Here is a 55050-nt window from a genome sequence, read left to right as displayed (position 1 = left end):
GGCGTGATCGAGGAGGTGGCGGAAGCCGCCGGAGCAACGCTGCCGAAGCGATCCGACCTGATCCGGCTGCTCGACGGCAGGGCCGCGGCGGCGAAGCCGGGCCGCCTCCTCTACCACCCCTTCATCGCCGAGGCCGGTGAGCGCGGGCCCTTCGTCGACAGCGCCGCCCGCGCCTCGATCATCGGCCTGTCCGGCACCGCCGGCGCCGGCGACCTGTTGCGGGCGATCTATGAGAGCCTCGGCTTCGCCAGCCGCGACTGCTACGAGTCGGTCGGCGGTACCCCGGCGGAGATCCGCCTGGCCGGCGGCGCCGCGCGCAGCGCCACCTGCCGCGGCATCCTCGCCGCCGCCACCAACGCGCCGGTCCGCCTGGTGAAGCGCGAGGAGGTCGGCGCCGCCGGGGCGGCCATGGTGGCGGCGCTGTCGCTTGGCATCCTGCCCGATATCGACGAGGCCTGCCGCCGCTGGGTGGCGCCGCTACTGACCGAGGCCGAGCCGCCCGACCCGGCGCTGGTCTCGCTCTACGACCGTCTGTTCCCGCAATACCGAACCAGCTACCGGGCGCTGCGCCCGGTCTGGCATGCCCTGGAAGACCTGAGGACCCGAGGATGACCCGACGCATCGCCGTCATCGGCGACCGTTTCATGCTGCCGCGCCTGTTCGTCGAGGCGCTCGAGGCCATTCCGGCCGCGCTCGACATCCGGACGCTGGAGCAGCCCTGGCCGGACGAGCCGATGGTGCACGGCTATGCCGGCACCGGCCTCGAAGGGCTGAAGGAGTTCATGGGCGATCCGGACGAGATCGTCGACTTCATCGGCGACGCCGAGATCCTGGTCACCCATCTGGCGCCGGTCTCGGCCAGCATGCTGGAGCGGCTGCCGGATCTGAAGCTGATCGGGGTCAGCCGCGGCGGGCCGGTGAACATCGACATGAAGGCGGCGAAGGCGCACGGCGTGAAGGTGGTGAACGCCCCCGGCCGCAACGCCAGCGCGGTGGCGGAGTTCACCATCGGTGCCATCCTGGCCGAGACCCGGCTGATCACCCGCGGCCACACTTCGCTGTCCCAGGGCGTCTGGCGCGGCGACCTGTACCGCGCCGACATCACCGGGCGCGAGCTGTCGGAGATGACGGTCGGCGTGATCGGCTACGGCCATGTCGGCAGCAAGGTGGTGCGCCTCTTGAAGGCCTTCGGCTGCCGCATCCTGGTGACCGACCCCTATGTCCAGCTCGACCCCGCCGACAGCGCCGACGGCGTCCGCCAGGTGCCGCTGGAGACGCTGCTGGCCGAAAGCGACGTGGTGACCCTGCATCCGCGCGTCACCGCCGAGACCACCGGCATGATCGACGCGGAGGCCTTCGCCGCGATGAAGGACGGGGCGATCTTCGTCAACACCGCCCGCGGCCCGCTGGTCGACTACGACGCGCTCTACGACGCGCTGGTCAGCGGCAAGCTGCGCGGCGCGATGCTGGAGACCTTCGCGGTCGAGCCGCCGCCGGAGGACTGGCCGCTCCTGAAGCTGCCCAACGTCACCCTGACCCCGCACATCGCCGGCGCCTCGGTGAAGACCGTCACCTACGCCGCCGGGCTGATTGCCGAGGACGTCCGGCGCTATTTGGCCCGCGAGCCCCTGCTCCGCCTCTGCTGACCCCTTGCACGGATTCCGCCATGACCACCGAGATCGAGCTGCGCACCAGGATCGTCGAAGCCTGCCGGCAGATGAACGCCAGCGGGCTGAACCAGGGCACCTCCGGCAACATCAGCGCCCGCTGGGGCGACGGCATCCTGGTGACGCCGACCGGCGTGCCCTATGACGAGATGGCGCCGGACGACATCGTCGCCATGACGATGGACGGCAACTGGGAGCACGGCGAGCACCGCCCGTCCTCGGAATGGCGCTTCCACCTCGACATCCACCGCCGCAAGCCGGAGGTGAACGCCGTCGTCCACTGCCACCCGATGTATTCGACCATCCTGGCGATCCGGCACATGGAGATCCCGGCGCTGCACTACATGATCGCGTGCGGCGGCGGCAATTCGATCCCCTGCGCGCCCTATGCCACCTATGGCACGCCGGAGCTGTCGGAGCATGCGATCGCGGCGCTGAAGGACCGCACCGCCTGCCTGCTCGCGAACCACGGGCTGATCGCCACCGGCCCGACCCTGGGCAAGGCGATGTGGCTGGCGGTCGAGGTCGAGACCCTGGCCAAGCAGTATGTCTATTCGCTGATGCTGGGCGGCCCGATCTGCCTGCCGGCCGAGGAGATCGACCGGGTGATCGAGAAGTTCAAGGATTACGGCCCGCGCCCGAAGCAGGCGGCCTGAGCGGCGATGGCGGCAGCGACCAAAAACGGCGCCGTCATCGACCTGCTGGTGGTCGGCGGCGGCGTGAACGGCACCGGCATCGCCCGCGATGCCGTCGGGCGCGGCCTGTCGGTGCTGCTGTGCGAGAAGGGCGACCTGGCCGAGGGCACGTCGAGCCGCAGCGGCAAGCTGGTGCATGGCGGCCTCCGCTATCTCGAGTATTACGAGTTCCGGCTGGTGCGCGAGGCGCTGATCGAGCGCGAGGTGCTGCTGGCGGCGGCGCCGCACATCATCTGGCCGATGCGCTTCGTGCTGCCGCATGACCGAGGCCTGCGCCCGGCCTGGCTGCTGCGGCTGGGGCTGTTCCTCTACGACCATCTCGGCGGCCGCAAGCGCCTGCCGCCCTGCCGCGGCCTGAACCTGCATCGAGATCCTGAGGGAAAGCCGCTGCAGGACCGGTTCAGCCGCGGCTTCGAATATTCCGACTGCTGGGTCGATGACGCCCGCCTGGTGGTGCTGAACGCGATCGGCGCGGCCGAGCGCGGCGCCGAGATCCTGACCCGCACCGAATGCGTGTCGCTGCGCCGCCGGGACGGGCTGTGGCACGCGGTGCTGCGCCCGGCGGGCGGCGGGGCGGAACGCCACGTCGTCGCCCGCGCCGTCGCCAACGCCGCCGGCCCCTGGGTCGACCGGGTGCTGACCGGCGCGGCCGGCCTCGCCTCCAGCAAGAAGATCCGGCTGGTGCGCGGCAGCCATATCGTGGTGCCGAAATTCTATGACGGGCCGCAGGCCTATCTGGTGCAGAACACCGACAAGCGGGTGATCTTCATCAACCCCTACGAGCACGGATACCTCCTGATCGGCACCACCGACATCCCGCAGGCCGGCGACCCCGACCGGGTGGAGGTCGATCCCAAGGAGGTCGAGTATCTCTGCGGCGTCCTCAATCGGTATTTCCAGAAGCAGATCGGGCCGCAGGACGTGGTGCACTCCTTCGCCGGGGTGCGGCCGCTGTTCGACGACGACGCTGCCAGCCCCTCGGCCGTCACCCGCGACTATGTCTTCGACGTCGATGATGACGGCGGCAGAGCGCCGATCCTCTCCGTGTTCGGCGGCAAGATCACCACCTTCCGCAAGCTGGCCGAGCACGCGCTGGACCGGCTGAAGCCGTTCTTCCCGGCGATGGGCCCGGCCTGGACCGCCTCGGCGCCGCTCCCCGGCGGCGACATGCCCGATTTCGACCGCTGGCTGGTGGAGTTCCGCCGGCACCATCCCTGGCTGCCGGAGGAGCTGGCCCTGCATTACGGCCGGCTCTACGGCACCCGGGCCGACGCCCTGCTCGACGGCGCCCGGTCGCTGACCGATCTCGGCCGGCATTTCGGCGCGCTGCTGTACGAGCGCGAGGTCGCCTGGCTCCGCGCCCAGGAATGGGCCGAGGACGCCGAAGACATCCTGTGGCGCCGCACCAAGCACGGGCTGCACTTGTCGCCCGCCGAGACCGCGGCCTTCGCCGCGTGGCTGGACGCCGCACCGGCCCCGGCCGCGCAGGCCATGAGCCGGTGAACAACCGATGGGCCGGTGCCGCCCCCTCACCCGGAACCGCTGTCGCGGTTCCGACCTCTCCCCGAGGGAGAGGTGTGTTTTCCCTCTCCTCGGGGAGAGGGAGGGGCCCATTCGCGGCAGCGAATGGGAGGGTGAGGGGGTGAGCCCGCGCCGACTCAATCCAATGTCCGCAGGGCTCCACCAATGACCTTCGACCCGTCGACCGACCCCGAGTTCCGCGCCCTGCGCGCTCTCTCCGCCAGGCTCGGCCGCGACCCGGACCGGGTGCAGGCGGCCGGCGGCAACACCTCGCTGAAGCGTGGCCGGGTGATGTGGATCAAGGCCTCCGGCACCTGGCTGGCCCGGGCCGAGGAGGAAGAGATCCTGGTGCCGGTGCAGCTGCACCCGCTGCTGCGGGCGATGCACGAGGGCGATCCGGCCGCCGAGACGGCCCGAGACTTCGTGGTGGCGGAGCACAATCCCCGCGGGCTGCGGCCGTCGATCGAGACCACGGTGCATGCGGTGCTGCCCTTCACCGTCGTGCTGCACGTGCATTGCGTTTCGACCATCGCACTGGCGATCCGGACCGACGCCGAGGCCCGCCTGGCCGAGCGGCTGGACGGGCTGCTCGGCGTCGACTGGATCTTCGTGCCCTATTGCAAGCCGGGCCTGACCCTGTCGCAGGCGATCCTGGCGCGGCTCAAGCCCTCGACCAATGTCGTGGTGCTGGGCAATCACGGGCTGGTGGTGGCGGCGGACGGCGTCGCGGCGGCGGGCAAGCTGCTGGACCGAGTCTGCGCCGCCCTCGCCCTGCCCCGCCGCCCCTGCCCCGCGGCGCAGCCGGATGCCCTGGCCGAATTCGTCCGCGGCACGCCCTACCGGCTGCCGCAGGACCCGGTCGCGCATGACGCGGCGACCGATCCGGACAGCTTGGCGCTGGCCACCGCCGGCGCCTTCTACCCGGACCATGTGATCTTCCTCGGCGCCGCCCTCGCCACGGCCGAAACGCCGGCCAAGCTGGAGGCGCTGGCCCGGCAGCCCCGCGCCCCGGCGATCGTGGGGGTGCCCGGCCGCGGCGTGGTGCTGCATGAGGGCGTGCTGCGCGGCGCGGACGAGATGGCGCGCTGCCTGGCCGATGTCGCCGGGCGGGTGCCGGCCGAGACTTCGGTCCGGCCCTTCACCCGGGCCCAGGTGGATGAGTTGACCCAGTGGGACGCGGAGCAGTACCGGCAGTCCTTGAGCCGGCGGGAGGCGTGATCATGGCGGAGACCGCACGCGCGATCGGCATCGATATCGGCACCTCCGGCGTCCGGGCGGTGGCGGTGGACGCCGCCGGCCGTCCGGTCGGCCGCGGCACCATGGCGACCGACAGCCCCGGACTGGACCAGCGCGACCCCGAGACGTGGTGGCTGGCCACCGTCGCGGCGCTGCGCCGGCTGGCGGCGGAAGCCGACCTGTCCGGGGTCGGCGCCCTCTCGGTCGACGGCACCTCCGGCACCGTGCTGGTGACCGACGTGGCGGGGCGGCCGGTTGGGTCGGCGCTGATGTACAACGACCCCTGCCCGGACGAGGCGGTGTCCGCCCGGATCGACACTGTGGCGCCGGCCGGCAGCGCCGCCCGCGGCCGCAGCTCCGCCCTCGCCCGCGCGCTCGTCCTGCTGCGCCGGCCGGGCGCCGTGCGGGTGCTGCACCAGGCCGACTGGATCGCCGGCCGCCTCTCCGGCCGCTTCGATGTGACCGACGAGAACAACGCGCTGAAGACCGGCTACGACCCGGTGGCGCGGCGCTGGCCGGACTGGATCTTCGGCCTCGGCATCGACCCCGCCGCCCTGCCGCGGGCGGTGGCGCCCGGCACGCCGGTCGGGCCGATCGGGGCGGAGGCGATCGCCCTCGGCCTGCCTGCCGAGGCCGTGGTCGTCGCCGGCACCACCGATGGCTGCGCCTCCTTCCTCGCCACCGGGGCGGATGCGGTGGGCGACGCGGTCACAGCGCTGGGCTCGACCCTGGTGATCAAATTATTGTCCGACCGACCGGTCGATTCTCCGCAGCACGGCGTCTACAGCCACCGCATGGGCGACCGCTGGCTGGTCGGCGGCGCCTCCAACAGCGGCGGGGTCGTGATCGCCCAACTCTTCGGCCGCGACCGGCTGCCCGATCTGACCGCGGCGCTGCGGCCGGACCGGCCGACCGGCCTGTCCTACTACCCCCTACCCCGCCCGGGCGAGCGCTTCCCGGTCGCCGATCCCGGGCTGGCGCCGGTGCTGGAGCCGCGGCCGGACGACGAGGCGGTGTTCTTCCAAGGCGTGCTGGAGGGCATCGCCGGGATCGAGGCCCGCGCCTACCGCCTGCTGGCGGAGCTGGGCGCCCCCGCCGTGACCTCGCTGCGCAGCGTCGGCGGCGGCGCCGCCAATGCCGGCTGGACCGAGATCCGCCGCCGGCTTCTGGGCGTGCCGTTCCTGCCGGCCTTGTCGGAGGACGCGGCAGAGGGTACAGCCCGGCTGGCCCTGGCCGGACTTGGAGGACATTGATGCCGGAGATCGGCGCGATCGAGCGGGTGGAGGGGATCGGCGAGCTGGCCGAGCGGTTCAGCACCTTCTTCGTCGACCAGTACGGCGTGCTGCATGACGGACGCCACCCCTATCCCGGCGCGGCCGCGGCACTGCGCCGGCTGAAGGAGGCCGGCCGGCACGTGGTGCTGCTGTCCAATTCCGGCCGCTCCGCCGCTTACAACGCCCGGCGGATGGAGACACTCGGCTTCGCCCGCGACAGCTACGACCATTTCGTCACCTCCGGCGACGTGGCGCTGGCCCTGCTGGAGAGCGGCGCGCTGCCGGTGGCGCCGGGCAGCGGCGCCCGCTGCCTCGTCATCTCCAGCGGCGAGGATCGCGGCTTCGCCGAGACGCTGGGCTTCGCCGAGGCCGAGACCGGCGACGCCGCCGACCTGGTGATGATCGCCGGCAGCCGGGGGCATCTCGTGCCGCTCGAGACCTATCGCGAGTTGCTGGCCCCGGCCGCCCGTCGCCATGTGCCGGCGCTGTGCACCAACCCCGACAAGATCATGCTGACCCCGCTGGGCCCTGCCTTCGGCGCCGGCCGCATCGCCGAGATGTATGAAGGGCTCGGCGGCACCGTCACCTGGGTCGGCAAGCCGCATCCCTTGATGTACCACCACGCCGCCGCGACCGCCGGAGTCGAGCGGCCGGATCAGGTGGTGTGCGTCGGCGACAGCGTCGAGCACGACGTCGCCGGCGCCCGCGGCTTCGGCGCTGCCGCCGCCCTGGTGCGCACCGGCATCCATGCCGGTATGGGCGAGGATGAGATGGCGCGGGAGTTCCAGGCCGTCGGTTGCGCGCCGGACATCCTGCTGCCCTCGTTCCGCTGGTAAGCCCGCCGCGCTACAACCGGATTCGACCCGACAGCATCGCAGCGGAAGGAGACCGCCATGGATCTGGGACTGGCCGGCCGTAAGGCCCTCGTGTGTGCCGCGAGCAAGGGGCTGGGCAAGGGCTGCGCCCTGGCGCTGGCGCGCGAAGGTGTGCATCTCACCATCACCGCCCGCGGCGCCGAGGCGCTGGAGGCGACGGCCGAGGAGATCCGCCGCGAGACCGGTGCCAAGGTCACCACCGTCGCGGGCGACATCACCACCGATGCGGGGCGCGAGGCCGCCCTGGCCGCCTGCCCGGAGCCCGACATCCTGGTCAACAACGCCGGCGGTCCGCCGCCCGGCGATTTCCGCGACTGGGACCGCGAGGCCTGGCTCCGCGCGATCGACGCCAACATGCTGACCCCGATCTTCCTGACCAAGGCAGTCGTCGACGGCATGGCGGCGCGCGGCTTCGGCCGCATCGTCAACATCACCTCGAGCGCGGTGAAGGCGCCGATCGCGGAGCTGGGCCTGTCGAACGGCGCCCGCTCCGGCCTCACCGGCTTCATCGCCGGGGTCGCCCGGCAGATGGCCGGCAAGGGCGTCACCATCAACGGCCTCCTGCCCGGCGCCTTCGATACCGACCGGCTGCGCGGCGGCATCAATGCCGCGGCCCAACGTTCCGGCCAGACCGCCGAGGCGATCGCCGAGCGGCGCCGCACCGCGATTCCGGCCGGCCGCTTCGGCGATCCCGACGAGTTCGGCGCCGCCTGCGCCTTCCTGTGCAGCGTCCGTGCCGGCTACATCACCGGCCAGAACATCCTGATCGACGGCGGCGCCTTCCCCGGCACGCTGTGACCCCACCGGCCCGGCTGCGACAGCCGGATCATCGTAGGTCGGGTTCGCGTCCGCGAACCCGACCTACGAAACTTGACATCGCAGGCATCTGCTCATAAAGTTAACTTTATGGTTAACTATTGAAGCCCAAGCATAGCGCGAGCAACGCCGCGCCTGCCTTCCGTCATACCAGCGGATGAGACGGTCAAATTTTCGGTTAAGCGTCCTGTCGAAAACGGGCCGGCGTGGTCGACAAGCCTGGAAAGCCCCTCGTCCCACACAGGAGGATAAGATGGAACCCACCCGGATCGTGTCCCGCGAGGAATGGCTGGTCGCGCGCAAGGCGCTGCTGGCCGAGGAGAAGGCTCTGACCCGCGCCCGCGACGAGATCAGCCGTAAGCGCCGCGCCCTGCCCTGGGTCAAGATCGACAAGCCCTATGTCTTCGACGGGCCGCAGGGCCGCGAGACGCTGGCCGAGCTGTTCGCCGGACGCAGCCAGCTGATCATCTACCACTTCATGCTGGCGCCGGGCTGGGAGCACGGCTGCCCGAGCTGCTCCTTCCTGGCGGACACCATCGACGGCACGCTGGTGCATCTGGCGGCCCGCGACGTGACGCTGGTGGTGGTGTCGCGCGCGCCGCTGCCGGAGATCCAACGCTTTCAGCAGCGGATGGGCTGGCGCTTCAAATGGGTGTCGTCCCACGGCAGCGACTTCAATTACGACTTCGGCGTCTCCTTCACGCCGGAGCAGACCGCCGGCGGCACCACGCCCTACAACTACGGCGAGCTGCCCTTCGCCGCCGAGGAGCTGCCCGGCACCAGCGTCTTCGCCAAGGACGCAGCCGGCACCGTGTATCACACCTATTCCTCCTACGGCCGCGGCGGCGACCTGCAACTGACCACCTATAACTATCTCGACCTGGTGCCGAAGGGCCGCGACGAGGACGGCCTGGCCTTCACCATGTCCTGGGTCCGCCACCACGACCGCTACGACACCGGCCCGGAGCTGGATCCGACCGCGACCTACCAGCCGCCGCGGCGGGTGGGGTCGTGCTGCGGTCCGGCCGAGGCCAAGGTCGACGCCCAGACCTTCGCCTGAGGCGCCTGACCCGGCCTGCCCCCGCCAGCCTTCCGGAAACCGTTTCGAAAATCCGCCGGGATGGTGCAGTCTCCGGCCATGAGCGAACGCCCCCGCATCCTCTATGCCCGCGAGCAGGATCTGGACGTGGCCGAGTTCCGGCGCGTTCTGGTGGAGTCCGGGCTCGGGCGGATCCGCCCCGTCGACGACGAGCCGCGGCTGCGGGCGATGATCGCGGGCGCCAACCTGATCGTCACCGCCCGGCTGGACCAGCCCGGCCGGCCGCTGGTCGGGGTCGGGCGCGGGGTCACCGACGAGGTCTGGTGCTGCTATCTCTCCGACCTCGCGGTCTCCGCCTCGGCTCAGGGCCTTGGCGTCGGCAAGGGCCTGCTGCACGAGGCGCGGCGGCAACTCGGGCCGCAGGTGAGCCTCTACCTGGCCTCCGTGCCGGAGGCTGTCGGCTTCTACGAACGGGCGGGGATGACGCGGCTGGCCGACGCCTTCTCGTACCGGCGCCAGCACTGACCGCAGCCGGATCAGCCGCTCGGAATCTTCGACGCCCAAGCCATGGCCTTGTCGCGTTCGGAGGAGTTGAAGGCCCTGGCCTCGGTGGTCGGCACCAGCGGATCGAGGAGCTCGATCAGGACCCGCAGCCACTGCTTGTCGGTGACCACGGCCTTGCGCGGGAACCGCACCGCCTCGCCCAGCTTGCCCCGGCCGTACGAGACATGCTTGGCCGCGGCCTCGGCCGTCATGTCGTCGAAATCGGTCATGTCCACATAGGCACCGACACGGTCGTGCCGTTGCAGCTTCGCCTCGGTCTCGGCGATGGCGCGGTCGTAATCCGCCTCGGTCAGTACCCCGGCAAGGCGCATGGCAATCACATGCTCCGGCGCGGGAAGGATCTCGATCATGGCGGCTCTCCAGGATGATCCGTCGATGACTGAGGGTGATACGTCGAGGAGGGTTTTCCAGCGGCACGGGGCGGCCGCCGAGGGGATCTGCGGGTCGATGAGCCGGCAGCGGGGCCTCGTCCACATATGGATCGCCACGGCGCAGCGCGCCTTGCGGCGACGGTCCAGGGGGGCCTTCCCTCAGCTCACCCCAGCCCCAGGGCCCGGCGGAAGAAGGCCTGCAGGTCGGCCACCAGCCGGGCCACATCGGCGGTGCGGCCTTCGGCGATGGCGTGGTCGACCCCGCCATGGAAGGCATAGAACAGCAGCACTGCGGTCATGTCCGGATCCACGACCGTCCAGGCACCGGCCGCCTGGCCCTCGCGCAGCAGATCGGCCAGATCGCGCGACACGTTGTTGTGTCCGGCGGCTTGGCGCAGACGCGGCAGGAAGTCCGGCGTGTGGAACAGCACGTCGTGCAGTTTCACCTGGTCGAGATAGGTGCGCACGCCGGTCTCCAGCCAGGCGGCGATCCGGCCCGGCCAGTCGGCCGGGTCGAGCTTTGCCTGGGCGGCGGCGATGCGGGCGTTGAAACGCTCGGCGAAACGCTCGCGCAGCGCCTCGACCAGCGCCTCCTTCGAATCGAAGTAGAGATAGAAGGTGCCCTTGGCCACATCGGCCGCGGCGGCGATGTCGTCGATGCTGGTGCCGGCGATGCCCTTCTTCAGCACCAGCGCTTCCCCGGCATCCAGGAGCTCCCGCCGGCGCACCTCGGACGGCTTGGTCCGCGGCCTGGCCGCTTTTGGCTCGGCCGCAACCGGCCGGCGTCTGCGCGTCTGGGTCTCGATCATCGCCGCACTCTGCGTCGATCGCAGGACGGGGTGCAACCATGAGAGGCCGGCGCCCTCCTCCGCTGCCTCGCCCTTGCGCGCCGATGGCCGCCCGTGTTACCGGTCACATCAATAAGAACGACAAATCGACCACTGGCCACAGGGAGGGCCGACATCATGCTTGCCATCGATCGTATCCGCCCGACCGTTCCGCGTATCCGGCCCTGCCGATGACGCGGTCCGTGGCCTGCCGCGCTTTCGCGCGGCCCTGTCCCGTCACCCGCTCCGCTGCGGCCAGGACGCGCTCGCGGGCGCGCCACCAGCGGACGGCCCGGCGTGGAGCGGCCGCGCGGCCGATCGAGAGCCATCTCATGCCCAAGCGTTCCCTCCGGCCGACCATGCGCGACGTCGCCCGTCTCGCCGGGGTCTCGCCGATGACCGTGTCCCGGGTGCAGGCCGGCAGCAGCCGGGTGGCGCCGGAGACGCGCGACCGCATCCGCCGGGCTATCGAGCAGCTCGGCTATGTCGAAGACAAGGTCGCCGCCGCCCTGTCGTCGCGCCGCACCGGCTTCATCGCGACGCTGGTGCCGACCATCACCAACTCCAACTTCGCCGACACCGCGCACGCGCTGTCGGGGGCTCTGCGCCGGACCGGTTACCAGCTGCTGATCGGCTACACCCTCTATCGCATGAGCGAGGAGGAGGCGCTGGTCCGGACGATGCTGGAGCGGCGGCCGGAGGCGATCGTGCTGGCCGGCATGAACCACACCGAGGCGGCGCGGGCCATGCTGCGCAGCGCCGGCATCCCGGTGATCGAGATCTGGGACTGCGGCGCGGCCGACCCGATCGACCGGGCCGTCGGCTTCTCCAACATCGAGGCCGGCCGGGCCGCGGCGCGGCACCTGATCGCGCTGGGGCACCGCCGGATCGGCGGCATCGGCCCGGCGATCGACGGGGACTCCCGCGACTTCCGCGGCGGCGCCCGGCTGATCGGCTTCGCCGAGGTGCTGCGCGAGGCCGGGCTGCCGACCGATAGCGTGGTCCATCGCGGCCAGGTGCCGCTGTCCTTCGCCGGCGGCGCCGCCGCCATGGCCCATCTGCTCGACACTGCCGGGCCGGTCGACGCCGTGTTCGCGGTCTCGGACCTCGCCGCCGTCGGCGCGCTGATGGAATGCCATCGCCGGGGCATCGCCGTGCCCGGGCAGATCTCGATCATGGGGTTCGGCGATTTCGAGATCGGCGGGCAATGCGTGCCGGCGCTGTCCACCGTGCGGATCGATGCCGAGGGGATCGGCCGCCGGGTCGGCGAGCTGCTGCTGCGCATCCTGGATACCAGGGACGACACCCAGGCGTCGCCGCGGGTGATCGATGTCGGCTTCGAGATCGTCGAACGGGGCTCCACGGCCAGGAGGCCCGGCCCCGCCTGACAGCACCCGCTTCCAGCCGTTCGGAAGCCACCAGCAAGACGGCACAAGCCGCCGCCCCCTTTCCTCAGCTCTGGGAGAAGTTTCATGCCCAAGATCGGTCTCCGCCATCTCATGGCGGGTTGTGCCCTGGCCCTCGGTCTCGCCGCTGTCGCGCCCGCCCAGGCGCAGGACACGCTCACCGTCTGGGTCACCAAGGGATTCTACAAGGGCGAGGACGACGCCCTTCTCGCCCTGATCGACCGCTATCAGAAGGCGACCGGCGTCAAGGTCGACCTGTCGCTGTATTCGACCGAGGACTGCATCGTGAAGTCGGTCGCCGCGGTCGAGGCCGGCACGCCGCCCGATGTCGGCTACTGCACCACCTATGATTTCCGCACCACCGGCCAATGGGCCTATGAGGGGCGGCTGGAGGATGTCAGCGACGTCCTCACCCCGATCAAGGACCAGTTCCAGCCCGACGCGCTGGCCACCACCTTCCTGATGAACGGCAAGACCGGGCAGAAGGCCTATTACGCCTTCCCGATCGAACGCCAGACCATGCACATCTTCTATTGGAAGGACATGCTGCAGGACGCCGGCTTCAGCGAGGCCGACATCCCGACCACCTGGAACGAGTACTGGGACTTCTGGTGCGACAAGGTGCAGGGCGCCCTGCGCAGCAAGGGCAAGCGCATCTACGCCATCGGCCATCCGATGAGCGTCGCCGCCTCCGACACCTTCTTCAGCTTCCTGACCTGGGCCAACGCCTACAACGTCAAGATCGTCGACGAGAGCGGCAAGATTGTGCTCGACCAGCCGGAGAACCGGGCGGCGATGATCGAGGCGGTGAAGAGCTACAGCTCGATCTTCACCCGCGGCTGCACCCCGCCCTCCACGGTCAACTGGCTCGACACCGACAACAATGTGAACTTCCACAACAAGACTACAGTCCTGACCCACAACGCGACGATCTCGATCCCCAGCAAGCATCTGGACGATTCGATCAACCCGTCGCTGAGCGAGGCGCAGCGGGCCCAGGCGAAGAAGAACTACGACGAGAACATCCGCACCACCCTGTTCCCGAAGAAGCCGGACGGCGGAACGCTGCCGAACCTGGCGGCGACCAAGACTGCCGTCATCTTCGCCGACTCCAAGAACAAGGCCCGGGCCAAGGAGTTCATGGCCTTCATGATGAAGGACGAGAACCTGACGCCCTTCGTCGAGGGCTCGGTCGGGCGCTGGTACCCGGTGACCAAGTCCGGCGCCGCCCGGCCGTTCTGGACCGACGGCAGCGACCCGCACCGTGCCGTGGTGTCGAAGCAGTTCACCGAGGGCACCCTGCCCTTCCCCTTCGTCTACAACTACCATTTCACCACGGTGAATGCGGAGAATGTCTGGGCCAAGGCGCTGAACCGCGTGGTCCAGGACGGGGTCTCGCCCGATCAGGCGGTTGATGAGATGATCGCCCGGATCAAGGAAATCGCCGGTTAGGACCGACCTGCCGGCCCGGCCCGCGCGGAGCTGCCGTGCGGGCCGGGCCGCAGCCCTTCTCAGAGAGGACCCAGCCGATGACCGCGACCACGATCCATGCGATCCCGGCCACCGCCGGCGGCAGCCATCGCCGCACCTGGGCGACCTGGGGGGCGATCCTGCTCGCCCCCTATATCGCCGTGTTCCTGGTGCTGGTGGCCTATCCGGTCGGCTACGGCCTCTATCTCGGCGCCAACCCGGACAGCTACCGGCGCCTGTTCGCCGACCCGATCTTCCTGACCGCGGCGGTCAACACCGTTCTGTTCCTGCTGATCGCGGTCAATGTGAAGATGGCGATTGCGCTCGGCCTGTCCGGCTTCTTCGCCGTGCCGCGCTGGTGGATCCGGCTGCTGCTGGTGCTGTTCATCCTGCCCTGGGCGGTGCCGTCGATCCCGACCATCCTGTCCTTCCGGGTCATGCTCAACCCCGAGACGGGCATGATCAACCAGCAGCTGTTCCGGCTCTTCGGCATCTTCGAAGGCCCGCCCTGGCTGACCAACCCGTGGCTCGCCTTCTTCGGCGCCGTCATGGTCCATATCTGGAAGTCGCTGCCGTTCTGGACCCTGATCCTCTTGACCGGGCGCCTCGCCATCTCCCGCGACCTGTACGAGGCCGCGGCGGTCGACGGCGCCTCGCGCTTGCAGCGCTTCCGCTTCGTCACCTGGCCGTCGGTGGCGGCGCTCTACGTCACCTCGACCATCCTGTCGACGATCTGGACGCTGGGCGACTTCAACAGCGTCTATCTCCTGACCGGCGGCGGCCCGAACGACAGCACCCAGGTGCTGGCCACGCTCGGCATCCGCTACCTGCGCAACAACAACCTCGACCTCGGCGTCGCCTCGATCATCGTCGCCATGCCGCTGGTCCTGCCGCTGGTCTTCGTCATGGTGAAGCGCCTGTCCAAGGGAGGCGAAGCATGAAGCGCTGGCTGAACGAGGCGGCCCTGATCCTGATCGCCATCCCGGTGGTGCTGTGGACCTTGGTGCCGCTGTACCACCTGTTCGTCCTGGCGATTTCGCCGCAGGATGCGGTTCTGGCCGGCGATCTGTGGCCGGCGGAGCCGACCTTCTCCAACTTCCTCACGGTGTTCCGGCAGCAGCACTATTATCTGAGCAATTTCTGGCTGCAGCTCGGCAACAGCTTCTTCATCGCGGTCACCACCGGGGTCGTGACCTTGTTCGTCGCCACCTGCGCCGCCTTCGCCATCAGCCGGCTGCGGGCGCGGGGCGGCCGCCAGGTGATGAACCTGGCGCTGGCGACCTATCTGATCCCGGCCGCCTTCCTGGCGGTGCCGATGTACAAGACCATGGGCTCCTACGGCCTGCTGGACACCCAGACCGCGCTGATCCTGGCGATGATCGCGCTGGCCTCGCCCTATGCCATCTGGGTGCTGAAGCAGGCCTCGGACAAGCTGCCGCGCGAGCTGGACGAGGCGGCGATCATGGACGGCGCCAAGCCGATGCAGATCTTCCGCCTGGTCTATCTGCCGCTGATGCGCCCGTCGCTGGTGGCGATCGGCATCTACGCGCTGCTCCTGGCCTGGAACGAGTACCTCTACGCCTTCCTGCTGCTGTCGAGCGAAAGGGCGGCGCCGCTGTCGGTCGGGCTGGGCCTGTTCCTGTCGGCCGACGATTCCCCCTGGAACCTCTTGATGGCGACCGGGCTGATCTACGCCGTGCCGCCGGCGGTGATCTACTATGTCTTCCGCAACGCCATGACCAGCGGGCTGACGGCGGGGGCGGTGAAGGGCTGACCGGTCGGTTGGTCAAAGAAAAGGGCGGCTTCGGCCGCCCTTTTCCATGCGTGAAGGCAGCCGACCCTACTTCGGCGTCGCCTCGGTCATGATCTGCTGCCGCGCCACGGCCAGGAGAGCATCCATCTTCTTGCGCAGCCGATGGTCGGAGAGGTCGACGTCGTGCATCTTCAGGTCGGCGTAGACCTTGTCGTGCACGTCCTCGTCGGTCTGCTTCTCGAAGTCGGACATGATGACCTCCTTCGCATAGGACTCGGCCGCGGCGCCGGTCAGGCCCATCAGCTCGGCCGCCCACAGCCCCAGCAGCTTGTTGCGCCGGTTGTGGATCCGGAACAGCAGCTCCTGGTCGTGCTGGAACTCCGCCTCGAACGCTTGGGCCCGCGAGTCGAACGTGGTCATGCCGAATTCCCTTTCAGTGCCCGCCGGTTCGGTGTCCGCCGGCGCGGCGCGCCTCATGGCGAGGATATAGCGTCTCCGGCCGCCATGGTCACGTGCGGAGGCGGAGGGGAGCGCGCAATTGTTTACCGGACCCGCGCTTGCTATATGTGCGCGGGCGTGGACGTCCTTCCTGGGGCGCCCCGACCCCTTTTGCTGTTGGCATCACCGTTCCATGGACGTTCCCACATGAGCCGCCGCAGGCGCATCTACGAAGGCAAGGCCAAGGTCCTGTACGAGGGGCCGGAGCCGGGCACGATCGTCCAGTACTTCAAGGACGATGCGACCGCGCACAACGGCCAGAAGAAGGCGGTGATCTCCGGAAAGGGGGTGCTGAACAACCGCATCTCCGAATACCTGATGACCCGGCTGTCCGAGATCGGCGTGCCGACGCATTTCATGCGCCGCCTGAACATGCGCGAGCAGCTGATCCACGAGGTCGAGATCATCCCGCTCGAGGTGGTGGTGCGCAACATCGCCGCGGGCTCGTTCTCCAAGCGCTTCAACGTGCCCGAGGGCACGCCGCTGCCGCGCTCGATCATCGAGTACTATCTGAAGTCGGACGAGCTCAACGACCCGATGGTGTCGGAGGAGCACATCACCGCCTTCGGCTGGGCCAACGCCCAGGACCTCGATGACATCGTATCACTGTCGCTGCGGGTGAACGACTACCTCACCGGACTGTTCCTCGGCATCGGCCTCAAGCTGGTCGACTTCAAGCTCGAATTCGGCCGCCTGTACGACGAGAACGACGAGATGCGGATCGTCCTGGCCGACGAGATCAGCCCGGACAACTGCCGTCTGTGGGACGTGCAGACCAACGAGAAATTCGATAAGGATCGCTTCCGCCAGGATCTCGGCGGCGTCCTCGAGGCCTATCAGGAAGTGGCCCGACGCCTCGGCATCCTGCCGGAAGGAAGTGTCGTCGACATCCGCGAGAGCCAGGTCGCCCCATGAAAGCGCGCATCCACGTCATGCTGAAGCCCGGTGTCCTGGACACCCAGGGCAAGGCGATCGGCCATTCCCTGCAGGGCCTCGGCTTCGACGAGGTCGGCGAGGTGCGGCAGGGCAAGGTGATCGAGGTCGAGATCGCCGCTACGGATGCGGCCCAGGCCAAGGCGCGCCTCGACGAGATGTGCCGCAAGCTGCTGGCCAACCCGGTCACCGAGAGCTACACGATCGACCTGGTGGCCTGAGGCGACGCCCTCCCCGTTTTGTCATTGCCGGGCTTGACCCGGCAATCCAGAGAGCGTCGAGACCTTCTGGATGCCCGGGTCAAGCCCGGGCATGACAGTGAAGGGGGGCGCCCTTCCTAGCCGACCGCGGCCGCCTGCGCCTCCAGATGGGCGGTCAGCCCCTCGGGCAGCTTCAGCCGCACCGCCAGGTCGTCGAGATAGGCCTTCTCGCGCGGGTCGTCCGGGTCGATCGCCAGGCGCGAGGCCAGCCAGATCTCCGCCGCCTGCTCCGGCGTCGCCGCCAGGGCCGCGATCGCCGCGATGTCGAGCGGCTTGGCCAGCTCGTCCATCACGAAGGCCTTCTCCTCCGTGTCCAGGTTGAGCTGGCCCATACGGTCGAACAGGGCCCGCTGCTCCGTCGCGTCGATATGGCCGTCGGCCTTGGCCGCGGCGATCATCGCCCGCACCACGGCAATGCGGGCGTCGCCGCCGCCCGCGGCGCTCTGGGTCTCCAGGTCGAACGGGCTGCGCGGCGGCGGCAGGGGGATCGGCTGCTGCACCGGCGGCTGGGCCGGGGCCGGCGCCCGCTTGGCCGACCAGTCCTGCCAGGCCTTGTAGGCGAGGCCGCCCAGCACCGCGGCACCGCCGTAGCCGAGCGCCGTGCCGCCGAGCTTGCGGAACTTCTTCGAGCCGAGGAGCAGGCCGATCACCCCGCCGCCGACAGCGCCTGTGGCCAGCGTCCCGAGATTGCCGGACAGGCCGGAGCCTTTGCCGCCGGGGCCGCCCGGCTGCTTCGCGCCGCCGCCCAGGAAATCCTCGAACAGCTTCTTCGGATCGATCACGCGCCTGTCCTCCGATCGTTGCGTCGGATGGCAGATGGTTCGGAGGGCGGCGCCCGACAAGGCGCAGCGCAGGCTCAATCGGCGAGACGCGACGACGTGACCGGCTCCCGCGGCGCCAGAGTGGTCGCGGCCGCGGCGGCGACGATCCAGTCGCGGAATGCCCGCACGATCGGCCGGCGCAGCGCCCGCGTCGTGGCGACGAAGTGATAGCTGGCCAGGCTCTGCACCGAGAGGTCGAGCGGCCGCACCAGCCGCCCCGCCGCCAAGTCATCGGCCACCAGGGAGAACACCACGAGCGCCACTCCCTGCCCTTCGACCGCCGCCTGGATGGTCAGGGAGGAATCGCTGACCCGCAGCCCGCGCACCCAGTCGACATCCTGCATGCCGACGGCGCGCAGCCAGTCGCGCCAGGGCGCCAGGGACTGGTCGTGCAGCAGGGTGTGCCGGCGCAGGTCGTCGAGCGTGCGGAGCCCCGGCGACCCGTCCCGCAGCGCCGGACTGCACACCGGGAAGCTGTCCTCCGCGAACAGACGGTCGCACGCCAGCCCCTCCCAGCCGCCCTGGCCCCAGCGGATGGCGCAATCCGCCTCGCCGCCCTCGAGATCCACCCGGTGGAGCGACGCCGTGACGTTGACATCGATATCGGGATGCGCCGCCGTGAAGCCCGGCAGGCGCGCCGTCAGCCATTTCGCGGCGAAGGATGGGGTGGTGCTGATGGTGAGCACGCCGGCCGCGCGGCCCGGCGCGATCTGCGCCGTGGCGTCGGCGATGCCGGCCAGGGCGGCGCTGACCAGCGGCAGGTAGATGCGGCCGGCCTCGGTCAGCTCCAGGCTGTTCTCGCGGCGATGGAACAGCCTGACCGAAAGCCAGTCCTCCAGCCGGCGCACCTGTTGGCTGACCGCGGCCTGGGTCACCGACAGCTCGGCCGCGGCGCGGGTGAAGCTGCGATGCCGTGCCGCCGCCTCGAAGGCCCGCACGCCGTTCAGCGGCGGCAATCGCCAACCCATTCCGGCAGGCCTCCCTTCAGGCCAAATTTTTGTTGGGCTAGGGCCAGACTATCCCGTTTGCGGCCGCGGCCGCCAGGACCGATCTTGAAGGCACGGGTCGACCCCTGATCCCACCTCCGATCAGGACCGCATCAAATGACCAGCTGCTGCATCGACGAGCGCCGCGCGCCACCGCGCCGGCGGCCGAACCCCCTCCTTGCCCTGCTGCGCCGCGTCGCGGCCCTGCCGGCGCTGTGGTGCGCCCGGATCGAGGCGCGCGGCCGGATGCAGCGCATGGACGACGAGACCCTGGCCGATCTCGGCCTGCGCCGCGACCAGGTCGAGACCATGCGCCGCAAGCCGTTCTGGCGGGAATGACCGCTCACGCCGCCGCGACCTCGGGGGCCCCCTCGACCTCCGCCGCCACGGCGAACAGCCAGTCGCGGAAGGCCCGCACCAGCGGACGGTTGAGGGCGTTCGGCGGCGCCACGAAGTAGTAGGCGTTGTCGCTCTTGAGCGAGATCTCGAACGGGCGCACCAGTCGGCCGGCGCGCAGATCGTCCATCACCAGCACCCGCTGCGCCAGCGCCACGCCCTGCCCTTCGATCGCCATCTGGATCAGCAGCGCCGAATCCTGCGTCCGCGGGCCGCGGACCCAGCCGAGATCCTCCATCCCCGCCGCCCGCAGCCAATGCTTCCACTGCACCAGCGTCTCATCGTGCAGCAGCCGGAAGCGGCGCAGATCCTCGACCGTGGAGAGGCCGGCCTCGACCAGCGCCGGGCTGCACACCGGGAAGGTATTCTCGGAGAACAGCTTCTCCGCCACCACCCCTTCCCAGGCGCCGCGGCCGAGCCGGATGGCGCAGTCGACATTGTCCCGGGCGAAGTCGACCAGGCGGGCTTCGGCGTCGAGATTGACGTCGATCTCCGGATGCTGCTCGGCGAAGAGCGGCATCCGCGATACCAGCCATTTGCGGATGAAGGACGGCATCGACGAGACCGTCAGGATGCCGGAATGCGGCGGCGGCCGGATGCGGGACGTGGCCTCGGCGATGGCGTCGAAGGCGTCGCGCAGCACCGGCAGGTAGCTGCGGCCCACCTCGGTCAGCTCCAGCCCGCCCTCGGTGCGGTGGAACAGCTTGGTGCCGAGCCAGTCCTCCAGCCGGCGGACCTGCTGGCTGACCGCGGCCTGGGTGACGGCCAGTTCCTCGGCGGCACGGGTGAAGCTTTCGTGGCGGGCCGCGGCCTCGAAGGCGCGGATGCCGTTCAGCGGCGGCAGGCGACGGCGCATGGCTCCCCCTCGTCGGATCCGGGTCGATAGATTCTCTTATAACACCCACGAGAATATCCTGTTTGCGGTTTGTTCTCCAGAATCCGATCTTCAGGGCATTCCCGATGACCGACCAAACGCCCCGACGGAAGGGAAGATGCCATGACGACCGCCTGCACCGACCACGCTGCGATCCAGCATCGCGCCACCCTGCCGACCGGCCGCTCCGGGCTGCGGGCCCTGATCGGCGCCGCCGCGGCCACGCTGGGCGCCCGCCGCAGCGCCCGGCTGCCGGTCGAGGCGCTGGACGACCACATGCTGCGCGACATCGGCATCGACGGCGCGGCGGCCGCCAGCGACCCGCGCGACCTGCTTCTTCGCCTGTGATCTGAAGCCTCCCTGCGACTGACCCCTGCTGGACCGGATCCGCCTGCGCGGATCCGGTTTTTCTTTGTCGCCGACCCTGCCACCCGGCATCGACCAGAGGCCGCGGCGGCGCGCATGCCAGCACAGCCCGCGGCGCCCTTGCCAAGGCCCGGCGGGACCGCTACATCCCGGCCATGCAAGCCGCCGTCATCGTCTTCCCGGGATCGAACGCCGACCGAGACCTCGCCGTGGCACTCTCCCACGCGACCGGACGGCCGACCCATATGGTCTGGCACCGCGACACCGAGCTGCCGTCCGTCGACCTGATTGCCATCCCCGGCGGCTTCTCCTATGGCGACTATCTCCGCTCCGGCGCCATGGCGGCGCAGTCGCCGATCATGGGCGCGATCCGGCAGGCGGTGGCCCGCGGCGTGCCGACCCTCGGCATCTGCAACGGCTTCCAGATCCTGACCGAAGCGGGGCTGCTGCCCGGCGCCCTGCTGCGCAACGCCGGCCTGAAATTCGTCTCCCGCACCGTGGCGATGCGGGTCGAGACCTCGAACAGCCCGTTCACCCGCGGCTACAACGCCGGGCAGACGGTGCGCATCCCGATCCAGCATCATGACGGCTGCTACTTCGCCGACCCGGACACGCTGAAGCGGCTGGAGGACGAGGACCGTGTCGCCTTCCGCTACATCGCGGACGAGGACGGCCGCGGCAACCCGAACGGCAGCCTGAACGACATCGCCGGCATCCTGTCCGAGAACCGACGGGTGCTCGGCATGATGCCCCACCCCGAGCGCGCCGCGGAGCCGGAGCACGGCAACACCGACGGCCGCGCCATGTTCGAAGGCCTGGCGCAGATCCTTTCATGACTTATCCGTCCAACGCCCCCGCCCCCCACCACCCAGGGGAACCCGAGGTCACGCAGGCGCTGGCGGCGGAGTTCGGCCTGACCGCCGACGAATTCGCCCTGACCCAGCAGATCATGGGCCGGATGCCGACGCTGACCGAGCTCGGCATCTTCTCGGTGATGTGGTCGGAGCACTGCTCCTACAAATCCTCGCGCCGCTGGCTGAAGCAGTTGCCGACCCAGGCGCCCTGGGTGATCTGCGGCCCCGGCGAGAATGCCGGCGTGATCGACATCGGCGACGGCCAGGCCGCCATCTTCAAGATGGAAAGCCACAACCACCCGAGCTTCATCGAGCCGTATCAGGGCGCCGCGACCGGTGTCGGCGGCATCCTGCGCGACGTGTTCACCATGGGCGCCCGGCCGGTCGCCAACATGAACGCGCTGCGCTTCGGCAGCCCGGACAACCCGAAGACCCGGCATCTGGTGGCGGGCGTGGTCGCCGGCATCGGCGGCTACGGCAACTGCGTCGGCGTGCCGACGGTGGGCGGCGAGACCAACTTCCACCCCTCCTACAGCGGCAACATCCTGGTCAACGCCATGACCGTGGGCGTGGCCAAGGCCGACAAGATCTTCTATTCGGCGGCCGCCGGCGTCGGCAACCCGGTGGTCTATGTCGGCTCCAAGACCGGGCGCGACGGCATTCACGGCGCCACCATGGCCTCGGCCGAGTTCGACGAGGCGTCGGAGGAGAAGCGCCCGACCGTGCAGGTCGGCGATCCCTTCACCGAGAAGCTGCTGATCGAGGCCTGCCTGGAGCTGATGGCGACCGACGCCATCGTCGCCATCCAGGACATGGGCGCGGCCGGCCTGACCTCCTCCTCGGTCGAGATGGCCAGCAAGGGCGGCTGCGGCATCGAGCTGGACCTCGACCAGGTGCCGCAGCGCGAGACCGGCATGGTCCCCTACGAGATCATGCTGTCGGAGAGCCAGGAGCGGATGCTGATGGTGCTGAAGCCCGGCCGCGAGGCCGAGGCGGAGGCGATCTTCCGCAAATGGGAGCTGGATTTCGCGGTGATCGGCCGGGTCACCGACACCGGCCGCCTGGTGATCAAGATGCACCGCATGGTCTGGGCCGACATGCCGGTGGCGGAGCTGGTCGACGCCTCGCCGAACTATGCCAGGCCGTGGGAGCCGACGCCGAAGCAGCCGGAGATCCCGGCGGCGTCCCTGCCGCTGCCGGAGACGCCGGAAGCGGTGCTGGCGCGCCTCCTGTCCTGCCCCGACCTCGCCTCCAAACGCTGGATCTGGGAGCAGTATGACAGCCAGGTCGGGGCCGACACCGTCGCCCTGTCCGGCCAGGCCGATGCGGCGCTGGTGCGGGTGCACGGCACCGGCAAGCTGCTGGCCATCACCACCGACTGCACGCCACGCTACTGCTTCGCCGACCCCGAGGCCGGCGGCGCCCAGGCGGTGGCTGAGGCCTGGCGGAACCTCACCGCCACCGGCGCCCGGCCGCTCGCGATCACCGACAACATGAACTTCGGCAACCCCGAGAAGCCGCGGATCATGGGCCAGTTCGTCGGCTGCATCCAGGGCATGAAGGCCGCCTGCGAAGCGCTTGATTTCCCGGTCGTTTCCGGCAACGTCTCGCTCTACAACGAGACCTCGGGCGAGGCCATCCTGCCGACCCCGGCGATCGGCGGCGTCGGGCTGATCGAGGACGGCGGGCGCCATGTCCGGCTCGGCCTCAAGAACGCCGGCGAAGCCATTGTCCTGATTGGCGAAACCAAGGGTCATCTTGGTGCGTCGCTGTACGCTCGCGAGATCCATGGCCGCGAGGACGGCGCGCCGCCGCCGGTCGACCTGGGGGCCGAGCGGCGCAACGGCGACCTGGTGCGGGCGCTGATCCAGGACGGCTCGGTGACCGCCTGCCACGACCTGTCCGACGGCGGCCTCTACGTCGCGCTGGCGGAGATGGCGATGGCCGGCCGGATCGGCGGCGAAGTCGACCTGCCGGCCGAGGCCGGCCTGCTGTTCGGCGAGGACCAGGGCCGCTATCTGGTGACCACGGACGACGGCGAGGCGCTGCTGGCGCGGGCCCGGGCCGCGAGCGTTCCGGCGCGGATCATCGGCCGCACCGGCGGCGACGTGTTGAAGCGCAAGGATGGCGGGGCCATATCCGTGGCTGAGCTGCGCCGCGTCAACGAGGCGTGGCTGCCGGACTACATGACGGATATCGTGCAGGCGGGAGAGGCGTAGAGATGGCGATGGACCCGGCGGAGATCGTCCGCCTGATCAAGGAGGGGCTGCCTGGCGCCGAGGTGCGGATCGAGGATCTGCGCGGCGATGGCGACCACTACGCCGCCTATGTCACCAGCCCCGCCTTCACCGGCAAGAGCCGCGTGCAGCAGCATCAGATGGTCTATCAGGCCCTGGGCGGCCGGATGGGCAACGAGCTGCACGCGCTGATGCTGCACACCTCCGCCGCCGAAGCCTGACCCTCAGCTGAGCGAGTTTCCCATGGACAATCCCGTCTTCGAGCGCATTCGCGGCGACATCGCCGGCACCGACGTCGTCGTCTACATGAAGGGGACGCCGGTGTTTCCGCAATGCGGCTTCTCCGCCGCGGTGGTGCAGGTGCTGACCCATCTCGGCGTGCCGTTCAAGGGCATCGACGTCCTGACCGACCCCGGCCTGCGCCAGGGCATCAAGGACTTCTCGAATTGGCCGACCATCCCGCAGGTCTACGTCAAGGGCGAGTTCGTCGGCGGCTGCGACATCATCCGCGAGATGTTCCAGACCGGCGAGCTGCAGGAACTGCTGGAGAGCAAGGGCATCGCCGTCGCCGCCCAGGGCTGACGCCGGCCCGGGCGTCTTGACAAAAATGCCCGCCCCTTCCGGGGCGGGCATTGTCATGTCGGCCCGGGGTGGCCGCTACAGTACGAAATCGGCGGCCGCCAGGGCGATGGCGCCGGTCAAGGTGATGTGGAAGTCGGTGACCTTGTCACCGTTGACGTCGCCGGCGATGGTGGTGATGCCGCCGCTCGCGGCGTAACGGAGCTGCCCGGCGACGCCGGTGAAGAGGCCGGTGCCGATGAAGCTGAAGGCCTGGTTACCGGCCACGCCGGTGTTGGCGTCGATCGCCGACAGGTCGATACGGTCGGTCTGGGCGTGGCTGAAATCGGTGATCCGGTCGGCATCCGCCCCGACAACGCTCTCGCCGATGCTGCCATAGACGAAGCGATCAGCCCCGGCACCGCCGGTGAGCGTGTCCTTGCCAACACCTCCCGTGAGTGCGTCATTGCCGTTCCAGCCCTGCAGGATATTGGCGCCGGCGTTCCCGACCAGGCTGTCATTGCCTTGGCTGCCGCTGACATTCTCGAAGTTGTACAGCGTGTCGCCTTGGGCGTCGCCGCCGCTGCCGGTGCCGGTTGCCAGATTGACCACGACCCCGACGGAGCCGGTGTAGTAGCTGGCGGTATCGGTGCCGGCACCGCCGTCGAGGTAGTCGGCCCCGGCATCGCCCCGCAGGACGTCATTGTCGGCGCCGCCGTAGAGCCAGTCGTTGCCCGCTGCCCCCGTGAGCGTGTCGTTGCCGGCATCACCGTAGAGGCTCTCGGAATCGACCGACCCGATGAGAGCGTCGGTGCCGTCGCCGCCATAGCCGTAGTCGCCGCCGCCACCGCCGGTCTCGATCTGGTCGTTGCCGGCGTTGCCGTACATGTAATCCCGGCCAGCGCCGCCGCGGAGAATGTCGTTCCCGTCGTTCCCCGACAGGCTGTCGTCGCCGGTGCTGCCACCGAGCGTATCGTTGGCGGCACCGCCACTGAGATTGTCGTTGCCCGCCGCCCCATTCAGGGCGTCGGTCCCGTCGCCGCCATAGATGGCGTCGTTGCCCGTACCGCCGGCGATGCTGTCGTTGCCCGTGCCGGCGTAGTAGGTCATCAGCTCCATGTTGATCGCCCGGCTGCCGTCGCTGCCGGCGGCGCCGTTCAGGACGAAGGTGACCCCGGTGGTGGTGGTGGTGCGATCGACATAGAGCGTGTCGATGCCGGCGCCGCCGTCGACGATGTCGACGCCGATGCCGGTGCTGATGTAGTCGTCACCGTCGCCGCCGCTCATGGCATCGTTGTCGGCGCCGCCATAGATCCAGTCGTTGCCGGCATAGCCATAGATCGTGTCGTTGCCGGCATCGCCGTAGAGGCTTTCGGAATCGGCCGATCCGACCAGCGTATCGGCGCCGTCGCCGCCGTAGCCGTAGTCGCCGCCGCCACCGCCGGTCTCGATCCGGTCGTCGCCGGCGTTGCCATACAGGTAATCCCGGCCGGCGAGGCCGCGGAGGATGTCGTTGCCGTCGTTCCCCGACAGGCTGTCGTCGCCGTCGCCGCCGCCGAGCGTGTCGTTGGCGGCGCCCCCGTTGAGATTGTCGTTGCCGGCGGCCCCGTTCAGGGTGTCGGTGCCGTCGCCGCCATAGATCGCATCGTTGCCGCCGGCCCCGGTGATGGTGTCGTTGCCCGTGCCGGCGTAATAGGTCATCAGCTCCATGTTGACGGTCCGGCTGCCGTCGCTGCCGGCGGCGCCGTTCAGGGTGAAGCTCACACCTGTGGTGGTGGTGCTGCGGTCGACATAGAGCGTGTCCGTGCCGATCCCGCCGTCGACAATGTCGGCGCCGATGCCGGTGCTGATGTAGTCGTCGCCGTCACCGCCGCTCATCGCATCGTTATCGGCGCCGCCATAGATCCAGTCATTGCCGGCGTAACCATAGATCGTGTCGTTGCCGGCCTCGCCATAGAGGGTTTCGGAATCGGCCGACCCGATCATGAGGTCCTTGCCGTCGCCGCCGGAACCGTAATCGCTGCCGCCACCGCCGGTCTCGATCCGGTCGTCGCCGATGCCGCCATAGAGGTAGTCCCGGCCGGCGAGACCGCGGAGGATGTCGTTGCCGTCATTCCCCGACAGGCTGTCGTCGCCATCGCCGCCGGTGAGCGTGTCGGCGCCGTTTCCACCGTTGAGACTGTCGTTGCCGGCGGCACCGTTCAGGACATCGGTGCCGTCATAGCCGTAGATCGTGTCGTTGCCGCTGGCCCCGGTGATGGTGTCGTTGCCCGACCCGGCGTAATAGGTCATCAGCTCCATGTTGATCGCCCGGCTGCCGTCGCTGCCGGCGGCGCCGTTCAGGGTGAAGCTGGCCCCCGTCGTGGTGCTGCTGCGGTCGACATAGAGCGTGTCGGTGCCGGCGCCGCCGTCGACGATGTCGACGCCGATGCCGGTCGAGATGTAGTCGTCGCCATCGCCGCCGCCGAGGTTGTCGTTGCCGGCGCCGCCGTAAAGCGTGTCGTTGCCGGCCGCCCCGGTGATCGTGTCGTTGCCGGCATCGCCGTACAGGCTCTCTGCGTCGGCCGACCCGATCAGGGTGTCGTTGCCGTCGCCGCCGGACCCGTAGTCACTGCCACCGCCCCCGGTCTCGATCCGGTCGTCGCCGTCGCCGCCATACATGTAGTCCCGGCCGGTGCCGCCGCGGAGAATATCGTTGCCCGCATATCCCTGTAGCGTGTCGTCGCCTGCCAGACCGTCGATCGTGTCGGCGCTGGCGGTCCCATTCAGGGGGTCGTTGCCGGGAGTTCCTGGAATAATCGCCATCGTGACTATGCCTTCTGTTCAAACCGAATGATCTTCCGGCCGGCCCCGGCGCGGCGCTACGCTTTCAATGCCCGAGGCGCGCTGACGGATCGCTGAGCCTGAAGAGGAGTGCTCAAGCCTGCCGTGAAGCGGGGGTGTTCCGCATCAGCCGAACGGGGGGTGCGCAACGGCGGGCGAACGTGTATTTTGTTCGATTTCCTCGATTCGGCTTGCCTGGACGGGGCGCAGCAGCCCCGGACCGTCTGAACCGGACAAGAATGCCCGCTCCTTCCGGAACGGGCATTTCATGCCGGTCCGCCGCCGACGGCTACAGCGCGAAGTCGGCCGCCGCCAATGTGATGGCGCCGGTCAGGGTGATATGAAAGTCGGTGACCTTGTCACCATTGATGTCGCCAGCGATGGTGGTGACGCCGTTGGTCACGGCGTAACGGAGCTGCCCGGCGACGCCGGTGTAGAGCGCGGTGCCGACGAAGGCGAAGGCCTGATTGCCGGCCACGCCGATGTTGGCGTCGATCGCCGACAGATCAATCAGGTCGACCTGGAGTTGGCTGAAATCGGTGATCCGGTCGGCATTGGCCCCAACCGGACTCTCGGCGATGCTGCCATAGACGAAGCGGTCGGCCCCGGCACCGCCGGTGAGCGTATCCTTGCCGGCACCGCCCGTGAGCACGTCATTGCCGTCGCCGCCCGCGAGCCCATCGTTGCCGTTCCAGCCCTGCAGGGTATTGGCGTCGCCGTTCCCCACCAGGATGTCATAGCCCTGGCTGCCGCTGACATTCTCGATGTTGTACAGGGCGTCACCCTGGGCATCGCCGCCGCTGCCGGTGCCGGTCGTCAGGCTGACCACAACCCCGACCGAGCCGGTGAAGTAGCTGGCGGTGTCGGTTCCGGCGCCGCCGTCGAGGTAATCGGCCCCGGCATCGCCCCGGAGAATGTCTGTATCGGCACCGCCATAGAGCCAGTCGTTGCCCGCAGCCCCCGTGAGCGTGTCGTTGCCGGCATCGCCGTAGAGGCTCTCGGAGTCGACCGACCCGATGAGAGCGTCGATGCCGTCCCCGCCATAGCCTCTGTCGCCTCCGCCCCCGCCGGTCTCGATCCGGTCGTCGCCGCCGGCGCCATAGACCGTGTCGGTGCCGGCGCCGCCGCGGAGGACGTCGTTGCCGTCCATTCCCTGCAGTTCATCGTTGCCGTCGCCGCCATCGAGCGTGTCGGCGCCGATGCCGCCGGCGAGGAGGTCGATGCCACCCGCCCCGTTCAGGATGTCGTCGCCCTCATAGCCGAAGATCGTGTCGTAGCTGTCGGCCCCGGTGATGATGTCGTTGCCCGACCCGGCGTAGTAGGTCATCAGCTCCATGTTGATCGCCTGGCTGCCGTCGCTGCCGGCGGCGCCGTTCAAGGTGAAGCTGGTCCCGGTGGTGGTGCCGCGATGGTCGACATAGAGCAGGTCGGTGCCGGCGCCGCCGTCGACAATGTCGATGCCGAAGCCGGTGCTGATATAGTCGTCGCCGCTGCCGCCGTTCATCATGTCGTCGCCGGCACCGCCATAGATCCTGTCGTCGCCGTAGTGGCCATGGATCGTGTCATTGCCGGCATCGCCATAGAGGCTGTCGAAATCGCTCGACCCGACCAGGGTATCGGCACCGTCGCCGCCATAGCCGTAGTCGCCATAGTCGCCGCCGCCCCCGCCAGTCTCGATCCGATCGTCGCCGAAGCCCCCGTACAAGTGGTCGGTGCCGGCCCCGCCATTGAGGGTGTCGTCACCGGCCAGGCCAAACAGCGTGTCATTGCCCGCCTGGCCGTCGATGGTGTCGGCGTCGCTGGTCCCGGACAGGGTATCGTCCCCGAAAGTGCCTGGAATATAGGCCATGAGAATTCTGCCTTCTGTTCAAACTTCGCGATCTCCCGGCCGATCCCCCGGCGCGGCGCCATGCTTCGGATGTCCGAAGGCTGCCGGGCACGCACGGACGGTTCGCCGACGCCTGAAGAGCTGCGCTCAAGCCTGCCGCGAGGCTGCGTGTTCGGCACCACCCGGACGAGGGGTGCGCGATGGCGGGCGAAACTGCATTTTTATCGATTTGTTCGATTCGGCGCCGACTAGACGGGCCGCAGCAGCGGCTTCACCAGACCGTGGATCGCGGCGGAGGGAACGGCGCCGGGCGTCACCCGCAGCATCCGTTCGTAGCGCTCATAGTCGTCGAGGGCACCGGCCATGTCGGCCTGCGCCAGGCGGCCGCGGATCAGCGCCTCGTGGATCCGGGCCGAGTCCGGATAGAGATCAAGCGCATGCAGATACAGGGCCCGGGCACGGTCGGGATCGCCCCGCTGCTCATGCCGCCGGCCGAGATGCAGCGCCAGGTCGAGGAACCGGTCGCGCAGGCGGTCGGCGGCCGGCAACGACCATGCGGCATCGCCCCCGTGCGACAGCACCGGCCCCGGGAAGCTAAAGACCAGATGGTCGAGATCCGGCCTGGCACCGTCGGCGACCGCGGCCTGACGGAGACGGTGCTCCCAATCGTCCAGGTCGACCCAGACCTTATCCGCCGCCAGGCGCAGCCTGCCCTCCCGCTGCAGCACCAGATCGGCCCGGCCGAGCAGCCGGCGCAGCCGGTGGAGCGCCTGCTCGCAGGCGGCCCGCGCCCGGTCGCCGTCCGCATCCGGCCAGAACCAGTCCTGCAGCTCCTCGACGCGGCAGCTGTGGTCCCGCGCCAGGGCCAAGGCGCGCAGGATGTCGAGCGACCGCGTCGGCGGCTTCGGTCCGGGATCCAGCGGCACCCCTTCCCGCTCGAGGCGGAACCCGCCCAGGACATGGATGCCCAGCGCCCAGGGCCAGCGCGCCGGGCGGCGTTGCGGCGGCGGCAATCGGCGCAGCCCGATCAACGAGCGGCAGAACTCGGTTTCGACGCCGTCATCGAGTGCGTCGGCACAGAGTTCCGCCAGCAGGAGCGGCAGGTTCGGCAGGACCGCCGACCAGCCGGTGGCCCGCAGGACCCCGATCGCGTCCCGGAGCCGTTCGGGATATCCGGCGTGTCCGGCCGATTTGGCCTCCAGGGCCCGGGCGATCAGCACGCAGGCCTCGGTGCGCCGCAGCACCGCGCCGTCGAACAGGGGCAGGCGCGCCTCGAGGAACGCGGCCGCCTCCGCCGGCTTGCCGTCGGCCAGCAGCACCTGGAACAGGGTGATGAAATGCGGCCAGCGCTCGATCGGCGGCTCACCCGCCGCCTCGATCGCGGCCATGAAGCGGTCACAGGCCCGGCGGGCCTCGGGGAGGTTGCCCAGGCGGGTGTGCATGGCGGCCTGGCAGTCCGCCACCACGGCGACCTGGGTCGTGTAGCGGCTGTCCGCGATCTGCGCCAGGCGGTCGACCAGCCCGGCGAACTCTTCCCAGTCGTTGCGCAGCTTTTTCTGCAATTGCAGATGGTAGAGGCCGCCGAACTCCACCCCGCGCAGCGCCTCGCGCTCGCCGATGGCAATGGCCGCGCGCAAGGCGTCCTCCGCCTCGGCATAGGGGAAGCCGCGCCGGGCGTAGGGGAAGAAGTAGCGCCCCCGGACCGCGCCGAAATCGACCAGCCAGAGGCCGAGCACCCAGGGCGACACGGCGGGGTCGCGCAGATCCTCCGCCACGCTGTCGACGGCCGTCTCGAACAGCTCTGCGTTGCCGGTCGAGCCTGCATGCTCGATCAGGATCTGGCTGGCATGCACGCGCGAGGTCGGCGAATCGCCGGCCTGGCGCGTCGCCAGCCGCGCGACCAGCTGCTCCACCAGCCGGCCCGCGGCCTGAATGCCGCGGCGATAGTCATCGGCGTAGACGCAGGCCCGCAGCAGACCGACCCGGACCAGCAGATGCTCATCGGCCGGCAGCTCCGGCAGCCCCGCATCCAGCAGCGCGAAGGCGCGGCGGGTCCAATCGGCCAGCCCGTGATGCGTGCGCCAGCTGTCGGTCTTGACCAGGATCGCGCGCGCCACGGCGAGGCAGCGGCCGCGCGCATCGCCATCGCGGTCGAAAGCGTCCCACGCCCGGGACAGCCACGCCTCCGCCGCGCCATCATCCGGCATCGCGGCGACGCCCGCCCAGTAGCACAGCCAGCCGTCGAACGCGTCCTCGGGAAGCCGCGCGCACCAATCGGCAAAGGTCGCGCGCCGGCCCTGGGCCAGAACGGCTTCGGCATGGCCGGTCATCAGCCCGCGGGCAAGCTCCCAGGCCCGGCCTTGCAGGGCCAGGTCGATCGCATCCTCGATGCGCCCGGCGTCGCGGAGCACCGTCGCGGCCCGGATCCGCAGCCGCGCCTGCTCCTCCCCCGGCACACGGCGGGCGAAGCGATCGTCCAGGAAGCTGCGCAGCAGATCGTGCAGGGTGAACACCGGCTGGACCGTCTCGCCGCGCGCGACCAGGAGCTGCCGCTGATGCAGGCGCTCGAGCAGCGCGCGCGCCCGGTCCGATCCCGCCATCGCCGTCGCCAGCTCGGCGGTGATCTCCGGCAGCAGGTTCAGCTTCAGCAGCACGTCCTGCTCGGCGGCCGGCAGCGTATCGAAGAGCTGCGCCCCCAGCATGTCGAGCATCGCGCCCTCGCCGCGGAGCGGATCCGCCGCCATCGCCCTGGCCCCGGGATCCACGGCGATGCCGGCTTCCGCCAGGAGCACCAGCCCGGCCGCCCAGCCCCGGGCCGCTTCCACATCGACGGCCGATGCGGCGCGCAGCATGTGGGCCGTCACCAGCTCGCGCGCTTCGCCGTCCGAAAAGGCGAGGTCGGCCTGGTCGATCAGCACGATCACGCCGCGGCGCCTAAGCGTGGCCAGCTCGGCGGGCGGCAGGGTGCGTGCCAGGCACAGGCAGCGCAGCGTCCGCGGCAGCTCCTGCAGCAGCACCGGCAGTATGCCGCGGAAGCGCGCCGCCTCCGCCCGGTGGAGGTCGTCGAGCACCAGCACCGTGCCGGGCCGCAGCCGGGTGAGGAAGGCCTGGAAGAACCGGCGGGCGAAGGCCTCGGGCTGATCGGCGTATTCCGGGCCGAACACCGGTAGCCGGCGGGACCGGCTGGCCGGCAGGGCGTGCCCGAGGAAGTGGAAGAAGTTGGCGATGTCCTGGTCGCCCTCGTCGACGCGATACCACAGATGCGGCACCCGCCGGTCGCGGAGATAGTCGATGGCGGCCGTGGTCTTGCCGTAGCCCGCCGGCGCCGCCACCCAGCAGCAGCCGGCCCGCAGGCCCCGATCCATGGCCTCGAGAATGCGAGGCCGCCGGACGATGTGACTCGGCCGCGGCGCAACCAGCTTTACGGCGATCGGCGAAGCCGCCATGACCTCTCTCCCCGAAGCCGCAGTCTAGCAGACCCTTGTCTGATGATTGAGCTTTCGGCGAGCCCTGGTCCCGGCCATGCCGAGCCCTGGACCCTGGCATGACGAGGAGGGGCGGGCGACGACGCCCCACTCCGGTCCAGAATGGCGGCCAACCGCCCCGCGACCCGACCGGGGCGGACGTCGTTTCATGGTCAGGAGGATGCCCGTGGTGTCGACAGCCGAGCAGGATCGGAAGGCCCGAGCCGTGCCACCCGACCTGGCCGACGAGCTGCTGATCGACTGCGAGGTCGATGACGTCCCGGCGCCGGCCACGCCGCTCAAGGCCGGGTGGCTGCTGGTCGTCAGCCTGGTCCTGATCGCGCTGAATCTGCGCCCGGCGCTGTCGAGCCTGGGGCCGGTGCTGAAGGAGATCATCGCCGACACCGGCCTGTCCGCCGGCGGCGCCAGCCTGCTGACGACGGCGCCGGTGGTCTGCCTCGGCCTGTTCGGCGTGCTGGCCCCGCGGATCAGCCGGCGGCTTGGCACCGAGCGGGCGGTGCTGGCGCTGCTGCTGGTGCTGGCGGTCGGCACCGCGCTGCGCGGCCTGGGCACGCCCCCTGCCCTGCTGCTGGGCGCCATCCTGGCCGGGGCCGGCATCGGCGTTACCAACGTGCTGCTGCCGGGCATCGTCAAGCGCGACTTCCCGGACAAGGCGCCGCTGATGACCGGGGTCTACACCATGGCGCTGTGCGCCGGCGCCGCCGTCGCCGCCGGCACCACCCTGCCGCTCGCCCGCGCCGCCGACGGATCCTGGGCCGCGGCCCTGGCCTTCTGGGCCCTGCCCGCCGTGATCGCGGCGCTGGTCTGGCTGACCCAGATCCCGCCGCGCCGGGGGCTGGCCGCCCACGCCGGCTTCACCGTGCGCGGCCTGTGGACCGACCCGCTGGCCTGGCAGGTGACGCTGTTCATGGGGCTGCAGTCCGCTCTGGCCTACAGCGTCTTCGGCTGGCTGGCCCCGATCCTGCGCGATCGCGGCGTCGAGGGCGTGACCGCCGGGATCATGGTCTCGGTCTCAATCATGGTGCAGGTCGCAGCCGCCCTGGTGGCGCCGTCGCTGGCGACCCGCGGCCGCGACCAGCGGCTGGCCGCCCTGCTGTGCATGGTGCTGTCGGTCGCCGGGCTGTGGGGCTGCATCTTCGCGCCGCTCGGCACCGTCTGGCTCTGGATCGTGCTGCTCGGCATCGGTCAGGGCGCCGCCTTCGCCGTGGCGCTGACGCTGGTGGTGCTGCGCACGCCGGACGCCCATGTCGCGGCCCATCTCTCCTCGATGTCGCAGGGCGTCGGTTACACCCTGGCCTCCGGCGGGCCGCTGCTGATCGGCCTGCTGCACGACTGGACCGGCGGCTGGACGGCGGCGGGGCTGTTCGTCCTCGCCATCGGCAGCGTCGCCGCCCTCGCCGGCATCGGCGCCGGCCGGGCCCTGCAGGTCGGGGCCCGGGCCGTCGCGCGGTGATCTCGAGACCGGCCGGCTCCCGGCCGGCATTCAGCCCCTTCCTTGGCCTAATAAGGAGGCGATGTTGACGCGCCGCGTTGCGCGCTGATTCGAGCTCGGACGGCAAGTCCGACGAGCGTCCTTTCTCAGGAAGAAAGACAGCCTTCCGGCCGCCTGCCAGGGATGATTTGACAACCCGTCCGTCTGCCCCGCAGCCTTTCGGCAACAAAACGTCCGACAAAGGGAAGCGGGGGATGTGGTCGCAGGTCTATGATCCATTCGGCAGCATGGCGGCCTCGACGCTGGTCGCCGCCATTCCGATCGTCGTGCTGCTCGGCGGCATCGGCCTGTTCAAGATCAAGGCGCATGTCGCCGCGCTTCTCGGCCTCCTCACCTCGCTCGCCGTCGCCATCCTCGGCTTCGGCATGCCGGCGCAGATGGCCGGGATGGCTGCCGCCTACGGGGCGGCCTACGGGCTGCTGCCGATCGGCTGGATCATTCTCAATGTCATCTTCCTGTACCAGCTGACCAAGGAGAAGGGAGAGTTCGAGATCCTCAAGGACTCGATCGCAGGCATTACCCGCGACCGCCGGCTGCAGCTGGTGCTGGTGGCCTTCTCCTTCGGCGCGTTCTTCGAGGGCGCGGCTGGCTTCGGCACGCCGGTGGCGGTGACCGGGGCGATGCTGATCGGCCTCGGCTTCGCGCCGCTCGCCGCCTCCGGCCTGTCGCTGATCGCCAACACCGCGCCGGTGGCCTTCGGCGCCCTGGGCACGCCCCTGGTGGCGCTGGCCGCGGTCACCGGGCTCGACCTGCTGCAGCTCAGCGCCATGGTCGGCCGGCAGCTGCCGCTGTTCTCGGTCATCGTGCCGTTCTGGCTGATCTGGGCCTTCTGCGGCTTCCGCGGCATGGTCGAGGTCTGGCCGGCGCTGCTGGTCGCCGGCATCGCCTTCGCCGTGCCGCAGTTCCTGGTCTCGAATTATCACGGCCCCTGGCTGGTCGACGTGGTGGCCGCGATCGTGTCGATGAGCCTGCTGGCGCTGTTCCTGCGCGCCTGGCACCCGCAGCGGCTCTGGCTCGGCACCGGGCGCGACGGCACCGCGGCCGAGAACGAGGTTCAGGACCATCCGACCCCCGAGGCCGGCGCAGTGGTCCGCGCCTGGCTGCCTTGGGTCATCCTCAGTATCTGCGTCTTCCTGTGGGGGCTGCCGCAGGTGAAGGCAGCGCTGGACGGGGTCTCGCTGATCTCCCTGCCGGTCAGCGGCCTGCACCAGCTGGTGCAGAAGGTGCCGCCGGTGGTGGCGGCGGCGGAGGTCGAGAAGGCGGTCTACAACCTGAACTGGCTGTCGGCCACCGGCTCCGGCATCCTGATCGCCGCCGTGATCGCCGGCTTTGCCATGGGCTACTCCCCGGCCGGCCTGATCCGGATGTATGGCCGGACGCTGTGGCTGGTGCGCTATTCGCTGCTGACCATCGCCTGCATGCTGGCGCTCGGCTACGTCACCCGCTACTCCGGCACCGATGCGACGCTGGGCCTGGCCTTCGCCGCCACCGGCTGGCTGTACCCGGTGTTCGGCACCCTGCTGGGCTGGCTCGGCGTCGCCCTGACCGGATCCGACACCTCCTCCAACGTCCTGTTCGGCGGGCTGCAGAAGGTGACATCGCAGCAGCTCGGCCTCAACCCGGTGCTGATGGCGGCGGCCAACAGCTCCGGCGGCGTCATGGGCAAGATGATCGATGCGCAGAGCATCGTCGTCGCCTCCACCGCCACCCGCTGGTACGGGCATGAGGGCGACATCCTGCGCTATGTCTTCTTCCACTCGATCGCGCTGGCGGTGCTGATCGGGCTGCTGGTGCTGGGCCAGGCTTATCTGTGGCCGCTGACGCTACTCGTCCCGGGCGGCTGACCGCAGGGCAGCCATGCCGGCCGGCCGGCCGAAGGCCGCTTCGCCGCGGCCGAGGCAGCCGGCTATCGTCGGGCCTGAATCAGAACCGGGACGATCATGGCCGTCGATGCTTCTTCCAGCCGCAGCCGCGCCGGCCTCGGGGCCGGAGCGGCGCTGGGCGCCTTCCTGATCTGGGGCTTCGCGCCGCTCTACTTCAAGGCGGTCGAGCATATCGGCGCCTGGCAGATCGTGGCGCACCGGATCCTGTGGAGCGTCGTCATTCTGGGCCTGCTGCTGCTGGCCCTGGGGCGGCTGCACGAGATCCGCGACGTGGTGCGCAGCCGCCGCCGTTTCCTCACCTATCTCGCCACCACCGCGCTGGTGACCACGAACTGGAGCGTCTTCATCTGGGCCGTGCTGAATGGCTATCTGGTGCAGTCGGCTCTCGGCTACTATCTGAGCCCGCTGGTCAATGTCCTGCTCGGCGTCGCCTTCCTGGGGGAGCGGCTGGGCCGGATGCAGGTCGTCGCGGTCGGCCTGGCCGCAGCCGGCGTCCTGGTCTCGGTGATCGGCGCCGGCGAGGTCCCCTGGATCGCGCTGATCCTGGCTTCGACCTGGGGCTTCTACGGCCTGATCCGCAAGCGCGAGAAGATCGACCCCTTCGTCGGGCTGATGGTCGAGACCGGCTTCCTGCTGCCGGTCTGCCTGGCCTATCTGCTGTGGCTGTGGGGCCAGGGCGCGGGCGCCTTCGGCCCGGTCATGGCCGGCGGCGAAGGCTGGGCCATGTCGCTGGCGCTCATGGCCTCCGGCGTGATCACCGGGATGCCGATCGTGCTGTACATGATCGGGGCCCGGCACCTGCCCCTGTCGACCGTCGGGCTGCTGCAGTATCTGGCGCCGAGCATCAACCTGGTCCTGGCCACGCTGGTGTTCGAGGAGCCGCTGCGGCCGGCCACGCTGGTGACCTTCGCCTTCATCTGGGCCGGCCTCGCCCTGTTCACCATCGACGCCACCCGGCGTGCGAGACTGCCGGTGGCCCCGCGCCACGGCGTCGGCTGAAACGAAGAAGGGGCGCCCAAGGGCGCCCCTTCTGCTTGGCGACAGCCGACCGGGATCAGCGGCTGTAGAACTCGACCACCAGGTTCGGCTCCATCTGGACCGGGTACGGCACGTCGGCCAGGGCCGGGGTGCGCACCAGCTTGCCCTTGAGGGCGCCATGATCGGCCTCGAGATAGTCCGGCACATCGCGCTCGGCCGAGGCGATGGCGCCCAGGATCAGGGCCAGCTCACGCGACTTCTGCTTGACCTCGATCACGTCGCCCTCCTTGACCTGGTAGGAGGGGACGTTGACGCGCTTGCCGTTCACCAGGATATGGCCGTGGTTGACGATCTGGCGGGCGGCGAACACGGTCGGCACGAACTTCAGCCGGTACACGATGGTGTCCAGGCGGCGCTCCAGCAGGCCGATCAGGTTCTCGCCGGTGTCGCCCTTGCGGCGCACGGCCTCCTCGAACAGGCGGCGGAACTGCTTCTCGCCGAGGTTGCCGTAGTAGCCCTTCAGCTTCTGCTTGGACATCAGCTGCGTGCCGAAGTCGGTCGGCTTCTTGCGCCGCTGGCCGTGCTGGCCCGGGCCGTATTCGCGGTTGTTCAGGGGGCTCTTCGGGCGGCCCCAGAGGTTGACGCCGAGACGGCGGTCGATCTTGTGCTTCGAATTCAGGCGCTTGCTCACGCGCTCGATCCTCTCTGATGTTGTCCCGGTAGGCCCTGCCGATGGCAGGGCGGGGCGCCGGCTCACGCACCGGACCCGCGTTCCCGGGAATGGAAGCGGTGAAGAACGCGATTTCCCGCCGAAAGTCAAGCCCGAAGCCGCCTTCCCGCCCCTCACCCCGGCAGGTAGTGGATGTGCGGCCTGCCGTGGTGCGGCGAGCGCTCGACATGGGCGCGCACGCCGAACACCTCGCGGATGCGAGGCCCGGTCAGCACCTCCTCCGGCGGGCCGGCGCAGACCACCCGCCCCTCCCGCAGCAGCGCGACCGCGTCGCAGAACATGGCGGCCAGGTTCAGGTCGTGCAGGGCGACGATGCTGGTCGCCGGCAGCCGGCCGACCAGCGCCAGGATCTCGAGCTGATGCTGCACGTCGAGATGGTTGGTCGGCTCGTCCAGCAGCAGCTCGGTCGGGGTCTGGACCAGGGCCCGCGCGATCTGCGCCCGCTGCCGCTCCCCGCCCGACAAGGTGTGCCAGGGCTGCTGGCGCTTGCCCTCCAGCCCGACCCGGCGCAGCGCCTCCTCCACCGCCGCGTCGTCGCGCGCGGTCCAGGGCGACAGCGGGGCCCGATGCGGCGTGCGGCCGAGCCGGACGACGTCGAGCACCGTCACCCGGGCGTCGGTCGTCGCCTGCTGCTCGACCAGCGCGACGCGGCGGGCGATGGCGGCGCGCGGCAGGCCGGCGATGTCGGCGCCGCCCAGCGTGATCACGCCGCTGTCCACCCGCCGCAGGCGGCAGATCAGGCGCAGCAGGGTCGACTTGCCGGCCCCGTTCGGGCCCAGCAGGCCCAGCATCCGGCCGGGCGCCGCCTCCAGCGTGACGCCGTCGACGATCATCCGCCCGCCGGCACCCCAGCGCACGTCCCGCGCCGCGATCGTCATGCCGTCCGCCTCGCCCGGTAGAGCAGGACCGCGAAGGCCGGGGCGCCGAACAGGGCGGTGACCACGCCGATCGGCAGGATCTGCTGCGGGATGATGGTGCGCGAGACGATGTCGGCCAGCACCATGAAGACGGCGCCGATCATCGCCGCCGCCGGCAGCAGCCGGGCATGGCCGGGCCCGACCAGGAAGCGCGCCGCGTGCGGGATGACGAGGCCGACGAAGCCGACCGAGCCGACGATGCTGACCATGGTCGCTGTCATCGCCGCGGTCGCGGCGAACAGCACCACCCGCACCCGCGCCACCGCGATGCCGAGCGAGGCGGCGGCGTCCGCCCCGAAGGTGAAGGCGTCGAGCGCCCGGGCGTGCAGGAGGCAGAGGACGAAGCCGAGCGCGGCGACCGGGGCCGCAACCTGGACGTCCGGCCAGCGCACCCCGCCGAGGCTGCCGAGCAGCCAGAACATCACGCCACGTGCCTGCTCGGCATTGGCCGAGGTAGTGACGATGGTGGAGGTCACCGCGTTGAACAGCTGCGAGCCGGCGACGCCCGCCAGGATGATGCGGTCCGTGCCGCCCCCGGCCCCAGCCGCCAGCAGCGACACCAGGGCGAAGGCGAGGACGGCGCCGATGAAGGCGCCGCCGGAGAGCGAGATGGCGCCGCCGCCGAAGCCCGCGATCATCACCGCCACGGCGCCGGTCGAGGCCCCGGCGGAGATGCCGAGGACATAGGGCTCGGCCAGCGGGTTGCGCAGCAGCGCCTGCAGGATCGCGCCGGACAGGGCCAGCGCCGCGCCGCAGCAGGCCGCCACCAGGGCGCGGCTGAGCCGGTAGTCCCAGATCACCCCCTCCTGGATCGGGCTGAGCGCGAAGCCGGTGCCGAGCAGCCGGTTTCCCAGGGCCTGGAGCGTGGTGATCAGCGGGATCGGCATCTCGCCGATCGACACGGCCAGGGCGACGGCCACGGCCAGCCCCGCCAGGGACAGGAGAGCGAGCAGCCCGCACGAAGCCCAGCCGCCGCGGAGGAGCGGGCCGCGCCTCATCCCCCGAGCCCGAAGCCCTTGATGGCGCGGGCCACCGCCTCGATGCCGTCGACGGCGCGGATCGAGGGCTGCATCGCCTGCACGTCCATCGGCACGACGCGCTTCTGCTTCACCGCCTCGAGCCGGCTGGTCACTGGGTCGGTCTCGAGGAAGTTCAGCTTCACCGCGGTGTCGTCGGCCGGGTAGCGGCGGCGGCTCATCTCCGCCATCACGATGATCGCGGGATCGGCGGCGGCGATCCGCTCCCAGCTCACCAGCGGCCACTCCTCCTCCGTGGTGATGACGTTGCGGGCGCCGAGCTGCTGCAGGATGTAGGCGGGAACGCCGTTCCGGCCGGCAACGAAGGCCTCGCCGTCGACCTCCTTGCTGGAGAACCAGAACACCACCGGCACGTTCTCCACTCGGAGGCCCGCCACCGAGGCAATGGCGGCGGCCTCGCGCTTCTCCAGGTCGGCGACCAGCGCCTCGCCGCGGTCGGCGACGTCGAAGATCCGCGCCAGGTCCCGGATCTCCTGATGGACGAGGTCCATGGTGAACAGCTGCCGGCGCACGCCGTCGCCGCCGCCGGAATTGTCCTTGGCGACGCAGTCGGCCGGCGAGATGTAAGTCGGGATGCCGAGGGCGGCGAACTGCTCGCGTGTGCCGACTGAGCCCTGCGGCCCGACATGCCATTCATACTGGGCCGCCACCAGGTCGGGCTCCCGCCCCACCACCGATTCGAAGCTGGGATCGTTGTCGGCCAGGCGCTCGATCCGCGCATTCGCCGCCTCATAGCCCTTCAGCACCGGGCCGAACCAGACGGCGGTGCCGACGATGCGGTCGGCCAGGCCGAGCGACAGCAGGATCTCGGTGCTGCTCTGGCCGATCGGCACGGCGCGCTGCGGGGCGTGGTCGAAGGTGACCTCGACCCCGCAGTTGCGGAGGGTCAGCGGATACTTCGTCCGCTCGGCCAAGGCGGCCGGCGACAGGACGAAGGACAGCAGCCCGGCCAGAGCCAGGGCACGCCAATGGAAGGAACGGATGACCGTCACGGAAGCCTCCTGCCCGGGCCACCCCGCCCGGAAACGGATTGCGCGGCGACGGCAGGTCTCCTGGCTCGCGGATCATGGCTTCGCGTCGGCCTTCCCACCCGACATCGGGCAGTGGCATGGCCCCGGATGGGCCACGAGGACGCTCGGCGATCCGCTGACAGTTGCGGGGGCAGCCACGGATTCCGCCCCCTTGCACCTGATTGGGGGGCGCCACCGTGTTCCCTTTTGATCCCGTATGGGAACCGTCGCCGCGATGTGTATCAGAGCAAACACCGCTCGCTCAACAGACGCGTCATCGCGAGGCTCGTCCGGCTGCGAAGGCCAGCGGTCCCCGGCCTCGGGGTCCGCGGCGCCTGTGGCTCGTTCCCTCGTGCCGTGGCGGGACGTTGCCCGGCCGACGGCCCTGGCGCCGCTGGGGCGACGGATTTCGCCAGACGACAGGGCGACCGGAGTCACTCGTTACAGTCGCGCGCGTGCTTCTGGACGGCGGACAGGCCGCGAGTGCCTGCGATGGTCAGCAAGGAGGCGGGGAGCGGTCGTTCGACCGTCACATGAAGCCGTCGTCATCGCGCCAGCAGCGGTCTGCTGGGCTGCCCGGAATCGGTCATACGAAACAACCCGAGAGCAGCCGTTCGATTGGCAGCTCTCGGGAGCAGTTCACGGGACCCGGCTTGGTGCATTTTCCGCCAGGTCCCGGCGCAGGTCAGCGTTCAATCGTATCGGCCGAGACAACGCCGCCCTGGTGGAGCGTCAATTGCACTCGCCGGAGGCCGATGCGACGCGTCCGACTTGGTAGTGTTCGCGGAGAGCCGCGACCGAACACGGCTCGATCATGAAGTAGTGAGCGATGATCTCGTCCGAAAGGCCAAGATCGACCAAGGCCGCAAGCGCGGAGCGACCGATCGGCCAAGCCCCGCCGATGAAGGTCCCTTCTTGCGGCGGAGCGTCAGCGGCGCAGCTGGTCATGCGCTCATCATGTGCGGACACTAGGCATTCCTCCCTGGGCTCTGTCTTACGTGCGGTCGCGGAAATGCGGCTGAGAGCGGGCACAGAGTTGCTGGAACTTGCCGGAGCCGCCCTACTCTGCGGCGATATTGGCAGGCGAGGGCTTCGTCCCGGCTTCCGTCAGCGACGACCGCGCTGCTTCATGCCAGGACGCCAGGCCGTTTCGGGCGGCGCGGCCCGCAATCTCAGTGAGTTTCCCGGCCTCCTCGAGATAGGCCCGCACAGCCGCGGTCGACCAATCCTGTTGGATCTTGACCAGATCCGCGACGTGGCGACATCCGGCGATGGATTTCTGAAGCTCCACATTCGCCTGCAGTCGCGTGCTGACGAAGCCGACCAGTTCCTCCTGCCATTCCAAAGATGCTTGCGCGCAGGTTTCGCCGATGCGGGCGATGTCATTCGTCCCAGCACCGCCGAGCCGGACCAGTGCGGGAAAGACAGCCGCAAAGCCGGCAGCGAGCTCGTCTTTGGACTCTGGCTTTCGCATTAGGGGTCTCCTTGTTAAGATCTATGGCACGCCAAATACAATACTCAGGATCTTCCGAGCACCCTGCGCCCGAATCTTATCGGCAGTCTCGGAGAACTAGAGCGCTTTGTCTGGGACGGCTCTAAATTCGATCCTCCTCTTCGATAAACCAGCTCTCACGCCCTCCGTCAATGATTATCCTGGCCAAAAGTATGAAATTCAGATGACGGCTCGGATGAAGTCTATTCGTGTGCAAATGATAGTATCAAAATCTTCCTACGCCTTGCAGAAATTCTCCTATTATTCATTACTATCTACCCCATATCGTATGATGAAATCTGCGCACGGTCGCTCTACCACTTTTGGCGGTGCTGTCGATCCACTCATCAGACGATAACTTTGATTATCATCACGCAGCGAAGCGGTACCGTAAGGCTAGCCTCGTCCGCTCTCCGCGACGTTGAGCCATGGATCAGCTGGCCGACTGCGCGGCCACAGCGTGCCAGTGCCGGATGTTCGACCGCTGTCCGAAAATTGGACGCCAGCCGGATTGTGGCCTCCGCGCCGATACCCCACTCGGAACTTGTTCCGACTGTCCCGCAATATGTCTGATATACTGAACTGCGCCCTCGAAGGCGCCGGCGGCCCGGTCGTTATGATCGAAGCCTCGCATGGCGGCCGGGTCGCATCGGCTTGCGGGCAGGCAGCCCTGCGAGGATCGGGCACGGCCGAAGCGCGCCGAAACCGGTCGCGGCGGGCTGATGGGGTCCGACCCGAAGCGTGGTGGGGAGAGCCCCGGGCCGGACCGGATGACGCTTTGAAGCATGGCATCCGCGCACATTTAGCCCTCGCTGCGGAGGGCCGGTCGATCCCCCATTATGAGGGGATCGCGCTGTCCGCTCTGAGCGTCTGAGTACGGCCAGCAGTCTGCCGAGAACCGCCGCGTGGATCCGACCGAGATGCGGCGCTGAGCGGAAGACTTTAGGGAGAAGGATCAGGGCACGCGGTAGAACGGGTTCGGCAACAGGAACGCGCGTTCCGCATGGCCGCCCGCGAGATCCGAGGGCTGGTCGCCGACATTGGCGATGATCGTATACCCCTCGCCCTCGATCGCGGCGCGCACCGGCGCCTTGAAATCCGCGGCTGAGGAGAAATGCGCACCGTCTGGCACCATCGCCAGCCGCGCGTAGCCGCGATAGCCCGCCGCCGCGAGGTTCCGCTCCGTGGCCGCCCGCTGGTTCTCCGGCCGCCCGGTGATGAAGAAGACCGCCACGCCCGCGGCCCGGGCCTGCCGGAACAACGCCAGGGTCGGCCCGATCGCCGGATCGCGCCCGAGCTGGTCCCAAGCCGCCCAGCCGCACGGTCCTTTCCCCGCCGGGTCGCACGAGCCGACGATCGGCCGCCCGAAATCGTCGCGCTCGATGACCTCCCAGTTCGACAGGGCAGTCTCGTCAATGTCGAGCACCAGCGCCGGGCGGGCCACGCCGGCGGCTCGGCCGGCGAGCCAGCGCCCGGCCTCGGTGGCGATTTCGGCGACGTCGCGGTCATAGGCGCCCGAGTGGCGATAGGCGAGCGCCGCGGTCCGCGCATCGCCGACATTGGCCGGCTGACTCGCGACCGAGACGAACGGTGATGCCGTCGACAGCACCGGCCGATCGGCAGCGCAGGCCGACAGGCACAGGCAAATCGCGACAGCAAGGGCGGACGGCCTCGGGGCGGGACGACGGCAAAGCGACAGCACAGGCGACCTCCCTCGGTATCATATTGGGCCACCAGCCTATCTCGATCAGTTCCGACCGGCGCGGCCGATCTTCCCAGCCTCCGTCAACGCGGCGGCCGAAGCGGATGTGGATCGACAGGTGGCTGGATTGAGGGGGAGCCGAAAAGGCTGGCGCATCCTTCATGGACGCTCGACGGGGCTCGTTGTAAGGATTCCGACCGCTTGAGTTTGGAGGAGACGCAGCATGGACCGGTTCACGGGCGGTTGCCTGTGCGGCAACGTCCGGATTGTGGCGTCGGGACGCCCATATCGGGTCGGCCTTTGTCACTGTCTCGACTGCCGCAAGCATCATGGGGCGCTTTTTCAGGCTTCCGCGGTGTTCCCTCAGGATGCGGTGACGATCGATGGCGAGACGCGCGACTACGCCGGGCGGTTTTTCTGCCCCCGCTGCGGCTCGTCCGTTTTCGCACGCACCGCCGATGAAATCGAAGTGAACCTAGGATCCCTGGATGCCCCTGACCAGCTGATGCCGACCTACGAAAGCTGGATCATCCGTCGCGAGACCTGGTTGCCGCCGTTTCCGCTCACGAGACGATACGAGCGCGATCGCGACGCCACGAGCCGCTTCGAGGGGTAAGCCGCACGAACGGTGCGAAGGTGCCGTTACGAGGGACCGGGATGCATGCCTGATCGACATCTCGAGCCAGATGCCCGGGGACGGCGCCTTCGATCACGCCGGCGCGTCACTCCGGAAGGCCGGCCTTGCGGTAGCCGTCCACGAAATGCTCGAGCGTCGCGGCGTCGCGGAACGGCTCCGTCGCAGCCCAGTGGCGGATTGTGAAATGCGGGTTGCCGACAAGGAACAGTTCGACCTCTGCGCGCGCCTCGTCGAGCCGGCCCAGTTGGGCAAGGCTTGCCGCCAGGAAACGGCGTGAGCTTGTACGATAAGTCTCGTCCCTGCGCAGCGTCTCGACAGCGGCTTCGTATTCGCCGGCCGCGTATTGCGCCTGGCCGAGCGTCAGATAGTACCAGCTTGGCGGAAACGGGTTCAGCCGGAACGCCTTGCGAATGTGCTCAAGGCCCTCCTCGACCCGCCCGGCCAGGACCGCGATATCGGACAATGCCGCCCAGGCATCGGCCTCGTTCGGGTCGAGCTCGATCGCCTTGGCGAATTCCGCATCCGCCTCGGCGAAGCTGCGGTCATAGGCAAGCAGGTAAGCCAGGACCCAGCGGCAGCCGGCATCGTTGGGGTCGATCGCCACGGCCTTGCGCGCCAGCTCCAAGGCAACGCTGCGGGACGATTCAGTTGGTCCGCCGGAATGCACCCATCCCATCCAGTGGTTCATGGCAAGCCAGCGATAGGGCTCGGCGTATCCCGGATCGAGCGAAACCGCGCGCGTGAGCATCAGATGCGCTTCCCGCGCCGTCTGCGGCGAGTCATCCATCAGCTTGCGCGCCCGCACGCAGAGATCGTAGGCCTCGAGATTTCTGGGCCGATTGCGCGGCGGCGGTGCGCGCAGCCGGCCGAGCAACGCCTCCACGATTTTGCCGGTGACCTCGTCCTGAACGGCAAAGATGTCTTCCAGGCTGCGATCGAAGCGTTCCGCCCATAGATGATCGCCACTCACCGCGTCGACCAGCTGTGCGTTGATGCGCACGCGCCCCGCGGCGCGTCTTGCGCTGCCCTCCAGCAGGTAGCGCACGCCAAGATCCTGCGCGATCCCGCGCACGTCCATCGCCTTTCCCTTGTAGGCAAAGGCCGAGTTGCGTGCGATGACGAACAGGCTGGAGTTTCTGGACAGATCGGTGATCAGGTCTTCGGTCAATCCATCCGCGAAGGATTCCTGCTCGGGGTCGTTGCTGACGTTCACGAAGGGCAGCACGGCGATCGATGGTTTGCCAGGCAGCGGCAAAGGTTTTCGCTTCGCGCCGCCGAGCTGCTCGACGGCTCCCGTGAAGCGGTAGCCGACGCGCGGAACCGTGGCGATCCATTCACCGCCGTCGGCGGCCGGACCAAGTAGCTTCCGCAGCCGCGCGATCTGGACGGTGAGGTTGCCTTCCTCGACGGCCATGCCCGGCCACGCCGCGTCCATCAACTCGGACTTGCCCAGGATTTCGTCGGGCCGTCCGACGAGCGCCGCCAGCAGCTTTAGCCCGCGGTAGCTGACGGCAACGGGGACGTCGTTCCGAAGGAGCGTTCCCGCGCCTGAATCAAGCACGAACGGACCAAAGGCAAAACGCGATCCCTGCATGCGGCGCTCTATAGTCCGTTTGGAAGTTTTTGGAAACTATTCGGGAGAGCTTAATTACGACGCCGTTCGCATCCTGCAGAATTCATCCTCTTTCAGGTCGAGGTCCCCCCGGACCCTCAACCATATGGAGGTTGCCGTGAACCATACTCCCGCCCCTGCGTCGGCCCCGCATCAGGCAGCGTGGCGGGGAGCGCCCGTGGGGCCGGCGCAAGTATCGCGTCGGCGCTATAGCCTGGCGACCCTGCGAAGCCTTATCGCGACCTGGCGCGAGCGGATCCGCCTTCGCAAGAAACTTGAGCAGATGTCGAAGGCCAATCCCCACTTGATCGACGATATCGGTCTGACGAGACGGCAGGTCGAGGCGGAGATCGCCAAGCCCTTCTGGCAAGAATAAGGCGAATGCTGCGAAGACACCGGATCGCGGCTCTCGCCGAATACCCCGTCGATCCGTCGGCACGCCACCTCGAAGTATCCCTCGCCGTGCCACTGCAGGAACGCGAAATTCGACCCGGGGCGATCGGGTGAAGCACCACTCACCCATCTCGGTGTCGTGCCCGGAAATGACAGAAGCGATCCTCTCGGCCTTGGCCCTGGCTCGCTTCGACACATCTTACGATATATCTTGAAACCGATCGAATCACGACGTATCTTACGATATATCGTTAACCAAGCGGAGCGAGTCCGATGTTCGGACGTCATCATCGCGGACACTGTGGCGGCGACGACATGTGGGCCATGGGTCGTGGCCGGGGCGGCCGGTGGGGCAGTCACGGCTTCGGCGGCGGGTTCGGGCGCGGCTTCGGGGGCTTCGGCGGCGGCGACCTGATGCGCGCCGGCCGGATGCTGGCCCAGGGCGACCTGCGCCTGCTGGCGCTGGCGCTGATCGAGGAGCAGCCGCGCCACGGCTACGAGATCATCAAGCTGCTGGAGGAGAAGACCGGCGGCTGGTACAGCCCGAGCCCGGGCACGGTCTACCCGACCCTGACCTATCTCGAGGAGGCCGGCTACGTCACGGTCGAGATCGAGGGCAGCAAGAAGCTGTACCGGATCACCGATGAGGGCCGCGCCTATCTCGACGCCAATCGCGGCATCGTCGACGCCGTGCTGGGCCGGCTGGCCGCGGCCGGCGAGAAGATGGCGTGGGTCAACAAGATGATGGGCGGCGAGCGGGAGCGCGAACGCGAACGGTCGAGCCGGATGCCGTCGCTGGTGGTCGCGGCGCTGGACAATCTGCGCGAGGCAGCGGAGCAGCGGCTGGAGGCTGGCGGCGACGCGGATGCCGAGACGCGGATCGTCGAGATCCTGGCGCGGGCCGCGGCCGAGATCCGGCGCGGCTGAGGGCGGCGGCATGAGCCCCGCCCGCCCTCCCCTCGCCCTGGCCCGGCTGCGCGACGCCGGGCTGCGGCCGACCCGGCCGCGCCGCATCCTGCTGACGGTGCTGGCCGAGGCCGACCATGCGCTCGACGCCCAGGAGATCCTGGGCCGGGCGCGGCGGCTCGATCCCAGGATCAGCCTGGCCACCGTCTACCGCTTCCTGGCGGCGCTGCGTCGGAGCGGCATCGCCGGCTGGCGGGATGCCAGCCCGCGGCGCCTGACCGCCGGCCCAGCCGCGGAGCCGGCGCCGCCGACGGAGACACTGACGCTGGGCGACGTCCAGCTGCGCGCCGCCCTGGCCGACGTACTGCGCCAGTTCGGTTATCGGCTGCTCCGCGCCCGGATGGAGCTGGAGGTCGAGAAGCTGCATCCCGAGGCGCCCTCGGCAGAGCCCGACCGGCTGCCATCCCTCCCCGCGCACGGATCGTAGGTAGGGTTCGCCCACAGGCGAACCCTACGCGGAAGGTCCCGGTTCACCGCTTCCGCTTCGGGCGGATGAACAGACGGGCCAGACGGATCGCCCGCGGCACTGTCCTGGGCCGCAGCAGCCGCGGATCGTAGCCGGCGAGGCGGCGGTCGTTCTCGGCCAGGCAGATGTCCATCAGTTCGGCCGGATCGACCTCTTCGCTGGCCACGGAATGGGCGCCCTTGACGGTGAAGTTGACGTCGTTCTCCTGGCTGGTGCTCATGTCGCGGGCCAGGCCGATCCGCTCGCGGATCACGAAGACCCAGACCGACAGCGTCTTCAGGAAGAAGTAGGGCCGCCGCCACCACGGCATGGTGCGACGGTGCCAGGCGAGCCAGTTGACGAAGAACAGGATGTGCCGCCCCTCCTCCTGGACCACCGGCTCGAAGGTCTCGACCAGCGCCTCGGGGAAGTAGCCGGAGCGGCGCGCCAGCTCGAACAGGCCGAAGGCGAAGAAGCTGTCGACGCATTCGCTGATGCCGGTGGTCATGAAGGCCCGCTCCGGGTCCTTCGGCTCGACATAGTCGGGCTCCGGCTTCAGCGCGATGCCGTAGAAGGCGACGAGATGGGACAGCACCTCCTTGTGCCGCCCCTCCTCGAAGGCCATCAGCTCCACCGCCTCGCGCACCATCGGGTCCTGCACGGTCCGGGCGAAGCTGCGGATGCGCATCTTGGCCCGCCCCTCGGTCTGCACCGCCGTGTCCCAGATCGGCAGGGTGATCAGGCGCTGCCGCGCCTCCGGGTCCAGCACCGGCCAGGGGATCACCGCCGGCTTGTAGGGGTTGAAGGTCTCCCGCATCACCCGGCTGAGCATCCGCCTGTGCCGGTCGGAGCCGGCCGGGGCGGGTCCGTCCTCGGCGAAGCGCCAGTGGCGGGCGGCGGCATCTGCGGCGGCGACGGCCTCGGGCGTGGCGGCGCCGGCGGTCTGGACTCCATCCATCGACATCACCCATATCGGCGCAGGCGATCCGCACTGCCGCGGGTCGCCGGAACGTCCATGGCCCCTCTGCCGCCATCATGTGCCACGGCCGCTTCGCCGTTCAATGCGGCAGCGTATTTCGCGGGCATGCTAGGCTGAACCGATGGCGCCGACATTTCTCTTCGACGGGCCGGCGGACGCCCGCACTACCATTCTGCTGGCCCATGGCGCCGGCGCGCCGATGGATTCGGCCTCGATGACCGCCGCCGCGACGGCGCTGGCGGGGGCCGGGTTGCGGGTGGCGCGGTTCGAGTTCGCCTATATGGCGGCCCGGCGCGACGGACGCCGCAAGCCGCCGCCGCGCGCCGAGAGCCTGATCCCGGAATACCGGGCGGCGGTCGAGGCGCTCGGCGCCAGCGGACCGCTGATCATCGGCGGCAAGTCGATGGGCGGGCGTGTCGCCTCCATGATCGCGGACGAGCTGCGTGCAGAAGGCCGGATCGCCGGGCTGCTGTGCCTCGGCTATCCGTTCCATCCGCCGGGCAAGCCGGAGCAACTGCGCACCGCGCATCTCGCCGGGCTGGCGACCCCGGCCCTGATCTGCCAGGGCACGCGTGACGAGTTCGGCACCAGTGACGAGGTTGCTGGCTACGCGCTATCCGACCGCATCGAGCTGCTATGGCTGGAGGATGGCGACCACGACCTGAAGCCGCGCAAGAGCATCTCCGGCTTCACCGCCGCCGATCATTTGAGAACCACCGCCGAGAGGGTGGCGGCCTGGGCGGACCGGATCACGCGACCGGCCGGGTGACTACTCCCCGCCCGGCCCCTTCCGCCGGCCGGACAGGGCGACGATCATGCCGTGCAGCGTCCGCACCTCCTGCTCCGACAGCTGCGCCCGCTGCAGAAAGGCGCGGATGTTGCGCTGCATGCTGGGGCGCTTCTCCGGCACCCGGAAGAAGTGGCCGGCGTCCAGCGCCTGCTCGAGATGCTCGAACAGGTTCACCAGCTGCTCCTTGGTCGCCGGCGGTGCGGTGTCCTCGTAGTCCAGGCGCCGCTCTGGCGTCGCGTCGCCGGCGGTGAACCACTCATAGGCCACGATCAGCACCGCCTGCGCCAGGTTGAGCGAGGAGAAGGCGGGGTTCAGCGGCACGTTGATCACGGCGTCGGCCAGGGCGACGTCGTCATTGGTCATGCCGGTGCGCTCCGGCCCGAACAGGATACCGCAGCCGGTGCCGGAGGCATGGTGGGCCCGCATCTCCACCGCCGCCCGGCGCGGCGTCACCACCGGCTTCAGCTGGTCGCGCAGCCGTGCCGTGGTGGCGTAGACGGCGCCGAGATCGGCGATCGCATCCTCGGTCCGCTCGAACACCCGGACGTTGTCGAGCACGGCGTCGGCGCCGGAGGCGGTCGGCACCGCCTTCGGGTTGGGCCAGCCGTCGCGCGGCCGCACCAGGCGCAGATCGGTCAGCCCGCAATTCAGCATCGCCCGCGCGGCGGTGCCGATGTTCTCGCCCATCTGCGGCTCGATCAGGATGATCGCCGGGCCGCCCAGAAGCGGATCGCGGGTCTGGTCGGTGCCGGCCATCAGTGCAGCGCGTCGACGCCGGCCCGCAGCAGCTTGTAGGTGAAGCTGTCGCCCAGCGCCTCGAATGAGGCGTCGATGATGTTGGTCGAGACGCCGATCGTCGACCAGCGGCTGCCATCCGCATCCTCGGTCTCGATCATGACGCGCGGCATGGCGCCGGTGCCGTCGTTGGAGCGCAGGATGCGGACCTTGAAATCGACCAGGTGCAGCGGCTTCAGCGCCGGATAGACCGGCTCCAGCGCCTTGCGCATGGCGTTGTCGAGCGCGTTGACCGGACCGTTGCCGAAGGAGACTTCGTGCACCGTCCTGCCGCCGACCCGCAGCAGCACCGTGGCCTCGGACTCCTGCACGATCTCGCCGCGGGCGTTGAAGCGCCGCTCGTCGACCACGGTGAATCGCTCCATGGCGAAGAAGGCCGGCACCTGGCCCAGCATGCGCCGGGCTAGCAGCTCGAAGCTGGCGGCGGCGGTGTCGTAGGAATAGCCCTCGAACTCGCGCTGCTTCACCAGATCGACCAGCCGCTCGACATTGCGGTCCTTGGGGTCGATGGCGACGCCGATCTCGGCCAAGCGCGCCAGGATGTTCGACCGCCCGGCCTGGTCGGAGACGACGAGGTGGCGGCGGTTGCCCACCCGCTCCGGCGCCACATGCTCGTAGGAGCGCGGATCCTTGGCGATGGCGGAGACGTGCAGCCCGCCCTTATGGGCGAAGGCGCGGCCGCCGACATAGGGCGCGCCGGACAGAGGCGTGCGGTTCAGCCGTTCGTCGAACCAGTGGCTGAGATCGGTCAGCGAGGCCAGGCCGGCCTCGGTCACCCCGGTTTCGTAGCCCATCTTCAGCGCGAGCGTCGGGATCAGGGTGATCAGATTGGCGTTGCCGCAGCGCTCGCCCAGGCCGTTCAGCGTGCCCTGGACCTGGCGCACCCCGGCCCGCACCGCCGCCAGCGAGTTGGCGACGGCGTTGCCGGTGTCGTCATGGGCGTGGATGCCGAGGCGGTCGCCGGGGATGTGCCGGGCCACTGCGGCGACGATTTCGCTGACCTCGTGCGGCAGGGCGCCGCCATTGGTGTCGCACAGCACCACCCAGCGCGCCCCGGCCTCGTACGCCGCCCTCGCGCAGGCCAGGGCGTAGTCGGGATTGGCCTTGTAGCCGTCGAAGAAGTGCTCGCAGTCGAAGCCGACCTCGCGGCCACGGCCGACCACCTCGGCGACACTGTCGCGGATCAGCTCGAGATTCTCCTCGCGCGGGATGCCGAGCGCGACATCGACATGGAAGTCCCAGGTCTTGCCGACGAGCGAGATCGCCGGCACGTCGCTGTTGAGGAGCGCCGACAGGCCGGGGTCGTTGGCGGCGCTGCGGCCCGGCCGGCGGGTCATTCCGAAGGCGGTGAAGCGGGCATGGGCCAGCTTCGGCGGGTCGCGGAACAGCGCGTCATCGGTCGGGTTGGCACCCGGCCAGCCGCCCTCGACATAGTCGATGCCGAGGTCGTCGAGCCGCTTCGCGATGGCGATCTTGTCAGCCACCGAGAAGTCGACGCCCTGGGTCTGCGCCCCGTCGCGCAGCGTGGTGTCGAACAGCCAGATCCGTTCGCTCATCGCCTCACCCCACCCGGCGCCACAGGGTGCGGTCCGGCTTGTCCTCCAGCGCGATGCCGGCGGCCGTGAGCTGGTCGCGGATGCGGTCGGCCTCGGCGAAATTCTTCGCCGCCCGCGCCGCCCGGCGCTCGGCGACCAGCGCCTCGATCTCGGCGTCGCTCAGTCCCCCGCCCGCCTTCGGCCGCCAGCGGAACCAGTCTTCCGGCGACTGCTCGAGAAGGCCGAGCAGCGCGCCGCCGGCCAGGAGCTCGCCCTTGAGGCGCGCCTGCACCCCCGGATCGCCCGCCTTGTTCAGGGCACCGGCCAGGTCGTGCAGCGCCGCCAGGGCCTGCGGCGTGTTGAGGTCGTCCTCCAGCGCGCTCCGCACCACCTGCAGCGCATCCTCCGGCGGCTCGACGGCCTCGATCGCCTCGACCGAGCGCAGGGCGCCATACAGCCGGTCGAGCGCCGCCCGGGCCTGCCGCACCCCGTCCTTGGTGAAGTCGAAGGGCTGGCGGTAGTGGCCGGACAAGAGCGTGTAGCGCAGCGCCTCGCCCGGAAACTCCTCCAGCAGGTCGTGCGGCGTGTAGAAGTTGCCGAGCGACTTCGACATCTTCTCGCCTTCGGCCATGACGAAGCCGTTGTGCAGCCAGTAGCGCGCCATCATCGGCGTGCCATGGGCGCAGCGGCTCTGCGCGATCTCGTTCTCGTGATGCGGGAAGATCAGGTCGACGCCGCCGGCATGGATGTCGAACTCCTCGCCGAGATGGGTCGCGGCCATGGCCGAGCATTCGATGTGCCAGCCCGGCCGGCCGCGGCCCCAGGGGCTGTCCCAGCCCGGCTGGTCGTCGGTCGAGGGCTTCCACAGCACGAAATCCGCCGGGTCTCGCTTGTAGGGCGCGACCTCGACCCGGGCGCCGTCGATCAGCTCGTCGCGGTTGCGGCGGGAGAGCTGACCGTAATCCGGCATCGACGGCACGTTGAACAGGACGTGGCCGTCGGCGGCGTAGGCATGGCCCTTGTCCACCAGCGTGCCGATCATCTCCAGCATCTGCGGAATGTGCTCGGTCGCCCGCGGCTGGATATCAGGCACGCGCGCGCCCAGCGCCGCCATGTCCTCGAGAAAGGCATGGGTGGTGCGGCGGGTCAGGTCCTCGATCGGCTCGCCATTGGCCTTCGCCCGGTCGATGATCTTGTCTTCGATGTCGGTGATGTTGCGGACATAGGTCACCCGCGGATACAGCGACCGCAGCAGCCGGTACAGCACGTCGAAGACCACGATCGGCCGGGCGTTGCCGATATGGGCGTAGTCATAGACCGTCGGGCCGCAGACATACATCCGCACATGGCTCGGTTCGATCGGGACAAAGGTCTCCTTCGTCCGGGTGAGCGTGTTGTGCAGGGTCAGCGTCACGGTCGCAATCCTGGGGTCGGGCCCGGTCGGGCCGGTTCGGTCGGGACCGCGACGATTACCAGATCAGGACCGCGGCGTCCAAGGGCGCAGGCCCTGGAGCGTAACCGCGACCAGCCGCTGTACCGCGCCATCGGACGTCAGATCGCCCGCGGCCGTAAGGGCCTGGAGGCAGTAGGCCGCCAGCTCGTCGGGCGGGACGTCGGCCCTCAGCTCGCCGGCTATCGCACCCTCGGCGATCAGACCTTTGACCATCTCGCGGAGCTGCCGCCGCGCCTGGCCGACCTGCTCGTCCCGATGCAAGGCTGCCACAAGATCCATGTCATGGTGGCCCCTTGCCTTATGCGTCTCTCGGACGATACGGGCGAATGCCTCAAGCACGGCGGCAAGCCGCTCGCCCGCGCTGCCGGGCCGGTCCCGCGCGTCAGTGAGACGTCCGAGATGCTCCGAGACCCGGCGCACATGCCAGGCGCGCAGGATCGTTTCCACATCGGGGAAGTACTTGTAGAGCGTCGCACGTCCGATGCCGGCCCTCTCGGCGATCTCGGACATCGTCACCGCACGCAGGCCGCGCTCGGCCACCAGCGTCGCGGTCGCGTCCAGGATCGCCCCGCGCACGGCACGCCGGTGTGCCTCGATCGTCTCGTTCCAAAGCTTCGGCATGATCTCACAATAGGCGAGGCTCCGACGACGAGACACGCCTAAGGTTTCGATGGACACTCTGCATGGAAAGGAGACATAGTGTATCGTAAAAAATCAATGCCGTGAGCATCCGCGCAGCCAGGCGAGATGGAGGACAGGCCCCATGACCGAGCCTTCCCGTGATCCGAACGGCGGCACGCCTCTTTGGGTGAAGGTGCAGGGGGCCTTCGTCGTTCTCCTCGTTCTGATCGTCATCAGCATGTTCGCCGGCGTTCTGAATTTCGGGCTGCTGCCGGGCGGAGGCCACGGAATGCCCGGAGGCCTCCACTGATGGTCATTCCGCCCCGCCTGCGCAAAGCCATGCTGACCGCCCATGTCGTCTTCTCGATCGGCTGGATCGGCGCGCTCGCGGCCTTCCTGGCGCTCGCAGTCGTCGGGCTGAGGAGCGATGACGCCCAGACGGTCCGCGCCGCCTATGTCGCCAACGGGCTGATCACCTGGTACGCCATCGTTCCGCTGGCCTTCGCATCGCTGCTGACCGGCATCACCCAGGCGCTCACCACGCCTTGGGGCCTGCTGCGCAACTACTGGATCGTCTTCAAGCTCGTGATCGTCGTCACCGCCACGATCACGCTGATGGGCAAGACGAGCGGGATCAGCTATGTCGCCGATCTTGCGGCGCAGACGACGCTGTCCGGCGAGGACCTTCGCGGGTTGAGGTCCTCGATCGTAGGTCATGCGATCGGCGGGCTCGTGATCCTGGTCTGGGCCGCGGCGCTTGGGACATTCAAGCCCCGCGGGCTCACCCGATTCGGACGACGTGCGGGGGGATCAGCGTAGAGACGGACGGCCCAGGGCCGGGTCCGGTCCTTCAGCTTGAGGTGATCGACGGCCGCAGGGGGTGGTGCCGGATTTCGGGGTCCGCTCAGCGGCGCTTGCCGAACCAGCCCTTGCGCTGCGGCACCACCGGGGTGCCGGCCATCAGCGGCGGGCCGGCGGGGGCGCCTTCCGGCTCCTCGAACTGCGCCGTCAGCGATGGGCGATGGGCGCGGGCCGCCGTCGACGGCCGCGGCGGCTCTGCCATCGCCGGGCCCAGCCGGCCGGCGCGGACGGGCTCGGCCGGCGCGCCCACACGCAGGCGCGGCGCCGGCTCCGCGGAGCGGGTCTGGGC

At 69.5% G+C, this 55050-nt stretch carries 55 protein-coding genes and 1 riboswitch (1 of these 56 only partly in view); of the genes, 32 read left to right on the top strand and 23 right to left on the bottom strand.

The window, feature by feature from the left end:
• The 10 genes from KXR53_RS26660 to KXR53_RS26615 all read left to right on the top strand — a co-directional run.
• Window positions 1-612 carry the 3' end of an FGGY-family carbohydrate kinase gene (locus KXR53_RS26660; RefSeq protein ID WP_437378337.1) on the top strand. It extends 948 nt beyond the left edge of the window, so 612 of the gene's 1560 nt are visible here — the last part of the coding sequence; its start codon lies beyond the left edge, outside the window; its stop codon occupies window positions 610-612.
• Window positions 609-1646: a 2-hydroxyacid dehydrogenase gene (locus KXR53_RS26655; RefSeq protein ID WP_437378336.1), complete on the top strand. Its 1038-nt coding sequence runs from the start codon at window positions 609-611 to the stop codon at window positions 1644-1646. The genes KXR53_RS26660 and KXR53_RS26655 overlap by 4 nt, the downstream gene beginning before the upstream one ends.
• Before the next feature lie 20 nt (window positions 1647-1666).
• Window positions 1667-2323, top strand: coding sequence for a class II aldolase/adducin family protein (locus KXR53_RS26650; RefSeq protein ID WP_437378335.1), 657 nt, complete (start codon window positions 1667-1669; stop codon window positions 2321-2323).
• Window positions 2324-2329: 6 nt separating this feature from the next.
• Window positions 2330-3865, top strand: a complete 1536-nt coding sequence (locus KXR53_RS26645; protein ID WP_437378334.1) for a glycerol-3-phosphate dehydrogenase — start codon at window positions 2330-2332, stop codon at window positions 3863-3865.
• Between the two features lie 183 nt (window positions 3866-4048).
• Window positions 4049-5101, top strand: coding sequence for a class II aldolase/adducin family protein (locus KXR53_RS26640; RefSeq protein WP_437378333.1), 1053 nt, complete (start codon window positions 4049-4051; stop codon window positions 5099-5101).
• Window positions 5102-5103: 2 nt separating this feature from the next.
• Entirely contained in the window at window positions 5104-6372 is a 1269-nt protein-coding gene (locus tag KXR53_RS26635) for an FGGY-family carbohydrate kinase (protein WP_437378332.1), read from the top strand.
• Window positions 6372-7229 carry a TIGR01459 family HAD-type hydrolase gene (locus tag KXR53_RS26630; RefSeq protein WP_437378331.1) on the top strand — a complete coding sequence of 286 codons (858 nt, stop codon included), beginning with the start codon at window positions 6372-6374 and terminating at the stop codon, window positions 7227-7229. Before KXR53_RS26635 ends, KXR53_RS26630 begins: the two co-directional genes overlap by 1 nt.
• 57 nt (window positions 7230-7286) lie before the next feature.
• On the top strand, window positions 7287-8066 hold the full coding sequence (locus tag KXR53_RS26625) for an SDR family oxidoreductase (protein WP_437378330.1): 780 nt from the start codon (window positions 7287-7289) through the stop codon (window positions 8064-8066).
• A gap of 271 nt (window positions 8067-8337) precedes the next feature.
• Entirely contained in the window at window positions 8338-9144 is an 807-nt protein-coding gene (locus KXR53_RS26620) for a DUF899 domain-containing protein (protein ID WP_437378329.1), read from the top strand.
• A 78-nt stretch (window positions 9145-9222) separates the two neighbouring features.
• A complete protein-coding gene (locus KXR53_RS26615) occupies window positions 9223-9648 on the top strand; it encodes a GNAT family N-acetyltransferase (RefSeq protein ID WP_437378328.1) in 426 nt (141 codons plus the stop codon).
• Between the two features lie 11 nt (window positions 9649-9659).
• On the opposite strand, the gene KXR53_RS26610 is transcribed toward KXR53_RS26615, so the two are convergent.
• Window positions 9660-10037 carry an STAS/SEC14 domain-containing protein gene (locus KXR53_RS26610; protein WP_437378327.1) on the bottom strand — a complete coding sequence of 126 codons (378 nt, stop codon included), beginning with the start codon at window positions 10035-10037 and terminating at the stop codon, window positions 9660-9662.
• A gap of 185 nt (window positions 10038-10222) precedes the next feature.
• Entirely contained in the window at window positions 10223-10867 is a 645-nt protein-coding gene (locus tag KXR53_RS26605; protein ID WP_437378326.1) for a TetR/AcrR family transcriptional regulator, read from the bottom strand.
• Between the two features lie 350 nt (window positions 10868-11217).
• Between KXR53_RS26605 and KXR53_RS26600 the strand changes: the two genes are divergently transcribed.
• The 4 genes from KXR53_RS26600 to KXR53_RS26585 all read left to right on the top strand — a co-directional run bounded on the left by KXR53_RS26600 (window position 11218) and on the right by KXR53_RS26585 (window position 15535).
• Window positions 11218-12273, top strand: coding sequence for a LacI family DNA-binding transcriptional regulator (locus KXR53_RS26600; protein ID WP_437378325.1), 1056 nt, complete (start codon window positions 11218-11220; stop codon window positions 12271-12273).
• 84 nt (window positions 12274-12357) lie between these two features.
• Complete coding sequence (locus tag KXR53_RS26595; protein WP_437378324.1) at window positions 12358-13743, top strand: ABC transporter substrate-binding protein; 1386 nt, start codon at window positions 12358-12360, stop codon at window positions 13741-13743.
• A 77-nt stretch (window positions 13744-13820) separates the two neighbouring features.
• Window positions 13821-14702 carry a carbohydrate ABC transporter permease gene (locus KXR53_RS26590; RefSeq protein WP_437378323.1) on the top strand — a complete coding sequence of 294 codons (882 nt, stop codon included), beginning with the start codon at window positions 13821-13823 and terminating at the stop codon, window positions 14700-14702.
• Entirely contained in the window at window positions 14699-15535 is an 837-nt protein-coding gene (locus KXR53_RS26585; protein WP_437378322.1) for a carbohydrate ABC transporter permease, read from the top strand. The genes KXR53_RS26590 and KXR53_RS26585 overlap by 4 nt, the downstream gene beginning before the upstream one ends.
• A 66-nt stretch (window positions 15536-15601) precedes the next feature.
• Here the strand turns inward: KXR53_RS26585 and KXR53_RS26580 are convergent, their stop codons facing one another.
• On the bottom strand, window positions 15602-15934 hold the full coding sequence (locus tag KXR53_RS26580; protein ID WP_437378321.1) for a DUF1476 domain-containing protein: 333 nt from the start codon (window positions 15932-15934) through the stop codon (window positions 15602-15604).
• A gap of 225 nt (window positions 15935-16159) precedes the next feature.
• Here KXR53_RS26580 and purC point away from each other — a divergent pair, with 225 nt between their 5' ends.
• Both purC and purS read left to right on the top strand, forming a co-directional pair.
• Window positions 16160-16927 (top strand): phosphoribosylaminoimidazolesuccinocarboxamide synthase, encoded by a 768-nt coding sequence (purC, locus tag KXR53_RS26575; RefSeq protein ID WP_026870296.1) that lies wholly within the window; start codon window positions 16160-16162, stop codon window positions 16925-16927.
• Entirely contained in the window at window positions 16924-17166 is a 243-nt protein-coding gene (gene purS / locus KXR53_RS26570; protein ID WP_437378320.1) for a phosphoribosylformylglycinamidine synthase subunit PurS, read from the top strand. The genes purC and purS overlap by 4 nt, the downstream gene beginning before the upstream one ends.
• A 116-nt stretch (window positions 17167-17282) precedes the next feature.
• Here the strand turns inward: purS and KXR53_RS26565 are convergent, their stop codons facing one another.
• Both KXR53_RS26565 and gcvA read right to left on the bottom strand, forming a co-directional pair.
• Entirely contained in the window at window positions 17283-17987 is a 705-nt protein-coding gene (locus tag KXR53_RS26565) for a tellurite resistance TerB family protein (RefSeq protein ID WP_437378319.1), read from the bottom strand.
• A 74-nt stretch (window positions 17988-18061) separates the two neighbouring features.
• A complete protein-coding gene (gene gcvA / locus KXR53_RS26560) occupies window positions 18062-18994 on the bottom strand; it encodes a transcriptional regulator GcvA (protein WP_437378318.1) in 933 nt (310 codons plus the stop codon).
• A 135-nt stretch (window positions 18995-19129) separates the two neighbouring features.
• Here gcvA and KXR53_RS26555 point away from each other — a divergent pair, with 135 nt between their 5' ends.
• Window positions 19130-19351, top strand: coding sequence for a DUF1127 domain-containing protein (locus tag KXR53_RS26555; RefSeq protein ID WP_437378317.1), 222 nt, complete (start codon window positions 19130-19132; stop codon window positions 19349-19351).
• 4 nt (window positions 19352-19355) lie between these two features.
• Here the strand turns inward: KXR53_RS26555 and KXR53_RS26550 are convergent, their stop codons facing one another.
• Window positions 19356-20264, bottom strand: a complete 909-nt coding sequence (locus KXR53_RS26550; protein WP_437378316.1) for a transcriptional regulator GcvA — start codon at window positions 20262-20264, stop codon at window positions 19356-19358.
• 141 nt (window positions 20265-20405) lie between these two features.
• On the opposite strand from KXR53_RS26550, the gene KXR53_RS26545 reads away from it, so the two are divergent.
• From KXR53_RS26545 to grxD, 5 genes are all read left to right on the top strand, one after another.
• Window positions 20406-20630, top strand: a complete 225-nt coding sequence (locus tag KXR53_RS26545) for a hypothetical protein (protein WP_437378315.1) — start codon at window positions 20406-20408, stop codon at window positions 20628-20630.
• Between the two features lie 173 nt (window positions 20631-20803).
• Window positions 20804-21484, top strand: a complete 681-nt coding sequence (gene purQ / locus KXR53_RS26540) for a phosphoribosylformylglycinamidine synthase subunit PurQ (RefSeq protein WP_437378314.1) — start codon at window positions 20804-20806, stop codon at window positions 21482-21484.
• Complete coding sequence (purL, locus tag KXR53_RS26535; protein WP_437378313.1) at window positions 21481-23721, top strand: phosphoribosylformylglycinamidine synthase subunit PurL; 2241 nt, start codon at window positions 21481-21483, stop codon at window positions 23719-23721. Before purQ ends, purL begins: the two co-directional genes overlap by 4 nt.
• Before the next feature lie 2 nt (window positions 23722-23723).
• Window positions 23724-23960, top strand: a complete 237-nt coding sequence (locus KXR53_RS26530; protein WP_026870303.1) for a BolA family protein — start codon at window positions 23724-23726, stop codon at window positions 23958-23960.
• Window positions 23961-23982: 22 nt separating this feature from the next.
• On the top strand, window positions 23983-24321 hold the full coding sequence (gene grxD / locus KXR53_RS26525; RefSeq protein WP_026870304.1) for a Grx4 family monothiol glutaredoxin: 339 nt from the start codon (window positions 23983-23985) through the stop codon (window positions 24319-24321).
• A gap of 75 nt (window positions 24322-24396) precedes the next feature.
• Here grxD and KXR53_RS26520 read toward each other — a convergent pair whose 3' ends face one another.
• The 3 genes from KXR53_RS26520 to KXR53_RS26510 all read right to left on the bottom strand — a co-directional run bounded on the left by KXR53_RS26520 (window position 24397) and on the right by KXR53_RS26510 (window position 32394).
• On the bottom strand, window positions 24397-27102 hold the full coding sequence (locus tag KXR53_RS26520) for a beta strand repeat-containing protein (protein WP_437378312.1): 2706 nt from the start codon (window positions 27100-27102) through the stop codon (window positions 24397-24399).
• Window positions 27103-27409: 307 nt separating this feature from the next.
• Complete coding sequence (locus tag KXR53_RS26515) at window positions 27410-28969, bottom strand: calcium-binding protein (RefSeq protein ID WP_437378311.1); 1560 nt, start codon at window positions 28967-28969, stop codon at window positions 27410-27412.
• A gap of 227 nt (window positions 28970-29196) precedes the next feature.
• Entirely contained in the window at window positions 29197-32394 is a 3198-nt protein-coding gene (locus KXR53_RS26510; protein WP_437378310.1) for a tetratricopeptide repeat protein, read from the bottom strand.
• Between the two features lie 205 nt (window positions 32395-32599).
• Here KXR53_RS26510 and KXR53_RS26505 point away from each other — a divergent pair, with 205 nt between their 5' ends.
• From KXR53_RS26505 to rarD, 3 genes are all read left to right on the top strand, one after another.
• Window positions 32600-33886, top strand: coding sequence for a CynX/NimT family MFS transporter (locus tag KXR53_RS26505; protein ID WP_437378309.1), 1287 nt, complete (start codon window positions 32600-32602; stop codon window positions 33884-33886).
• Window positions 33887-34119: 233 nt separating this feature from the next.
• Complete coding sequence (locus KXR53_RS26500; protein ID WP_437378308.1) at window positions 34120-35769, top strand: L-lactate permease; 1650 nt, start codon at window positions 34120-34122, stop codon at window positions 35767-35769.
• Window positions 35770-35865: 96 nt separating this feature from the next.
• The gene (rarD, locus tag KXR53_RS26495; protein WP_437378307.1) at window positions 35866-36807 is read left to right on the top strand and encodes an EamA family transporter RarD; all 942 of its coding nucleotides are present in this window, start codon (window positions 35866-35868) and stop codon (window positions 36805-36807) included.
• A gap of 55 nt (window positions 36808-36862) precedes the next feature.
• Here rarD and rpsD read toward each other — a convergent pair whose 3' ends face one another.
• From rpsD to KXR53_RS26460, 7 genes are all read right to left on the bottom strand, one after another.
• Complete coding sequence (rpsD, locus tag KXR53_RS26490; protein ID WP_437378306.1) at window positions 36863-37477, bottom strand: 30S ribosomal protein S4; 615 nt, start codon at window positions 37475-37477, stop codon at window positions 36863-36865.
• Between the two features lie 152 nt (window positions 37478-37629).
• The gene (locus tag KXR53_RS26485; RefSeq protein ID WP_437378305.1) at window positions 37630-38394 is read right to left on the bottom strand and encodes an ABC transporter ATP-binding protein; all 765 of its coding nucleotides are present in this window, start codon (window positions 38392-38394) and stop codon (window positions 37630-37632) included.
• Window positions 38391-39431, bottom strand: coding sequence for a FecCD family ABC transporter permease (locus tag KXR53_RS26480; protein ID WP_437378304.1), 1041 nt, complete (start codon window positions 39429-39431; stop codon window positions 38391-38393). The genes KXR53_RS26485 and KXR53_RS26480 overlap by 4 nt, the downstream gene beginning before the upstream one ends.
• A complete protein-coding gene (locus tag KXR53_RS26475; RefSeq protein WP_437378303.1) occupies window positions 39428-40462 on the bottom strand; it encodes an ABC transporter substrate-binding protein in 1035 nt (344 codons plus the stop codon). The genes KXR53_RS26480 and KXR53_RS26475 overlap by 4 nt, the downstream gene beginning before the upstream one ends.
• A gap of 33 nt (window positions 40463-40495) precedes the next feature.
• Window positions 40496-40724: riboswitch (cobalamin riboswitch) on the bottom strand.
• A 488-nt stretch (window positions 40725-41212) separates the two neighbouring features.
• Window positions 41213-41428 (bottom strand): hypothetical protein, encoded by a 216-nt coding sequence (locus KXR53_RS26470; protein ID WP_437378302.1) that lies wholly within the window; start codon window positions 41426-41428, stop codon window positions 41213-41215.
• A gap of 112 nt (window positions 41429-41540) precedes the next feature.
• Window positions 41541-41954, bottom strand: coding sequence for a phasin family protein (locus tag KXR53_RS26465; protein WP_437378301.1), 414 nt, complete (start codon window positions 41952-41954; stop codon window positions 41541-41543).
• A gap of 973 nt (window positions 41955-42927) precedes the next feature.
• The gene (locus tag KXR53_RS26460; RefSeq protein ID WP_437378300.1) at window positions 42928-43581 is read right to left on the bottom strand and encodes an HAD family acid phosphatase; all 654 of its coding nucleotides are present in this window, start codon (window positions 43579-43581) and stop codon (window positions 42928-42930) included.
• Between the two features lie 316 nt (window positions 43582-43897).
• Between KXR53_RS26460 and KXR53_RS26455 the strand changes: the two genes are divergently transcribed.
• Window positions 43898-44290 (top strand): GFA family protein, encoded by a 393-nt coding sequence (locus KXR53_RS26455; protein WP_437378299.1) that lies wholly within the window; start codon window positions 43898-43900, stop codon window positions 44288-44290.
• A gap of 106 nt (window positions 44291-44396) precedes the next feature.
• Here the strand turns inward: KXR53_RS26455 and KXR53_RS26450 are convergent, their stop codons facing one another.
• The gene (locus KXR53_RS26450) at window positions 44397-45905 is read right to left on the bottom strand and encodes a winged helix-turn-helix domain-containing tetratricopeptide repeat protein (RefSeq protein WP_437378298.1); all 1509 of its coding nucleotides are present in this window, start codon (window positions 45903-45905) and stop codon (window positions 44397-44399) included.
• 196 nt (window positions 45906-46101) lie between these two features.
• On the opposite strand from KXR53_RS26450, the gene KXR53_RS26445 reads away from it, so the two are divergent.
• The 3 genes from KXR53_RS26445 to KXR53_RS26435 all read left to right on the top strand — a co-directional run bounded on the left by KXR53_RS26445 (window position 46102) and on the right by KXR53_RS26435 (window position 47709).
• A complete protein-coding gene (locus tag KXR53_RS26445; RefSeq protein ID WP_437378297.1) occupies window positions 46102-46299 on the top strand; it encodes a DUF1127 domain-containing protein in 198 nt (65 codons plus the stop codon).
• Window positions 46300-46589: 290 nt separating this feature from the next.
• The gene (locus KXR53_RS26440; RefSeq protein ID WP_437378296.1) at window positions 46590-47243 is read left to right on the top strand and encodes a PadR family transcriptional regulator; all 654 of its coding nucleotides are present in this window, start codon (window positions 46590-46592) and stop codon (window positions 47241-47243) included.
• 10 nt (window positions 47244-47253) lie between these two features.
• Window positions 47254-47709: a Fur family transcriptional regulator gene (locus KXR53_RS26435; protein ID WP_437378295.1), complete on the top strand. Its 456-nt coding sequence runs from the start codon at window positions 47254-47256 to the stop codon at window positions 47707-47709.
• A 43-nt stretch (window positions 47710-47752) separates the two neighbouring features.
• Here KXR53_RS26435 and KXR53_RS26430 read toward each other — a convergent pair whose 3' ends face one another.
• Window positions 47753-48685: a hypothetical protein gene (locus KXR53_RS26430; protein ID WP_437378294.1), complete on the bottom strand. Its 933-nt coding sequence runs from the start codon at window positions 48683-48685 to the stop codon at window positions 47753-47755.
• Window positions 48686-48827: 142 nt separating this feature from the next.
• On the opposite strand from KXR53_RS26430, the gene KXR53_RS26425 reads away from it, so the two are divergent.
• Window positions 48828-49475: an alpha/beta hydrolase family protein gene (locus KXR53_RS26425; protein WP_437378293.1), complete on the top strand. Its 648-nt coding sequence runs from the start codon at window positions 48828-48830 to the stop codon at window positions 49473-49475.
• Here the strand turns inward: KXR53_RS26425 and KXR53_RS26420 are convergent, their stop codons facing one another.
• The 4 genes from KXR53_RS26420 to KXR53_RS26405 all read right to left on the bottom strand — a co-directional run bounded on the left by KXR53_RS26420 (window position 49476) and on the right by KXR53_RS26405 (window position 53900).
• Window positions 49476-50252: an RNA methyltransferase gene (locus KXR53_RS26420; RefSeq protein ID WP_437378292.1), complete on the bottom strand. Its 777-nt coding sequence runs from the start codon at window positions 50250-50252 to the stop codon at window positions 49476-49478.
• Entirely contained in the window at window positions 50252-51847 is a 1596-nt protein-coding gene (gene cimA, locus KXR53_RS26415; RefSeq protein WP_437378291.1) for a citramalate synthase, read from the bottom strand. The genes KXR53_RS26420 and cimA overlap by 1 nt, the downstream gene beginning before the upstream one ends.
• Window positions 51848-51851: 4 nt before the next feature.
• Window positions 51852-53240, bottom strand: coding sequence for a cysteine--tRNA ligase (cysS, locus tag KXR53_RS26410; RefSeq protein ID WP_437378290.1), 1389 nt, complete (start codon window positions 53238-53240; stop codon window positions 51852-51854).
• Window positions 53241-53303: 63 nt separating this feature from the next.
• Window positions 53304-53900 carry a TetR/AcrR family transcriptional regulator gene (locus KXR53_RS26405; RefSeq protein ID WP_437378289.1) on the bottom strand — a complete coding sequence of 199 codons (597 nt, stop codon included), beginning with the start codon at window positions 53898-53900 and terminating at the stop codon, window positions 53304-53306.
• Between the two features lie 142 nt (window positions 53901-54042).
• On the opposite strand from KXR53_RS26405, the gene KXR53_RS26400 reads away from it, so the two are divergent.
• Window positions 54043-54210, top strand: a complete 168-nt coding sequence (locus KXR53_RS26400; protein WP_437378288.1) for a hypothetical protein — start codon at window positions 54043-54045, stop codon at window positions 54208-54210.
• Complete coding sequence (locus KXR53_RS26395) at window positions 54210-54719, top strand: hypothetical protein (RefSeq protein WP_437378287.1); 510 nt, start codon at window positions 54210-54212, stop codon at window positions 54717-54719. Before KXR53_RS26400 ends, KXR53_RS26395 begins: the two co-directional genes overlap by 1 nt.
• 85 nt (window positions 54720-54804) lie before the next feature.
• Here the strand turns inward: KXR53_RS26395 and KXR53_RS26390 are convergent.
• A partial coding sequence (locus KXR53_RS26390; RefSeq protein WP_437378286.1) for a hypothetical protein occupies window positions 54805-55050 on the bottom strand: 246 nt, incomplete at its 5' end.

This window comes from Inquilinus limosus, from assembly GCF_051487185.1.
Classification (GTDB): Bacteria; Pseudomonadota; Alphaproteobacteria; order DSM-16000; family Inquilinaceae; genus Inquilinus; species Inquilinus limosus_F.
Note: the sequence above shows the minus strand (reverse complement) of the source record. Positions and strands in the feature narration are given on the sequence as shown.

What these genes read in the sequence shown, in the direction of transcription:
- KXR53_RS26655 (WP_437378336.1), top strand. Translation starts at nt 609, where the DNA reads ATGACCCGACGCATCGCCGTCATCGGCGACCGTTTCATGCTGCCGCGC.
- KXR53_RS26650 (WP_437378335.1), top strand. Translation starts at nt 1,667, where the DNA reads ATGACCACCGAGATCGAGCTGCGCACCAGGATCGTCGAAGCCTGCCGG.
- KXR53_RS26645 (WP_437378334.1), top strand. Translation starts at nt 2,330, where the DNA reads ATGGCGGCAGCGACCAAAAACGGCGCCGTCATCGACCTGCTGGTGGTC.
- KXR53_RS26640 (WP_437378333.1), top strand. Translation starts at nt 4,049, where the DNA reads ATGACCTTCGACCCGTCGACCGACCCCGAGTTCCGCGCCCTGCGCGCT.
- KXR53_RS26635 (WP_437378332.1), top strand. Translation starts at nt 5,104, where the DNA reads ATGGCGGAGACCGCACGCGCGATCGGCATCGATATCGGCACCTCCGGC.
- KXR53_RS26630 (WP_437378331.1), top strand. Translation starts at nt 6,372, where the DNA reads ATGCCGGAGATCGGCGCGATCGAGCGGGTGGAGGGGATCGGCGAGCTG.
- KXR53_RS26625 (WP_437378330.1), top strand. Translation starts at nt 7,287, where the DNA reads ATGGATCTGGGACTGGCCGGCCGTAAGGCCCTCGTGTGTGCCGCGAGC.
- KXR53_RS26620 (WP_437378329.1), top strand. Translation starts at nt 8,338, where the DNA reads ATGGAACCCACCCGGATCGTGTCCCGCGAGGAATGGCTGGTCGCGCGC.
- KXR53_RS26615 (WP_437378328.1), top strand. Translation starts at nt 9,223, where the DNA reads ATGAGCGAACGCCCCCGCATCCTCTATGCCCGCGAGCAGGATCTGGAC.
- KXR53_RS26610 (WP_437378327.1), bottom strand. Translation starts at nt 10,037, where the DNA reads ATGATCGAGATCCTTCCCGCGCCGGAGCATGTGATTGCCATGCGCCTT.
- KXR53_RS26605 (WP_437378326.1), bottom strand. Translation starts at nt 10,867, where the DNA reads ATGATCGAGACCCAGACGCGCAGACGCCGGCCGGTTGCGGCCGAGCCA.
- KXR53_RS26600 (WP_437378325.1), top strand. Translation starts at nt 11,218, where the DNA reads ATGCCCAAGCGTTCCCTCCGGCCGACCATGCGCGACGTCGCCCGTCTC.
- KXR53_RS26595 (WP_437378324.1), top strand. Translation starts at nt 12,358, where the DNA reads ATGCCCAAGATCGGTCTCCGCCATCTCATGGCGGGTTGTGCCCTGGCC.
- KXR53_RS26590 (WP_437378323.1), top strand. Translation starts at nt 13,821, where the DNA reads ATGACCGCGACCACGATCCATGCGATCCCGGCCACCGCCGGCGGCAGC.
- KXR53_RS26585 (WP_437378322.1), top strand. Translation starts at nt 14,699, where the DNA reads ATGAAGCGCTGGCTGAACGAGGCGGCCCTGATCCTGATCGCCATCCCG.
- KXR53_RS26580 (WP_437378321.1), bottom strand. Translation starts at nt 15,934, where the DNA reads ATGACCACGTTCGACTCGCGGGCCCAAGCGTTCGAGGCGGAGTTCCAG.
- purC (WP_026870296.1), top strand. Translation starts at nt 16,160, where the DNA reads ATGAGCCGCCGCAGGCGCATCTACGAAGGCAAGGCCAAGGTCCTGTAC.
- purS (WP_437378320.1), top strand. Translation starts at nt 16,924, where the DNA reads ATGAAAGCGCGCATCCACGTCATGCTGAAGCCCGGTGTCCTGGACACC.
- gcvA (WP_437378318.1), bottom strand. Translation starts at nt 18,994, where the DNA reads ATGGGTTGGCGATTGCCGCCGCTGAACGGCGTGCGGGCCTTCGAGGCG.
- KXR53_RS26555 (WP_437378317.1), top strand. Translation starts at nt 19,130, where the DNA reads ATGACCAGCTGCTGCATCGACGAGCGCCGCGCGCCACCGCGCCGGCGG.
- KXR53_RS26550 (WP_437378316.1), bottom strand. Translation starts at nt 20,264, where the DNA reads ATGCGCCGTCGCCTGCCGCCGCTGAACGGCATCCGCGCCTTCGAGGCC.
- KXR53_RS26545 (WP_437378315.1), top strand. Translation starts at nt 20,406, where the DNA reads ATGACGACCGCCTGCACCGACCACGCTGCGATCCAGCATCGCGCCACC.
- purQ (WP_437378314.1), top strand. Translation starts at nt 20,804, where the DNA reads ATGCAAGCCGCCGTCATCGTCTTCCCGGGATCGAACGCCGACCGAGAC.
- purL (WP_437378313.1), top strand. Translation starts at nt 21,481, where the DNA reads ATGACTTATCCGTCCAACGCCCCCGCCCCCCACCACCCAGGGGAACCC.
- KXR53_RS26530 (WP_026870303.1), top strand. Translation starts at nt 23,724, where the DNA reads ATGGCGATGGACCCGGCGGAGATCGTCCGCCTGATCAAGGAGGGGCTG.
- grxD (WP_026870304.1), top strand. Translation starts at nt 23,983, where the DNA reads ATGGACAATCCCGTCTTCGAGCGCATTCGCGGCGACATCGCCGGCACC.
- KXR53_RS26520 (WP_437378312.1), bottom strand. Translation starts at nt 27,102, where the DNA reads ATGGCGATTATTCCAGGAACTCCCGGCAACGACCCCCTGAATGGGACC.
- KXR53_RS26515 (WP_437378311.1), bottom strand. Translation starts at nt 28,969, where the DNA reads ATGGCCTATATTCCAGGCACTTTCGGGGACGATACCCTGTCCGGGACC.
- KXR53_RS26510 (WP_437378310.1), bottom strand. Translation starts at nt 32,394, where the DNA reads ATGGCGGCTTCGCCGATCGCCGTAAAGCTGGTTGCGCCGCGGCCGAGT.
- KXR53_RS26500 (WP_437378308.1), top strand. Translation starts at nt 34,120, where the DNA reads ATGTGGTCGCAGGTCTATGATCCATTCGGCAGCATGGCGGCCTCGACG.
- rarD (WP_437378307.1), top strand. Translation starts at nt 35,866, where the DNA reads ATGGCCGTCGATGCTTCTTCCAGCCGCAGCCGCGCCGGCCTCGGGGCC.
- KXR53_RS26485 (WP_437378305.1), bottom strand. Translation starts at nt 38,394, where the DNA reads ATGACGATCGCGGCGCGGGACGTGCGCTGGGGTGCCGGCGGGCGGATG.
- KXR53_RS26480 (WP_437378304.1), bottom strand. Translation starts at nt 39,431, where the DNA reads ATGAGGCGCGGCCCGCTCCTCCGCGGCGGCTGGGCTTCGTGCGGGCTG.
- KXR53_RS26470 (WP_437378302.1), bottom strand. Translation starts at nt 41,428, where the DNA reads ATGACCAGCTGCGCCGCTGACGCTCCGCCGCAAGAAGGGACCTTCATC.
- KXR53_RS26465 (WP_437378301.1), bottom strand. Translation starts at nt 41,954, where the DNA reads ATGCGAAAGCCAGAGTCCAAAGACGAGCTCGCTGCCGGCTTTGCGGCT.
- KXR53_RS26455 (WP_437378299.1), top strand. Translation starts at nt 43,898, where the DNA reads ATGGACCGGTTCACGGGCGGTTGCCTGTGCGGCAACGTCCGGATTGTG.
- KXR53_RS26450 (WP_437378298.1), bottom strand. Translation starts at nt 45,905, where the DNA reads ATGCAGGGATCGCGTTTTGCCTTTGGTCCGTTCGTGCTTGATTCAGGC.
- KXR53_RS26440 (WP_437378296.1), top strand. Translation starts at nt 46,590, where the DNA reads ATGTTCGGACGTCATCATCGCGGACACTGTGGCGGCGACGACATGTGG.
- KXR53_RS26435 (WP_437378295.1), top strand. Translation starts at nt 47,254, where the DNA reads ATGAGCCCCGCCCGCCCTCCCCTCGCCCTGGCCCGGCTGCGCGACGCC.
- KXR53_RS26430 (WP_437378294.1), bottom strand. Translation starts at nt 48,685, where the DNA reads ATGGATGGAGTCCAGACCGCCGGCGCCGCCACGCCCGAGGCCGTCGCC.
- KXR53_RS26425 (WP_437378293.1), top strand. Translation starts at nt 48,828, where the DNA reads ATGGCGCCGACATTTCTCTTCGACGGGCCGGCGGACGCCCGCACTACC.
- KXR53_RS26420 (WP_437378292.1), bottom strand. Translation starts at nt 50,252, where the DNA reads ATGGCCGGCACCGACCAGACCCGCGATCCGCTTCTGGGCGGCCCGGCG.
- cimA (WP_437378291.1), bottom strand. Translation starts at nt 51,847, where the DNA reads ATGAGCGAACGGATCTGGCTGTTCGACACCACGCTGCGCGACGGGGCG.
- KXR53_RS26405 (WP_437378289.1), bottom strand. Translation starts at nt 53,900, where the DNA reads ATGCCGAAGCTTTGGAACGAGACGATCGAGGCACACCGGCGTGCCGTG.
- KXR53_RS26400 (WP_437378288.1), top strand. Translation starts at nt 54,043, where the DNA reads ATGACCGAGCCTTCCCGTGATCCGAACGGCGGCACGCCTCTTTGGGTG.
- KXR53_RS26395 (WP_437378287.1), top strand. Translation starts at nt 54,210, where the DNA reads ATGGTCATTCCGCCCCGCCTGCGCAAAGCCATGCTGACCGCCCATGTC.